Origin of the sequence: Alkaliphilus hydrothermalis (assembly GCF_016908555.1) — a bacterium.
Classification (GTDB): Bacteria; Bacillota; Clostridia; order Peptostreptococcales; family Natronincolaceae; genus Alkaliphilus; species Alkaliphilus hydrothermalis.
Map to the genome: position 1 here is coordinate 1 of NZ_JAFBEE010000010.1, position 57,671 is coordinate 57,671.

Genomic DNA, 57,671 nt, shown 5'->3' on the forward strand with positions numbered 1-57,671 from the left:
CACTATTATGTCATGGAACTTTCTTCTAATGTGAGCAAGGCAATATATCCTTTTTATATTTTCAACCTTATTATACCCAGCGTAGCCATCAGTTTGAAGACTTCCAGAGAACCCACTTAAAAATCCTTTAGGACAAGACCCCGATCTTGTTTTTTGATAGTCATAAATGACGATAGGGCTATCTTTATCTGGGGACTTATAGAGCCACATATATTTTTGTTTCTTTGACTCCTTACCCTTATCGTCTAAAACTTTTAGGACTGTTTCATCAGCCTGGATATAGTTTCTTTTTAGGAGTTCTTCTTTCATTAATTTGTAGATTGGCTCCAGTTCATTAGCTGTGCTAATGATCCAGTTTGAAAGGGTCTGTCTAGAAAGATTCGCTCCCATCATCTTAAAGTAGGTTTCTTGCCTGTATAGAGGCATAGCGTGTTGATATTTTAAATTGATTACATGACTAAGAAGCTCGTTAGAAGCCATGCTCTTATGGAGCAAGGTACTTGGAGCTTTTGTTGTAACTATATTTGCCTGATCATTATTTTCTTCACAGGTTTTACAAGCGTAGCTGTAGGTAATATGCTCTTCTACATAGAGCTTCGCTGGTATATATTTCAGGACTTCTTTAGATTTAGTACCGATAACTACTAAATCATTGGAGCAATCCTTACAGGACTGTTCACTTTCATCTAACTTGTGCTCTACAACTACTTTTTCTAGGTTAGCCAAGTTGTCTTTTTTACCAATACTTTGAGAAGTTTTAGTTCTTTTGTAGGTGATTTCTTCAACAGTAGGCTCTTCGGTTTTTAAGTTGCTATGATTTTCGGCTTCATCAAAAAATGATACCTGCATTGAATTCGTCTGCTCACTAGAAGAACCAAACATTTTTCTATTTTTATTAAGGATTTGATTTTTAAGATATGATAACTCATTCTTTAAAGCTGCTATTTCTTGGTCTTTAGATTTTATTTCTGTATCCTTCGATTCAAGTTCTTCCTCCATCTTTAAAATCAATTCTTTAGTTTTTTCATCTAATTGGTTATGTAAATTTAAACTCATTTTTCACCCTCATTTTATATTTTCTTACATAACAATTATACCACAAAACCATTGTAATTTCATTACTTACAGTGGTTTTGTGGTATCTTTTTTAGAAGCAATTTCTTTCCTCAACGGGTTTAAATTTTGAACCATTTCTTACTTCATATCCTTTAAGAAGCCACCTTAGTTCTTCTTTAGAAACCTTTAGAGCTTCTTCTTTTGACATAGGCCACTTGAATTTATTTCTTTCCAGTCGATGATAATATAGCCAAAATCCATCATCAAAATGTAGTATTTTAAGTTTATTCATCTGCCTATTGCAAAAGACAAATAGTGCTTTTTCAAAAGGGTCTAATTTAAACTGGGTCTGTACAATCATACTTAATCCATCTATATTTTTCCTCAGATCAGTTATCCCACACGCCAAATATACCTTGTTTACTTGAGCTATATTTAACATAATTCCATCAGCACCCCAAGGATATTCGATAGAGCTATTTTATCATTACTTGGTATATGTATTTTGGCTTTACCTATTTCTACCTTGATGCTGAATGCTGAATGTGAAGTAGATGGAATAGCTCCTTCTTTAAAACTAATAGAATGGAATACAGGAGCGTTCCTCTTTTTTGCCGCCTTTCTGTGGTAGTAAAATTGGTGAAGGCTTACATTATTCTCTTTGCAGAAGGACTTTATCGTCCCTTCATAGGTAGCGAACTTCTCTAATATATTCTCCCAGTCAATAGCTGTCGCTGTACTTGTCAAACAGATCTCCTCCTTAGAAGTTTTATTATCTGTATTCTAGCAAAGCTTCTATTTGCAGGCTAGGCGGAGATTCTTTGACGGTTACGTCGTGTTAATATATATTCTAAATACTTGTAGGGATTTAGGCCACACGCCTTTGCTGTTTCAACTAAGGAATATACACTTGCACTAGCCTTTGCCCCTTCAGGACTACCACAGAACTCCCAGTTCTTTCTTCCTACTGTAAATGGTTTGATGCTATTTTCTGCTATGTTATTAGATATTACGCAGTTACCATCTTCAAGGTACTTCTCTAGCTTTTCTTTGTGATTGATTGCGTACTTGTGAATGCTAATATATAAGTGAGCCAATAAGGACCTTTGTGCTGATGAAAATGTGAGCCACTTTTCAAAAATATCCTGTAAACTAATAATAATAGACTAGTTTACGGGGAGGATGAAAGGTGTGATCATTAACGTGGACGTGTACCAACAAATTAGAGAGATGAGTACAATCCAAGGTATGTCTCAAAGGGCTATTGCTCGAACTCTTGGCATTTCACGAAATACTGTAAAAAAATATTGTGATGGTAATAATGTGCCTTGGGATCGCAAGGAATACAGCCGAAAGGCTGATGTACTTACTGACGATGTATTGGATTTTATCCTCCAATGCCTCGAAGAGGACAAGGCTACTGGCTTAAAGAAGCAACAACATACAGCTAGGAGAATCTATCAGCGCTTAGTAGATGAAAAGGAGTTTACCGGTAGTGAATCCACAATACGTTCAGCTGTAAGTCGCATTAAAGCAAGTATTCCCAAATCCTTTATCCCCCTTGAATTTGATCCAGGTGAAGCTCTACAGGTTGACTGGGGTACTGCAACAATATATCTAGATGGCGTTAAGACCACAGTGAACCTTTTCTGTGCAAGGCTATGCTTTAGCTGCGCAATCTTTGTTAGAGCTTTTAAACAACAAAATGAAGAATCCTTCTTAGAAGGTCAGATGCAAGCCTTTGAATACTTTGGAGGTATTCCTCATAAGGTTATCTTCGATAACGCAAGAGTTGCTGTTAAGGAAGGTTTCGGTCAATATGCAAAGCTACAGAACAGATATAAGGCCTTCAGCGCTCACTATGCATTTCAACCAACATTCTGCAATGTAGCAAGTGGTAACGAAAAGGGCCTTGTAGAAAATCTAGTTGGCTTAGCCAGAAGAAACTTTCTAGTCCCAGTCCCAAAGGTTAAAGACTTGACCATATTAAATCATCTACTTCTTGAAAAATGCAACCAATATAAACAACATGTGATACAAGGTAGAGAAGGAAGTGTAGAAACAAGGCTACGCCAAGAACTACCATACTTTTACTCACTACCTAAGTACCGCTTTGATACGAGTAAGACTGTCACTGCAATTGTTAACGAATATTCTACTGTTCGATTCGAAAAAAACAACTATTCAGTACCTGCTTTTCATATTGGTAAAGAAGTTACTGTAAAAGCCTTTGGCAATTCTTTGGAAATCTATCATAAGGCTACTAAAGTTGCTAGTTATGAACGTATTTACGGAAGTGGTGGACAAACGAAATATACTCTAGAGCATTATATGAGTATGCTAGAACAAAAACCACGTGCTGTATTTCATGCTAAGCCAGTTCGCCAAAACATCCAAAAGGAGCTGTTACAGTGGACTACATCCTTCCCTAACGGGAACCGAGACACCGTCAAACTTCTTCGGTTATGCTTAGACTATGGAGTCGATAAAATCTTGAGTATTAAAAAGCAGATTCCTTCGGATGTACAGCCATCCATTGATTTGGTGCTTAGCTACTTAGATGTGCCTACTGCTACAAATATTATCCCCATTCATAAAGACGTAGTTGTAGATACTGTTGACTTATCTGAGTATGACAAAAAATACGGAATGGCGGTGAGTAAATAGTGGCAGATATTAATGTAAAGGCACAAACTATTTCATTGTACAGTAAACAGTTAAAGCTTCCTACTTTCTGTGATTATGAAAATATAATACGTCAACTAGATACCCGTAAGGGATATGAAGATTTCCTATTGGAATTATTAAAACAAGAGTGCGATCAGCGCCAAGAAAATAACCAAAAGCGCAGAATTAAGGCAGCTAAGTTTCCATACATAAAGACCCTAGATGAATACGAATTTAATCGACTAAAGCATGTAAAAGAGCCGTTTTTATGGGAACTCAGTGGCTGCGATTACATAGATAAACACCAAAATATTGTCATGATAGGAAACCCAGGAACGGGTAAGACCCATCTATCCATAGGCTTAGGCCTTAAAGCATGTACCAATGGATATAGCGTGCGTTTTTATACGGCAGCCTCACTTGCAACAGAATTGGTCGAAGCCAAGGAGTATAAAAGACTCATGAAGCTGGAAAAGCAGCTATCCAAGGTAGATCTTCTTATTATAGATGAACTTTCGTATCTTAGCTTTAACCGTCACCAATCTGATTTGCTATTTAAAGTTATATCTGATCGTTCCGAGAAAGGAAGTATTATTATTTCTACCAACTTAGAGTTCTCTAAATGGACAGAGCTATTTGACAATCCTACCATGGTTTCAGCTCTAGTAGATAGAATTACTTTCCGTTCCCATGTATTAAATATGAATGGAGATTCCTACCGGAAAGACACGACTCGATAACTGATGTATAAATTAAGGGAAGTATGGATTCATCTCCTCGCTTTCCTTCTTTTATAAATAAGGTGGCTCAAAAATTCATTATCACGTGGCTCACTTTTTCGTTAGCACACGTGGTATAGAAATTCATTAGCACATGGCTCAAAAATTCATTGACATTCACAGCGTACTGAAGTGCTGTGCCAATTTTAGATTTTGGTAACACTTGTTCTTTTTCTTTTTCTGCCCATGACCAAAAGGCCTCTAATACGGGCTTTTCATGTTTTAGACGCTGTTCTTTCCTCTGTTCTGGTGAGAGGTCTTTAAATTTTCTTTCCCAGTCAAATAGCTGATTGCAGTATGCAATTCCCGTTGCTGGAAGGGTTGCTTCCGGGCTCTTCATATCTTTTGGACTTGCATCCACGAAGTATCTCCGGACGTGGGCCCAACATAAGCAGTGCTTGATATCTTTGACCTTTCCATACCCAGAGTATGCATCAGTGTGAAGATACCCATCAAATCCTTTTAGGAATTCTTTTGCATGATCACCAGACCTCCCGGTCTCATACTGGAATATCCTTACTGGATTTTTTGCTTCCTTGGATGTTGTATATACCCACATATATGACTTTGAGGTATTCTTCTTCCCAGGCTCATTTAGCACTTGTACCGGTGTCTCGTCTGCATGCAGATATTTTTCACTCAGTAGCTCTTGGTGAAGTCTTTCTACCACTGGCGTCAGCCACTCTTCTGATGTCTTCAATATCCAGTTTGATAAAGTTGCTCTAGTTATTGGAAAGCCCATTTGCTTCCAGTCTTTTTCTTGACGGTATAGGGGAACTGCCTGTACAAACTTCTGATACATTGTCCAAGCTACGCTAGATGCTGTCGCATATGAGTGCTGCAGTACTGGCTCAGGTGTATAGGGATTTATGATCGAAGGCCGGCCTTCTTTCTTACACTTTCTGCATTCATATGTCTCCTGATATATGTTTACAATGCTAATTTCAGCAGGAATATATTTAATTTCTGAACGCAGGAACTTCTTACCTGCATCTGATAGATCTGCTTCGCATGCAGGGCAGGTTCTTTGAGACTCATCTAATTTGTAAACATGGTCCTGTTGTGGCAGGTTTTTAAATATTTCTTTTCTTTTATACCCTGAACGGGTTCTTTTAACAGGCTCTTCGAATGGTACTGGTTCAAGTACTGTCAAATCTGCATTAACTTCTGCTTCATTGAATAATCCCAAAGCTATTTCACCAATCACAAGTTGACCATCGATTACAGCTGTTTTCTCAGACTTTTTACCATAAAGCTTCTTTAAAAGGTATTCTAAATTCTCATTGGAACGCTGAAGCTCTTTTCTCAATGATTCTATGGTTTCATTTTGGGATTCAATTGTTTTTTGAAGTATTTGTATCAGAGAGCTTTCAGTCATTGGAATCTAGCCTTTCTTCTTATGATTTTCCTATCTTAATTATATCATTTTTTGAGTAGAAAAGCCACATAAAAAAAGACTCAAAACCCTGTATTTTCAAGGTTTTAAGTCTTTATATTAATCTCTTCTTATCAAGTTTTGGGATGATTTTTTTCTGGTGGATTGATAGGCCCTCCACCAGCCAGCGGTATTGTTGTGGCGTTAATTCCATGACTTCCCTCGGGTCCTTTGGCCAGTTAAATTTCCCTCCTTCAAGACGCTTATACAGTAGTAGAAATCCATCACCTTCCCACAGCAAACCCTTTAATCGGTCACGTCTTCTTCCACAAAACAAAAACAGGCTTTTATCAAAGGGATCCAGTTTAAAGTTTTGTGCAACAATTGCTGATAAGCCATCTATTGATTTTCTCATATCTGTATGACCACATGCTACATAAACTCGAATAAATCCATCAAATTCTGCTAACATAGGCTGCCCAAAATACGAAGGGTTTGCTCCAGGGTTTGAATATTAGCACCATTCTTTATCTCAACAGAAAAACCTTGCCCCTTTACTACAGCACATGTATCATTTTTATTTTCGTAAGTAGTATCTTCTTCTCTGATCTCAACAGCGGCAAAAGTGGCCGGAGGTGCATGTAATTCTTTTTGTACTAAAGCAACGGATTCATTTCGTATTACTCTTAACCAGTAGTAGTATTGACTTGATTTAATTGAGTTTTCCTTGCACCAGTCCCTAATTGTTTTCCCACTACTTCTACATTCAGAGATAATCTGCCGCCATTCGTTAATCCTTACCTGATGATTTACTTCCCTCATATCCATAGCAATCCCCCTGAGACTTTTAAAGTTTTTGTAACACTAGTAAAGACTTTAAAAGTATTAGATTTGATTCTATTGTCTCATTCAGAAAGCAACTTGAAAATACATCTATTATTGTACGCTTACTAAATAATGATGGAAGTGGTGCAGGTGCACCCCTTAATAGAACTAGAGTAGAATGTAAATGCTATTAACATATAACTGGAATTGGCTGCCTTTAATCCCTTAATAGAACTAGAGTAGAATGTAAATGTGTAGTCTTTGTCTATGATGTAACTTTCAGGAAACCCTTAATAGAACTAGAGTAGAATGTAAATTAGAGTATCTAATTACGAAATGCACCGTTTCTTCCCCCTTAATAGAACTAGAGTAGAATGTAAATCCTTCATAGCGGATTGGTTCTTGATTTCGTCAATTTCCCTTAATAGAACTAGAGTAGAATGTAAATGTGTCATTCGGCAGTGGACATAGTATGGTGTACACCCCCTTAATAGAACTAGAGTAGAATGTAAATTTGACATATAGGACCACGCTCTATTATTAGATCGCCCCTTAATAGAACTAGAGTAGAATGTAAATCTGGGAACTGAAAACTATAACGTCGAAGACCAGAATCCCTTAATAGAACTAGAGTAGAATGTAAATTCTCCAATGTAGATAAGTAATCACCTAAATTATTAACCCCTTAATAGAACTAGAGTAGAATGTAAATACCTAACTCATACACAAATGAAGAACAAGAGATATCCCTTAATAGAACTAGAGTAGAATGTAAATTTAGAAGAACACAGGAAGGCTTTAAATCTGATATCACCCTTAATAGAACTAGAGTAGAATGTAAATTCGTCTATAATGCTTAATAGTCTTTGTAACTTCTTGACCCTTAATAGAACTAGAGTAGAATGTAAATCCTTATATATATTTCTCTCATTGGTAATTCCTAATACCCTTAATAGAACTAGAGTAGAATGTAAATTCTTTTTTAACAATAATCATATGTAGTTCTTTGGCCCCTTAATAGAACTAGAGTAGAATGTAAATGCGAATGTCATAACTTCCTGCAGCTCCCCGGCAGAGCCCTTAATAGAACTAGAGTAGAATGTAAATGTAATCCACGGCGCAGCATGACTGGTTCCGTAGTCGTCCCTTAATAGAACTAGAGTAGAATGTAAATTAGATAATACGTTTCGTAGCTTCTTTCTTACTTGGCCCTTAATAGAACTAGAGTAGAATGTAAATCCCACGGAGAGCATGAACAACTATTAGGTAGACGTACCCTTAATAGAACTAGAGTAGAATGTAAATAAGAATGATGAACACAAAGAGGAAAGAACTAAAACATCCCTTAATAGAACTAGAGTAGAATGTAAATACATATCCATCAGCTCCTTCCAAGGAAATTTAGTACCCCCTTAATAGAACTAGAGTAGAATGTAAATGTGCTTTTACTAAGCCAGTTGAATCGTGGGGCAAATGCCCTTAATAGAACTAGAGTAGAATGTAAATGCATGAAATGATGAACAATAATCATCGTCCTTAACCCCTTAATAGAACTAGAGTAGAATGTAAATCTTTGTTCCTTTCTTAGTGATAGTTCCTTGCATAACCCTTAATAGAACTAGAGTAGAATGTAAATATATATAACTAAGCATCTTTAATGCGTGAACAATTCCCCCTTAATAGAACTAGAGTAGAATGTAAATCATTTTTAATAAGACTAATCGTTATTGTTCCTTGTCCCCTTAATAGAACTAGAGTAGAATGTAAATTGATGAAATTTCAAGGATTCGATGAAGATGAACCATCCCTTAATAGAACTAGAGTAGAATGTAAATGAACATGCTTGGCTATTTGAAGAAGAAGGATTAGAGCCCTTAATAGAACTAGAGTAGAATGTAAATAAGAAACTATCAGCCATGGAACAGCTAAGACTTCAGTCCCTTAATAGAACTAGAGTAGAATGTAAATATAAAGAACAAGAAGCGATTATAAATAAAGGATTCGTCCCTTAATAGAACTAGAGTAGAATGTAAATTATTGATTACTAAAAGCCAAGAGAATACAGTCACTAACCCTTAATAGAACTAGAGTAGAATGTAAATTTTGGATTCATCCAATGGCCATCATTGACATACTCAGCCCTTAATAGAACTAGAGTAGAATGTAAATAACGATGCAGCAGGAGCAGTGATCAAAAAGTCATCTACCCTTAATAGAACTAGAGTAGAATGTAAATCTATTTTGAAATGACACACCAGCCAAAGTCATTACTGCCCTTAATAGAACTAGAGTAGAATGTAAATTAATATATCACTCCTTTGATACTTTTTTGCATAGCCCTTAATAGAACTAGAGTAGAATGTAAATCCAATTTACACTCCCACCTAATCGAATAACATCTCCACCCTTAATAGAACTAGAGTAGAATGTAAATGTATCCTCCTAAATGGCTACCGAGGAATTATTCAAAACCCTTAATAGAACTAGAGTAGAATGTAAATGCATATGACAGTAGCGAAGTAAGTTGTCGGAGCCTTCCCTTAATAGAACTAGAGTAGAATGTAAATTAATATAAAACCACCTATTAAATATCCCATAATCTCACCCTTAATAGAACTAGAGTAGAATGTAAATATGGAATTTTTATACTGTTGCGATATAAAGGCTGACCCTTAATAGAACTAGAGTAGAATGTAAATTCTTTTTCATAAGATTATTAGCTATTGCTATACTTACCCTTAATAGAACTAGAGTAGAATGTAAATAATTAACTCCTTCATTTTAACCCTCCTAAATTATCTTCCCTTAATAGAACTAGAGTAGAATGTAAATATAAAATGGAAGCAGATGAGGTTGGGAAGGTATCTGACCCTTAATAGAACTAGAGTAGAATGTAAATTTGGTCATGGGATGGACAAGCCATTATGGACCACAACCCCTTAATAGAACTAGAGTAGAATGTAAATCCATGCTCCACCATCAGCTTCAAATATTGCTGCTGCCCTTAATAGAACTAGAGTAGAATGTAAATTTAGGAATTAGGTTCTTATTTTCCTCTAAGAGAAGACCCTTAATAGAACTAGAGTAGAATGTAAATATATCCTTCCCCTAGGCATATTACAATTTAACCCCCCCCTTAATAGAACTAGAGTAGAATGTAAATTTAGTAGCGTGTCTTTAACCTCACTACTGTGTAGAATCCCTTAATAGAACTAGAGTAGAATGTAAATTATGCAGTGCACAAATTAAAGTGGGACACATGGATCCCTTAATAGAACTAGGGTAGAATGTAAATTCGAAAATGAAGAGGGAGAGATCATCAAAAAGCTGGCCCTTAATAGAACTAGAGTAGAATGTAAATAATTGTGGCTCATTAATGCTTCTATCATAGATTAATACCCTTAATAGAACTAGAGTAGAATGTAAATCCGCATAACGATCAACGGACAGAGGAAAATAATTAAGCCCTTAATAGAACTAGAGTAGAATGTAAATGAAGTCTTCGGGATCTATCAGCCAATACTTAAATCTCCCTTAATAGAACTAGAGTAGAATGTAAATTTAACCTGCATATTCCAGGAGTGAACACCATTCCACCCCTTAATAGAACTAGAGTAGAATGTAAATGAAAAATTGACAATGGAAGAAATTGAAGTGATCAAGACCCTTAATAGAACTAGAGTAGAATGTAAATATAGGTGAAACAGTGACAATAAGAACAGCCAACGACCCCTTAATAGAACTAGAGTAGAATGTAAATGGAGGTAGTAATGTTTAAGCATACATGTACTCTATGCCCTTAATAGAACTAGAGTAGAATGTAAATTGATTTTAATAGATTTAAAGTCTTTACCTTTATCACCCCCTTAATAGAACTAGAGTAGAATGTAAATGTAATACACTCAATATCACGGTTAGTATGGTTGCCTCCCTTAATAGAACTAGAGTAGAATGTAAATACTTTAGTCATAAGGGCTATAATTTCTTCTTGTCCCCCTTAATAGAACTAGAGTAGAATGTAAATTTATTTTTTGTTTAGCTATTCTTACCATTCTTTTTTCCCTTAATAGAACTAGAGTAGAATGTAAATCTTTCATTGATCAGTCTTACCTCTCCACCAATAAATCCCCTTAATAGAACTAGAGTAGAATGTAAGTTAATTTCATCGGGTGTCATATGTCCTTTGGATTCTCCCTTAATAGAACTAGAGTAGAATGTAAATGTAACCTGTCTAACCATGTTTCTATGTCTATCCTGCCCTTAATTGAACTAGAGTAAAACAGAAGGATTTAAGTATTTAGTAGGTTCTATAGCTACTAGATTAAAAGAACTAGATCAAAATGGAGTTCAAGCAATGCTTTCAATAGTTTTTCACAATAAAACAGCCCTTATTGAATAACCTCCCCAAATAAGGTAAGATAGACATATCAATATGATTTGGAAGGGAGCAAAAAAATGGATTTACGTCACCTTAACCAACAACAACGGGAAGCCGTTTGTCATACAGAAGGCCCCCTATTAATACTAGCGGGGGCAGGGTCTGGTAAAACTAGAGTACTGACCCACCGTATCGCATATTTAGTAGAAGAGATGGAAGTATTCCCATATAGGATATTAGCCATTACTTTCACCAACAAAGCAGCTAAGGAAATGAAGGAAAGAATCGAGAATCTGTTGGGGGAATACTGTAGAGATATATGGGTTAGCACCTTCCACTCCTCCTGCGTTAGAATCCTAAGAAAAGACATAGATAAAATTGGTTATCAAAAGAATTTCGTTATTTACGATACCTCCGATCAAGAGGTGGTTATTAAGGAATGCATAAAAAAGCTTGAGTTAGACGACAAGCTTTTCCACCCTAGAGCAGTTTTGGGGGAAATTGGGAAAGCTAAAGATCAACTAATGGGATACAAAGAGTTCCAACAAACCCACATGGGGGACTTTAGAAAGACCAAGATTGGCAAACTCTACGAAATGTACCAAAATAGATTAAGAAGCAACAATGCCCTTGATTTTGATGACCTGATCATGAAAACAGTAGAGTTGTTTCAGACTAATCCAACAGTACTTAGATTCTATCAAGAAAAATTTCAATACATCATGGTGGACGAGTTCCAAGATACCAATATTTCTCAATATCAGCTGGTGAACCTGTTGTCCCGAAGTCACAAAAATCTTTGTGTAGTAGGGGATGATGACCAATCCATCTATGGATGGAGGGGGGCGGATATTAGAAATATCCTTGGCTTTGAGAAGGACTTCCCAGGAGCAAAAGTTATCAAACTGGAGCAAAACTATCGCTCAACGGAAAATATTCTAAATGCCGCAAACCACGTGGTAGCCAACAACCAGCAACGGAAGAATAAAAGACTAATTACAGAAAACCCCTGTGGTGAGATTATCCAATACCACAAGGCGGTAAACGAATATGAAGAAGCCCAATTTATTGCTGCAAACATCAAAAAGGTAAAAAGAGAAGATGAGAAAAGATATTCTGACTTTGCCATCCTTTATAGAACCAACGCCCAGTCCCGTGTGCTGGAGGAAATTATGTTAAAGGAGGGGATCCCCTACAAGCTATTTGGGGGGTTGCGATTCTACGATCGTAAGGAGATCAAAGATATTTTATCCTACCTTAAAATGGTGGAGAACCCTGTGGATGATGTTGCTCTCCAAAGAATCATTAATGTACCTAAGAGGGGTATTGGGTTAAAGAGCATTGAACGGGTGGCGGACTTTGCTGCTGAAATGGGGGAGAGCTTATTTAGTGCCTTTCTAGATGTGGATGATATTCCACAGCTTTCAACAAGGGTAAAGGTACAGGCCAACAAATTCACCGAATTAATTGTAGATCTAATCCAAAGAAAAAATGAATTATCTGTTACAGAAATCGTTTCGGAAATTTATGAAAAAACAGGGTATATTGATGCCCTTATGGAAGAAAATACAGTAGAGTCCAAAAGTCGTATTGAGAACCTTAAAGAGTTCCAATCCTTAACAAAGGATTTTGATGAAAATGCAGAGGTCAAAACCCTTGAGGAATTCCTTGCCCGTACATCCTTAGAATCTCCGGTGGATAATATGGCGGAGGATGATGATGCAGTGGTATTAATGACCCTCCATAGCGCTAAAGGGCTAGAGTTCCCCATCGTATTTATTCCAGGGATGGAGGAGGGAATATTCCCTTCAAAGATGTCCCTAGATGAAGACAACGAAGAGGAAGAAAGAAGACTTTGCTATGTAGGGATTACCCGTGCCATGGAGAAATTATTCATGACCCATGCTGTCATGAGGACCCTATATGGACGATCAGGCTACAATAGTCCATCAAGATTTATCAATGAAATACCAGCAGAGTTAATCGCTAAAGAAGCCCCAAGAAAAGGTGGGTACGACCGTAAAGCAGAAGTACGGCAAATGCAAACATCTCCATTATTTAGGGGAGAAAGGCAGAAGGAACCTATTGCTACAAAGCCAGTGGGTAACGGTGGTGGCAGTACAGGAGGCAGCTACAAGGCAGGCACAAAGATTAAACATCCTAAGTTTGGAATCGGTACAATCGTAGCAGTGGACAAGGACATGTTGAGTATTGCCTTTCCAAATGGCGGAATCAAGAAGATTGCAGCAGGATTTATTAAACTAGAAATCATCCAATAAAATAGAGGTGAAACAATGGGTCAAATAGAGGAAATGAAGGAACTGGTGAGGCAGTTAAACAAACACAACCATCAATATTATGTACTGGATAATCCTTTAATCAGTGATAAGGAATATGATGCCCTATACGATGAATTGATTCAACTAGAAAAAGCAACAGGAGAGGTGCTACCAGATTCGCCTACTCAACGGGTGGGGGGAGAGCCTTTGAAGAACTTTCTGCCCCACAGACACATTGCCCCCCTATGGAGCCTAGACAAGTCAAAGACAGCAACAGAGCTATTGGCTTGGGATACCAGGGTAAGAAAGCTACTTGAGGGAAAGGATTTACCTATAGAATACGTAATGGAATTAAAATTTGACGGATTAACCATCAACCTCACTTATGAAGATGGGGTATTGGTACAAGCTGCAACTAGAGGAAATGGAACTGTAGGGGAAGGCATCTTAAAACAGGCGAAGACCATTAAAACAGTTCCCCTTAGGATTGAACATACAGGCAAGATGGAGGTACAGGGAGAAGGGATTATGAAACTCTCTGTATTGGAAAAGTACAATAAAACGGCGGCAGAACCATTAAAAAATGCCCGAAATGCGGCAGCAGGGGCTCTGCGAAACCTAGACCCCAAAACAACCGCCACTAGGAATTTAGATGCCTTTTGTTATAACGTAGGTTATTCTGAGGGAATGGACTTTGAAACCCATTTAGAGGTCATCGCATTCTTAAAGCAACAGGGATTTCCTGTAAATAGCTACCTAAAGCATTGTAAGACAATCCAAGAGGTAGTGGAGGAAATTGAAATTTTAAAGGTCAACCTAAATGAACTGGATTTCTTAATAGACGGAATCGTAATCAAAATCAACCACATCAAAACCCGTGATGCCCTAGGCTATACTCAAAAATTCCCTAGATGGGCAATGGCTTTTAAATTCGAAGCCCAAGAGGTGACCACTACATTAAATAAGGTAGTGTGGCAGGTGGGTAGAACTGGTAAATTGACCCCAGCGGCGGAGCTAGAGCCTGTCGATATAGGTGGTGTCACAGTGAGCCGTGCCACCCTCAACAACTGGGAGGACATTCAACGAAAAAGGGTCAAAGTAGGCTGTAAAGTCTGGCTAAGGAGATCCAACGACGTCATCCCTGAAATTATGGGGGCCATCGAAGAAGAGTGTGAAGATGCCACAGCAGTAGAAAAGCCAGAGACTTGTCCTGACTGTGGTAGTGAAGTGGTGGAAAAGGGTGCCCATATTTTCTGTCCCAACTCCCTTTCCTGTAAGCCCCAGTTAGTTTCTAGAATTGTCCATTATGCCAGCAGAGATGCGATGGACATAGAGGGCTTCAGTGAAAAGACAGCAGAACAGCTTTTTGAATCCCTTGGACTAAAGGGAATCGCTGACCTATATGAATTAAAGTATGAGGACTTAATCAATCTTGAACGTTTTGGAGATAAAAAAGCCCGTAATCTACTGGATTCTATTGAAAAGAGCAAGGAGTGTCAGTTGGATGCCTTTGTCTATGCCCTAGGGATTCCGAATGTAGGACGTAAGACAGCATCGGATTTAGCAAAGCATTATCAATCCTTGGAAGCTATTATGGAGGCAAAAGTGGAAGAACTGGTGACTCTGCCAGATGTAGGGGAGATTGTTGCCAATAGTATCGTAGAGTTCTTTGAAGATGAAACCATCATGGATAGTATCAGAAAGCTATTGGCAGAGGGGGTAAATCCTCAACATGAAGTCCAGGTAGAGGTTGAAAATACCATCTTCAAGGATAAGACTGTGGTGGTGACTGGTACGTTGGAGCATTTTAGTCGTAAAGAGATTAAAGATCAGTTGGAAAAGCTCGGGGCAAAGGTGGCAGGCAGTGTCAGTAAAAAGACAGACTTTTTGATCGCAGGTGAAGAAGCAGGAGCAAAGCTAGAAAAAGCCCAAGAGATTATAGCTTCAGGTGTTGAGACAAATCTAAAAATACTAAATGAAGAAGATTTTATGAAAATGATGAAATAAAAGCAACTAAATCAGCATATGCAAAATACAAAAAATGGCATACCCTTAGGGGTACGCCATTTTTTGCAATTCATTTCTACTCGTTAGTCCCTGGGACTATCTCCAGAAATAAGGTCCTCCAAATAATACTACTAGCAATAGGAAGAAGAATAGTAAATCATCACCAAATCCTGCGAATAAACCGCAGTTACAGAAGATGATCACTAGTAATAGGAAGAAGAATAATAAGCTACTTTCTCCACCAAAGATACCGGCTACTGGATTACAACTTGACATAACAACACCTCCCTTTAATGTGGGGTTTACTATCGTAATACATATTATGAAGGAGGTGAAAATTGGTGACTTGGCAATAGGAAATAAGTAGGGAGTAATTTAGGAAGCAAATAGACACATAGAGGAGTAAAATATAGATAAAAGATAAAATATAGATAAAATATAGAGTAAATAAAAAAAGACCTATGTTAGAAGTTCTAAAGGGGCTTCTAACATAGGATCTTACTTTTTAAGTTGCTTTTTCAATTGTTGCATTAAACCAAGGTATCTCTTTTCGTGTTCTGCCTCAATAATTCTTAGATTTTTTAAATACTCGGCAATCGCTTCAAAACCTTCTTCGCGAGCCACTCTTTCGTATTCCTTATAGAGGGTAGCTGTTTCATAATGTTCGCCCTCTGCTGCATGACGTAGATTTGTAAGGGTGTCATGGGTACCGCTTAAAAAATTAAGTAAATCCAGTGCGTGATCTTCCTCCTGTTGGGTAGTATCAAGAAATATGTCTGCTATATCCGGATAGCCTTCCTCCACTGCTTTTTTTCCAAAACTTATGTATTTATTTCTAGCTTGACTTTCACCAGCAAAAGCATTCCATAGATTTTTTTCCGTTTGGGTCCCTTTGAGATTCATTGAAGCCCTCCTTTATATAATACTGTACTGTACTTATTTTAGCACATTTTTATAAAAAAATAAATTAAATCTCCGGAGTAGGAAAGGTTGCCAGTGCTCTTTATTAAGAAAAAACATGTATCCGCCGAGGTTAGCCGAAGATACATGCTTTTTCATGTTAAGTAGATTTTGAACTAAAAATACATATTGCTTGGTGGAATGGCCTATAATAATTTGGAATCCTCTTGTAGCATTTTCTCTGCTTTATTTTTGAAATACGCACAGCTCTTGTGGCTGGGTTGAGACACCGATGTTACATGAGTCAAAGTGCAATTTCCTTCATTTTCATAAACACAGGGATTGTTACAGTGAATAGTAATCATATGAGCCACCTCCTAATGATAGTGTGTGAGGATTGGATTATAGAATACATTGAAATTATTGCTACTTAATAGATAAACCTATGGATGATTGAAATATAGGAATGTAAGGAGAAATGAAATGTTTTTTGAAGATTATACCAAAACAGGAGTGGTTTATCACATAGCCACCATCAATGATTTAAAAAAAATTATTGAAGAAGGAATTCAATACGATGATAAGGTGACCTATAGGACGAAATATTGTGATTTTCATCAGTTTCTAGACCACCACAGGCATGAGGGAATTCCTACTTGGGTCAATCGTAGCCGGGCAATTTTTGCCTCCATGAACTATCGAAATGCACCCCTTTTTCATTCCCATTCTGTGGTATTGGCAATAAGAATAGATGAAGAGAAATGCTGGGTCGCCAATGAAAATAGGGCGAACCAACTTTATGAGCCCTTTGTATTAAAGGAAATCCCTCAATTTGATTCCGCTAATGCCTACATTAATAATGTAGGCATTGAATTAATCAGGGACTACTGGGGGAGTTCTTTAAGCTTTAAGGATAATCTACAAAAACGATACGACCAAAAAGAGGGATATGATGCAGAAGTATTGGTCCTTCATTCAATTCCTCCAGAGGATATTGAAATTTTATACATTATATCTGACCATCGGGTATTGACCCTACAGGAATGGATGGGTGTTTTCCTTAAAGAAGATATTTAAGCATATTTCAAGAAACTTTTATGGGATTTTCCCTTTGACGATATGATATAATACCGTTAGTATCTGATATACAGAGGGGGATGCAGGTAATGAAAATCGGGAAAGTACCTACTGAGGTTCTAAAGGAAATTATTTTTTCAAATATTACCCACCACAGGGAGGAAGTATTGGTTCGGCCTGGAGTGGGGGAGGATTGTGGTGTAGTCGATTTCGGGGAGTATGTCTGTGTATTAAGCTCAGACCCCATAACAGGGGCAGCAAAGGACATAGGCAGCTTAGCCATACATATATCTTGTAATGATGTTGCCTCCAATGGTGTAGAGCCTTTAGGAATTATGATGACCATACTGGCTCCTGTTGGGACAACTAAAGAGGATTTACTAAGAGTGATGACGGATGCCAACGAAGCAGCTACATCCATCAATGTAGAGATCATAGGAGGTCATACGGAGATTACAGATGCGGTAAATCGTATGATTGTTTCCACCACCGCCATCGGAAAGCAACCAAAGGTTAAAATGGTGTCATCCAAGGGAGCTCAGGTGGGGGATGCTGTAATTATGACGAAGCATGGGGGACTGGAGGGTGTTTCCATCATTGCTACTGACCTGTATGACATATTAAAGGATAAAATAGATGAAGCGGTACTAGAAAGAGCCATTACTTTTGGGAAAGATATCAGTGTTGTTAAAGAAGGGGTATTGGCAGGAAATCTTGGAATTGTCAACAGTATGCACGATGTAACAGAGGGGGGCATACTGGGGGCATTATGGGAGCTGGCGGAGGCTTCTGAACTTGGCATTGTCGTAGAAGGGGATGCAATCCCTTTCATGGAGGAAACTATTGAAATTTGTAGTAGTTTGTCCATTGACCCCATGAGACTGATTTCCAGTGGAGTGATGGTGATGACGGTTTCTCAGGAGAATAAAAATCAGCTACTAACAACCCTTAGGGAAGCGGGGATTGATGCAACAGAAGTAGCCACCATCACAGAGGAAAATCGGAAAATACGATTGGGTGGAGAATTAGTTCCATTAGATCCACCTAGGGAAGATGAGTTGTATAAGGTAATATAAAATTGAAGTTGAAGTTGAACTTACCTCCTTCGCAGGATAAATGTGGGGGAGGTTTTTCTTTGAGGGATAAAGTAAATAGAGACTTGGAGACTAGGGTAAAAGACCTATTTTATTGTAGAGATATTACAAGTTCATGTCATTATTACATGTTGATTACAAATAGTGGGATGTGTTGACATAAGTTTTTACGAAATGATATAAATATAAGTAGAGCGGAGAGATTTACATTGAAAATGATTGGTTTTTGTAGTATTGTAAAATATTGTCGAAATGGCATTAGAGATAGAGGAGAATGATTAGGACATAAAAACTTAAACCACAAAAGGGGGACTAACTGATGAAAAGAGTTATGGGGATAGTGATGATCATTCAATTATTGCTATCATTATTGATTGTTAATGGAAACGGTGTTGAGGCTATTTCCAATACCAGGTACATAGAACTGGAGATGGGCGGTAAAATGGTGAGCTTCAAGGAAGCCAGCTTGCGACTTAACGATCAAGAAATTCAATCGGACGTGCCTCCTATAATACATGAAGGTAGAACCTTGGTACCCTTAAGAATTATCATGGAAAACATTGATGCCGAAGTTCTATGGAATAAAACAACTCAAGAAGTAACCCTAAAGACTAAAGATCAAAAAATTGTTTTACAAATAGATAAGGGTGAAGCAACAGTCAATGATGCGAAGGTTCCATTACCCGATGGAGTACCTCCAAAGTTGATTGGTGCCCGTACGATGGTCCCCATTCGTTTTTTAGCTGAAACCATTGGTATAGAGGTAGGGTGGAATGGTACAACCCAAACTGTTTTCCTAAAGCATAAAAAACCTGTAGTAGCCCCTGTTGAAGAGGTGAGAGCTTCAGCTATTAGAGTCAATACCAATGGATACTTCCCAGAGATTAGAATAAAGACTTCAAAAGAAGTAGAATATACAGAATCATCTTTACCAAATCCTACCCGTTTAATATTTGATTTTAAAGGAGTAAAATTTGATTTGGTTGACAAGACAAACCTTCTTGGGGATGGAACCTATAGACTACCATTGCTGGAGAGTGTAGTAAGGGTGATTCGAATTGCTCAGTTTCAACCAGAGCCTGATTTACAGACAAGAATGGTGTTAGAAATGGGGGGGACAGCCACCCACAAGGTACATTATGATAAAGCCACAGGAGAAATGGTCATTGGTTTTACCAATAATGTAAAAAATATCAAAACCGAAACAAGAAACTTGAAGGAAGTAGTTGTCATTGAAGGAGATAATGTTCGAGATTATAATATTATCAGACTAAGCAATCCTGAGAGATTGGTGGTGGATATTAAAAATGCCTACCTAGAGAGTGAAAATAACTATCAGATGGATATAAATAGTAAGATGGCAAAGAGTATTCGGGTATCACAGTTTACTCCGGATCATCATTATAAGCCAGATGATAAAATTGTAAGGGTTGTAATCGACCTTCAAGCAAAGGACCAGTATCCAGAGCCAGTCTTTGAAGTCATGAATAACAACCAATTGGCGGTACACCTAGAGGGGAAACCCTATAGTCGGTTAAATTATGAATCAGTAGGATATACCACATCAAAATTAGTATTTAGAGGGACTGCAATTAGTAGATATCAAGTTACTCGTTTGCCAAACTCAAATACGCTGGAAATCTTGGTGCCAAAGTCAAATGGTCCATTGGACTTTTCCGATATAATAGTTGGAGACTACATGATTAAAGATATCAAAGTTGACACCACTACTTCAAATGATAATTACCGAGTACTTGTGGAGGTGTCGGAGGAGGTAGAGCATGCGGTGCTTACCCCAGAGACAACAAAGGATTTAGAGCTACAACTTAAGAATAAAAATAAATACCATGAGTTTCTAATTATTATTGACCCAGGTCATGGGGGGACTGATCCAGGGGCTATTTCTCCTAAATTAAAGCTAAAGGAAGCAGATGTCGTACTAGATGTATCCCATCGGTTGAATAAACTATTGAGGGAAGCTGGATTTAGAACATACATGACTAGAACAACCGACCATTATATCACCCTAGAGGATCGTGCAGGGGTTGCAAATCAATTAAACGGAAATCTGTTTGTCAGCGTGCATGCAAATGCTTTTTCAGGTACCAAGGCAGAAGGACTGGAGACGCTATACTACCCAAGTGAAATTAACCCTGATGACCCAAGAAACAATAAAGGATTAGCCCAATTGTTCCAAAATGCTATGGTGGAAGATCTAGGGGGAGTAAATAGGGGAATCGTTCCTAGGGAGAAAATTTATGTGACCAGAGAGACAAAAATGCCAGCGGTGTTAGTAGAGCTTGGATTCCTAACTAATCCTGCTGAAGAACAAAAACTAGCCACAAATGCCTATCGTCAAAAATCAGCAGAAGCCCTATTCAAGGCTATTGTAAAGTATTACGAATAGCTAGTAAACAAGTTGTATATTTAATATCAGAATTAATATCAGACTAATCGCCTCCAGACCTGTGATCATATTAAAATCATGTGGGATGGAGGTTTTTTTACTAGCCTGCTATGATTAAAATATAAATTACTGTAGAATATAATAAAATATAAAATGGAATAGGAGGGGGAATATGGAGTTAATTTTGGGTTATCTATTCATCTTTTTTGCAAGATTGACGGACGTGAGTATGGCCACTATAAGGATGATTATGGTGGTAAGGGGGAGAAGAAAGCAAGCGGCCCTCATTGGTTTTTTTGAGATTATCATTTACATTTTAGCTATTGGAAAGGTATTGGAGGGTCTAAACAACCCCATTAATATCATCGTCTATGCCCTCGGTTTTGCAACAGGTAATTATATGGGGGTATTTTTGGAGGAAAAGATGGCATTGGGAAATATCATTGTTCAAGTAATCACTGAGCACGATGTCATGAAGCTAGTGGAAACCTTAAGGGATGAAGGTTTTGGTGTTACAGTTTTTGAAGGATATGGACGACGGGGAATCAGACATCTTATCAATGTTACCCTAACTAGAAAAAATCTTCCCAAGCTTTATGATGTCATAGACAAGCATGACAAAAATGCATTTATCACTGTTATGGATGCAAGGTCGATACGGGGCGGATATTTTACTAGAGGAAGCAAGAAGAAATGAAGAATAGAACAACCCCTCCCTTAATATAATGATATAAAAGCCTTCTTAATTTGTAACATTGGAGGGACTTTATGATGGGGGGACATATTTCATGAAAAAGTACAAATGGTTCTATGGGTTAGTTGTATTATTGATGGTAACGATGATTACTGGGTGCTCAAATCCCCTTTCTGCGCTACTAGGGGATGATGATACGACTGATGTGAGCATAGTCTTGGAGGAAGAAATCCAAGAAGATGCAAGGGAAACAGTTTTATATTTCCGTGATGATCAAGGGATGATTATTCCTGTAATGAAGAGAATACCTTGGGAAGAAGGAATTGCTAAGAGTGCCTTAAGACATTTAGTAGATGGTCCTGCAATCAGGGAGGAATTAGCTTCAGATGGCTTGTTACCAATCCTACCAGAGGGTACTGAGGTTTTAGGGATGTCTATTAGCGAAGGATTATGTAAGGTGGACTTTGACGATGCCCTATTGGAGTACGAAACAGAAGTAGAAGAAAAGGCTATGCTTCAATCCCTTGTTTATACTTTGACAGAATTTGAAGCCATTGATCAAGTTCAAATCTTAGTAAATGGTCAAGTAAAGAATAAGTTGAAGTTTGGTTCAAGGATAGATATGCCTTTACAAAGAGAAAACATCAACCTTTCTGGCGTAATTAATGATGGTGAAGTTCCAGTGGTGGTTTACTACAAGACTTCTGGAAATGGATTGGATAGCCACTATGTACCTGTAACCAAGTCTGTTCAAGCTATCAAAGCCGATATAAAAACTGTTCTTGTGGCATTGCTAGAGGGAGCACCGGAAGGCATGGGATTATATAGCGAATTACCAGAAGGCGTAGTTGTAAACGATGTATTTGTTAAGGATGGAATTGCCTACATAGACTTTTCAGAAGAAATCAATAGAATACCTGACAACAAGGATATACAACAATCCTTAGTTAATGAAATCGGTCTTACTTTAAAAGAAGTAGAGCCCAGCATCGCACAAATCAGAATCCTTTCTTCTGGTAGTGAGATTGAAATGGCAGAGGGAGTTAACCTAAACTTACCAAACTACTCTAACGAGTATTAAATACTAAGAACAATACAAAGAAATAAGATAAAGATTAAAAACCTTGGAAACTATACTCTTGTATAGGCTCTCTAGGTTTTTTATTTTGCTTCAAAAGCGAATAGGGAAGAACATAGCTGAGAAAGATAAAGTATAGCTAAAATCTAAAGAGAAAATAAGCATAATTATGGAAAGTATGATACAATACTAAATGAAAAAACTAACTAAGGCAAGATTTAAAAATGAAAGGGTGGGATATTTTGAGCAGAATAGATGGAAGAAAGAATGACGCAATCAGACCAGTTAAGATCACAAGGGATTTTACTAAAAATGCTGACGGTTCTGTACTGATTGAAATGGGAGAGACAAAGGTGATTTGTACAGCTGCCATAGAGGATCGTGTACCCCACTTTTTAAAGAATTCTGGAAAAGGATGGATTACTGCTGAGTACGGAATGCTACCGGGGTCCACCCAGACTAGAAAGGTAAGAGAGTCTTCTAGAGGTAAGGTAGATGGAAGGACGCAGGAGATTCAAAGGTTAATTGGTAGAGCTCTCAGGTCTATTGTGGATCTAGGTGCAGTAGGAGAGCGTACCATTTGGATAGATTGCGATGTAATACAAGCTGATGGAGGAACCCGTACAGCTTCTATTACGGGAGCATTTGTAGCCTTAGTTGATGCCTTCTACAAGCTAAAAGAAAAGGGACAGATTGAGAAACTACCTATTAAAAGTATGGTGTCAGCCATTAGTGTAGGTATTGTTGAAGGAGAGCATATGTTAGACCTTTGCTATCAAGAGGACTCCAATGCAAAGGTAGATATGAACATTATAATGACCGATAAAAAACAATTTGTTGAAGTGCAGGGAACAGGAGAAGAAGCTCCCTATAGCTATGAAGATTTAATGGAAATGCTACGTCTTGGAGAAATAGGAAACCAAGAATTGATTAGACACCAAAAAGAAGCTCTAGGTACCATCGCTGATGAAATAGGGCTTTAATAAAATTATTACAAAGGTGGGAATCCCATTGGAAAAGAATATTGCAGTTGTGGCAACAGGAAACAAACACAAACTAGAGGAAATTGGAAAGATACTAGAGGATTTTTTCTTGCAGATCAAATCCATGAAGGATGTGGACTTGGAGGGACTACATATAGTGGAGGATGGTAAAACCTTTGAGGAAAATGCATTGATAAAGGCTAGAACGGTAATGGAAAAGACGGGTATGTTTACCATTGCCGACGACTCAGGGCTGGAGGTGGATTACATTGACAAACAACCAGGAATCTACTCTGCCCGTTTTGCTGGAGAAGGTGCCACTGATGAAATGAATAATAAAAAGCTGCTGGGTCTTTTAGAGGGAGTTCCCCAAGAAAAACGAAGTGGAAGGTTTGTTTGTGCCATGGCGGCAGTATTCCCCGATGGAGATGAAATCGTGCTACGGGGTGAATGTGAAGGTAAGATTGGATTTGAGGAAAAGGGGAAAAGTGGCTTTGGTTATGATCCGTTATTCATCGTTCCCCAATATGACAAGACCTTTGCAGAGTTAGGGCCAGAGATTAAGAACCAGATGAGCCATAGGGGAAGGGCTTTGAAGAAATTAAAGGAGGCTCTAACTAAAAAGCTGGGGGGGAAATAGGATGCTAATAGCAGTAATGGGAGACACCCACCATCACCAGCAATATATAAAAAAAGCAATGAAACTTTTAAAAGATGTGGACATGATTATCCATACTGGAGATCATTACGGAGATTTACAGGCGATCGTCAAGGAGTATGGGGTTAAAGCCATTGGGGTAAGGGGAAACTGTGACCATGCTGGCGAGTTTGAGATTATTGAGGTTATTGCAGGTAAACGTTTTTTTATTTGTCATGGGCATCAATATGATGTAAAAAGAAACATTAATACAATTTTTTATAGGGGGAGAGAGGTGGAGGCTGATATAGTCATCTTCGGACACAGCCACCATCCTGTCTTTGTTATGGAAGAGGGGATGATTTTATTAAATCCAGGTAGTGTATCGGAGCCCAGAGGTGGCTCCAAGAGGAGTATGGCCTTGATTTATTTAGGAGGAGAGACAAAGGTAGAATTTATTGAAATAGATTAATTGGAGATCGTTTATCAACATCCAAGCTAAATAATTAAGAAAATAAGAGATATAGCCAGTATATAAAGGCTATTTTACGTTAAGGATATATAGTGAGGCATCACATCCATTGACCATCCACCAATAATTTTATATAATAATCTTCGTTGCTCCAACAGGATGTCGAAAAAGTGTTGAAAGGACTACTTGACATAATCTGTAGAAGGTGATAAAATTGTTAAATGTCAGGCAGCACACGCTGACAGCGACAAGGACATGCGGGTGTAGTTCAGTGGTAGAACTTCAGCCTTCCAAGCTGACCGCGAGGGTTCGATTCCCTTCACCCGCTCCAAATATGTACCCATAGCTCAGCTGGATAGAGCATCGCCCTTCTAAGGCGAGTGTCCGGGGTTCGAATCCCTGTGGGTACGCCACTGCTTTTAAAGAAGTAAAATTATATGGTGGATATAGTCAAGCGGTTAAGACACAGGATTGTGGCTCCTGCATGCGTGGGTTCGAATCCCATTATCCACCCCATAAAAAATCTAATTAATAGTGAACAATGAATAGTTATTAGTTATATTATTAAAATGATTAATTACTAATTGTAAATTATTAATTTTTTCTATCATTGGGATATAGCCAAGTCGGTAAGGCAACGGACTTTGACTCCGTCATCCGCAGGTTCGAGTCCTGCTATCCCAGCCATATCTGCGGAAGTGGCTCAGTGGTAGAGCATCGCCTTGCCAAGGCGAGGGTCGCGGGTTCAAATCCCGTCTTCCGCTCCAAATATATATGTACCCGTAGCTCAGCTGGATAGAGCATCGCCCTTCTAAGGCGAGTGTCCGGGGTTCGAATCCCTGTGGGTACGCCATTTTTTTTATATAATATGAATATGCGCCTTTAGCTCAGCTGGATAGAGTTGCAGACTTCGAATCTGAAGGTCGGGGGTTCGAATCCCTCAAGGCGCGCCAAATGAAATGATTTAAGGGGATGTTAGGAGTTTATACTTCTAACATTTTTTTATATTCTTATAATACAAAGTAAATAATGTATTAATTTTTTCTATTTCAACTAATCAAGCTAAATGATTATAATAGAGACGAGGATAAATAACATTGTAATAAAGTGGGGGATTAATATGAAAAAGATTACAGAAGAAATGATAAATCAAGCAGTAGAGTTAGCCGAAAGCTATTATAAAAAAGGAAAATACCTCTGTTCTGAAGCGGTACTAGCGGCAGTAAATGAAGTGCTAGATTGTGGTATGCCTCAAGAATATATAAGGCTGACATCAGGTTTCCCTGTTGGTATGGGGGGAGCAGGTTGTACCTGTGGGGCCATTACAGGGGGGCAGTGTGCCCTAGGGCTTGTCTATGGAAGAAAAAAAGCAGGGGGGAGTAATAAAAAAATTATGAAGCTTTCTAAAGAGCTTCATGATCGATTTAGAGAAAAGAATGGCAGTGCATGCTGTCGAGTCTTAATTAAAGATTATCAGTTTGGTTCAAAGGAGCATAAAGAAAGATGCACTAGGGTCACTGGAGAAACTTGCAAAATTGTTATGGAACTCGTATTTGAAAATCAAGGGATTCTATCAAAGATACTATAGGTCAAATATATAGCTCGAAAAAAATTAAGGACAGGATAATGATTTAAGATGGACTAACTGGTATAATAAAAACAAAGGAACATAATGACAAGGCATAGAAAAATCCTATCTATGCCTTTAGTATATGCTTTTCTAGTATTATCAAATTATAAAAAAGGAGCTTGGTGTAAATGAGCAACAAGATGGTCTTAAAACATATAGAGAATTACGGATTTGAAGTAGAGCAACTAGAAATTAGTCCTATGGAAGGCTACGGATGTATTAATCATGAGTCCAACGCTCAGTTCCTTTTAATATGTCTAAATGAGAGTCTTGAAATACCAGAATCCAATATGATCCTATCAAGGATTAATCATGAGGAACCATTGCAAATAGTGTATTTAATTCATATTAAGAATAATATTAATGAAGTTATTCAACTGGTTGAAGACGATGAGAATGAAAATAAAACTTTTTTAATCTATGACGAAGAAGATGAGATAGAATTTTTCTTAAAGGATTTATGGAATATAATTATCGTGCTAAACAGATAATTCTTAGCTTGGTCTGAACTTAATCAATGGGTATAATTGTTAACTAATTAGTTTAAATACTACTTGCATTTAAATAAAAAAAATTGTTATGATTAAATATAAGTAAAACATGTTAAAAAATATACAAGGATTAAAGGGGTGAGGCTATGTCGAAGGCCATAGAAGAGTTAAAGCTTAAGAGACAAGGGCAATTTAAAAAAAGAAGTAATCAGGTGCCCTATGGGATGATATGTATTGTGTTAGCAGTAGTAATATACGCTATGAGTCTACAAATCAGTACTAATCATAGTACTTTTTGGATTATAGGGATATTGATAGGGGTTACATTACAAAGGTCCAAATTCTGTTTTGCTGCCAGCTTTCGGGACCCTGTATTAGTAGGGAGTACAGCTCTTTTAAAGGCGATTCTCTTGGCACTCATTATTTCTACTATAGGTTTCGTTGCAATTGAGTATTCATCATCAGGTGGAAGCGAGAGTTTAGATTGGATTAGATCTATGGGACAGGTTCATCCAGTAGGGATTCATACAGTTATAGGAGCAGTTTTATTTGGAGCAGGGATGGTGATTGCTGGAGGCTGTGCCAGTGGATTCCTTATGAGAATGGGAGAAGGATTCTTACTTCAGATAGTGGTATTTTTTGGATTTATGATGGGAGCAGTTCTTGGAACATGGCATTTTGAGTTTTGGGATAAAATACTGATTTCTAATGCTCCTACCATCTTTATACCAGATTATGTAGGTTTTCCATTTGCAACGATTGGACAAGTCATTATTTTATTATTATTGTACTTTTTAGCTGATTGGTATGACAAAAAAAATAGCATTATGTCTATGTGATATTGGAGGTTAATATGGCAGAATTTAGATTAGATTGTTTGTATGAAGCATGTCCCATTCCGTTGCTGAAGGCCCATAAAAAGCTTCAACAAATGAAGGTTGGGGATTTATTAATATTAGAAACAGACCATAATTGCTCAATTATAAATGTAGTTGAATGGGTAAAAAAGCAGGGGCATCATGTGGATTATATTGAAATTACCGAAGGGCAATGGGAGATTTTTATTGAAAAGCAGAAGTAATATGGTGATACATTAGGGGGGGGGAGAGGGATTGAAAATATATAATAAAATATTTAAAAATCCATGGTCCTATAGAACTGGAGCTGTGATGCTAGCTACTTTGAACATTCTGTTGTTTTACAAGACAGGTAGAATGTGGCGAGTAACCAATGGCATTGTTTCTATTGGGGCATATATTCTAGAAAAAATAGGTTTAGAACCATCGAAGTGGTATTACTTTACTACCTATAAAAATATAGATATCAAAACCGGTGAAACTTTTTTATCAAATCCATATATTCTACTGAATCTAGCTATTATTTTGGGTGCTTTAATCTCTGTTCTTTTGGCTTCGGAGTTCAAATGGAAAAAAATAAAAAGCAAGAAACAATTTGGTTTTGCTTTGCTGGGTGGCATAATGATGGGCTACGGAACTAGGTTGAGCTTTGGTTGTAATATTGGTGGGTATTTTAGCGCCATACCATCCTTTTCACTACATGGATGGGTGTTTGCTCTTTTTATGTTCGTGGGGGCTTGGGTGGGGTCTAAGATACTGGTAAAGTTCTTGTTAGATTAGCCTGTTGAACCCCACTTCTTCGTCACTGAAAAGAACTAGCACCCTTGCGTATTGCTTAGCCGGGGCGTACGCTAGTTCTTTTTGTCACCTACCAATGTAATTTTTGTTACGCGTTATTAAGTATAATGATTATTTAGTTATAAAATATGTAATGTAGCTATACAATCCAGGTACTGGAAGGTTAACTTCATAATTATAATCAATGATTTTTAAATATACAAAACATTGTTAAAATATTAACCAATATAGGAAAGGATTATGCACCATAAGGAACATTTATTAGCATAATAATTATTTTTATTATACAATTAGATTGTAAAAAGTTTAACAAATAACATAAAAAGTGAGGGGGATTTTTTCATGAAAGGTAAAAATTTAATGATTATTCTATTGGCCCTAGTTGTACTTGCAGGTGGAGGGTACTATGGCTTTAAGCAAATGTTTGGAGTTCAAGAGGTAATTGTAGATGCAACAGAGCAAGGTCAAAAAATTGCAGAGTATGCAAACCCAGATGCCTTTATCACACCTGTACAATTAAAGGATCTTATGGATTCTGGTAAGGATGTTGTTGTAATCGGGTCTTTAAATCCTAAAACAGGGGATGCACCTATTGAAGGTTCATTTACAATGTGGAGAGATGATTATTCAGCAAAAGAGGGTGCCTATGAGTATGAAGGAATGAGAAATACCATTGAAGAAACAGAAGCAATTCTTTCTAGCTATGGTGCAACACCAAAATCAACAATTGTTGTTTATGCATCTAATGCTCATCATGATGCTGCAAGACTATGGTGGCAAATTAAACTACTGGGTCATAAGAACGTTAGATATTTAGATGGTGGTTTAAATGCCTGGGTAGGAGCAGGATATTCAACAGGTGGCGATGCCCCAGTGGTAGAGGCAACAAACTATAAGGCACCAAAAGCAAGTGAAGCACTGATCGCAAATTTTGAAGATGTGGTTGCGGCATTAAATACAGAAACTGTTTTATTAGATACACGAGCAATGGATGAAGAAGATGGTAGTTCAACGAAAAAAGGAGCTTTCGGTCCTGGAAAAATTCCTGGTGCTGTATGGATCGAGTGGACACAATCAGTTAATGAAGATACAACACTAAAGTCTTTAGATGAATTAAAGGAAATTTATGGTGCATTTGAGGGCAAAGAAATTATCCCTTACTGTCAATCGGGTGTTCGTAGTGCCCACACTTTACTTGTATTAACTCAAGCATTAGGATATGAAAATGTTAAAAACTATGATGGATCTTGGATTGAATGGAGCTATGAGCATTATGAAAAGAATAATGCAGAAGCTCTAGTAGAAAATGGTAAGTAAATAGAGGGATAATGGAGAGGCGACTTAATTTAGGTCGTCTCCCACTTTACATTCAGATGGATAGGCACAAAATTAGAAAGGGTGATTGTGTTGAGTAATGTGATTTTTAGTGAAGGTGTTATTAAAAATGCACAAAAAATAGTAGATGACTGTATGGGACATGAAGACGCATTTTGTCAGAGTAGATGCCCTATGAGTACAGATGTTAAAAAATATGTTAATCTAATAGGTGAAAAAAAGTATGATGAGGCAATTAAAGTCATTCGTGAAAAGTTATTCTTACCCAATACATTAGGTAGAATTTGTGCCCATCCATGTGAAAAGGACTGCCGAAGAGGTGTAGAATTCAACCAACCAGTGGCTATTGCTGCCCTAAAGCGTTTCGCAGCTGAGCAAGCAGACAATGAGTCCATCTGGGATACAACAACAGGAAGTCCAACTGGAAAGAAGGTTGCTATCATCGGAGCTGGTCCTGCTGGGGCTCAGGCTGCCATTGATCTTAGAAAAAAAGGTCACGCTGTTACTATTTTTGATAAACTTAATGTAGTGGGGGGAATGATGAGGGTTGGTATACCTGAATACAGACTTCCTAGAGATATTATAGACCGTGAGTACAGTTATCTAGATAAGCTTGGGGTGGAAATGAAGCTTGGTGTGGAAATCGGTAAAGATATCAGCTTTAATGAGCTTAGGGAAAAATTTGATGGGGTAATCATTGCCCATGGAGCCCACAAGGGTAACATTATTCCAATGGCAGGGCACAAGGCAGAAGGTGTTTATCCAGCTACCGAGTATTTAAAGGAAATTAGTCTTACTCAACAATTCCCAAGAGCAGGAAAAAGAGTTATGGTAATTGGTGGTGGAGACGTTGCAATGGACTGTGCCCGTTCATCATGGAGAATTGGTGCTACGGAAGTATATCAATGTTCTTTAGAAGACATGGCTAAGTTACCTGCATCCCAAGAAGAAATTCATGAATCCTTAGAAGAGGGCGTTGTTTTTAATGCTGGATGGGGTCCACTTGAAATCATTGAGAAGGATGGTAAGGTAACAGGAATCAAGATTCAAAAAGTAAAGTCTATCCTAGACAAAGAAGGTAAATTCAATCCACAGTATGAAGGAGAAGCAAAGATTATTGAAGTTGATACAGTGATCATGGCTACAGGACAATTGGTAGAAGATGTCTCAGGAGGAGTTCTTCCACAGACAAGAGGAGGAAGGTATGAAGTAGACAAAGAGACTCTAGCAACAAAGCTGGATAATGTGTTTGTAGCTGGAGATGCTGCCGGTGGTTTCATCGTAGTAGAGGCTATGGCATTGGGTAGAAAGGCTGCAAACAGTATTGATCGGTATTTAAAAGGCCAAGACTTAAGGGCTGATAGAGACCTCAAGAATGAATGGACTTATGAAACTAAATTAAACGTACCACTACCAGAGGGAACAGAAGATTTACAAAGACTACACACAAATATGCGACCTGCTGAAGAACGTAAAAAGGATTTTGCTCAGTCAGATTTAGGCTTTACCGAAGAACAAGCAGTTAAAGAGGCATCCCGATGTTTAGTTTGTGAATGTAAGCTCTGTATGAGGGAATGTGTTATGATGAACGACTTTGGAATCTGTCCAAAGGATATCGTAGCAGGGCTAGTGGAAGAAGGTAAGATGGAAGCGATGCTAGCTTATTCATGTAATGCCTGTGATAACTGTACAATTGTTTGCCCCCATGAACTACCGATGAAAAATATTTTCATTGGGTCCCGTAAAGACTTTGTAAAAGCAAACAATGGGGAATCGCCAATTAAAGGCCACGGAGCAATTAAGATACACCAAATACTTGGTTTTTCTAAGCTATTTACTACAAAAATTCGTGGAGGTAAGAAATAATGACTATAAAAATCGATAAAAGCAAACGTTATGGATTTATGCCAGGATGTAGCTTACCATCCTACAGTCCAGAGGCAGTAACTAAGACAACAGCCTATCTTAACGAAGTATTCCCAAACTTCTCTGCAGTTCAGAAATGCTGTGGAAAACCAACAAAAGCAGTGGGACAATACGACTTATTTAAGGAGCGATTTGCCGACCTACAAAAAGATATGGATGATGTTAATATCGATGAAATGATTGTAGCCTGTCAAAGCTGTAAGTTAACCTTTGACGAAGCTAGTCCAACACCGACTCATTCTCTATGGGAATTATTTCCTATTATAGGTTTGCCTAAAGAGCTTAAGGGTAAGGCTAAGGATAGTGATATTGTCTTTACCATCCATGATTCCTGTTCGACCCGTCATTTATCAGCGCTTCATGACGGTGTGCGTTGGATATTGCAGGAGCTTGGATACAAAGTTGTAGAGTCAGAATACTCCAGAGAAAAGACAAGATGTTGTGGGTTTGGGGGGATGGTTGTACCAGCAAATCCTCCAGTTGCTGAAAAAGTAATGAAGCGTAGAGTAGAAACTTTAGAAGGCGATAAAATCGTAGTATACTGTTCTGCTTGCCGTTCTTCTATTTTGAAGGGTGGAGCAAAGGCGTGGCATTTATTAGACCTTGTGTGGGGACCAGTAGTATACGCACAAGATGCACCACCAGAAGATGTATTGTCTTCACCAGTTAAATCATGGATTAATCGATATAAAGCAAAAAAAGGAATCGCAAAGGCGGTAAAATAGAAAAGAGGAGGTAAGTAATAATGAATAAAAAAATAAAGATGATTATCATGGTGGCTGTTTTAGCATTGGCTTTTTATGGTATTTATGCTACAGGGTTAATTGATACACTGAAGGATTTTGATAAATTTCAAAAACTGATCGAAGATGCAGGCTCTTTAGGATATTTTATTTATATTTTAATATTTATTGCAGCAGCAGTATTCTCGTTACCAGCTAGTGTTATTACCATTAGTGGAGGGATTGTATTTGGACCAGTGCTAGGTGCCATCTTAGCCTTAACAGGAGCAACAGCAGGTTCTATTGCAGCTTTTCTTGTTTCAAGATATATCGCAAGAGACTTTATTGTAGATAAGTTTGGTAAAAATGTAATTTTCAAAAAGATTGAGTCTGGTGTAGAAAAAAATGGAAAAGACTTTTTGATTTTAACTAGATTAGTGCCTGTTTTCCCATACAATATCCAAAACTATGCTTATGGGGTAACGAATATTGAATTAGCCACCTACTCTATTGTTACTTTAATTACGATGGCACCTGGTGCATTTGTTTATGCTTATATGGCTGGAGAAATCGCTCAAAATGGTATAACAACAGGATTTTTTGTTAAACTGTTAGTAGCGGGTGTTGTGTTGTTCGGAGTTTCTCAAATTCCAAAGATATTTGCAAAGAAAAAAGGAATTGATATGGATGCAGTCAACAATAAGTAAAAGTGTAGGAGGAAGGAATTGTGAGGAATAAAGGGATATTACTGATCTGTTTCATCCTAGTATTTTCTCTGTTGAGTGCGGGGTGTACAGTAAAAGATAAAGAGCAAGATAATGGAGTTAGTTTACAAGATAAGACTTGGGAAGAAATAGTGGAGGAAGCCAATGGCACTACAGTATCATTTTATGGCTGGGGTGGCGATGAGAAAATCAATCGTTGGTTAGATACAACTGTTGCTCAAGAGCTGAAGGAAAGGTATAATGTTTCATTGGAACGTGTACCAATGGTACCCAATGAATACTTGCCTAAGTTACTAAATGAAAAACAGTTAAAGGCTGAAGGGACTATTGATATTGTATGGATCAATGGAGAAAACTTTTATAACGCTAAGAGTCAAGAAATTTTATTTGGGCCATTTACTCAAATGTTACCAAACTTTAACCAGTTTATTGATACAGATTCCCCAGATGTGGAGTACGACTTTGGACACCCAGTAGAGGGATATGAAGCACCCTATGGAAAAGCTCAAATGGTTTTTATTGGTGAAACCGCAGTAATTGAAAAATTACCATCAAATCATATAGAACTAAAGGAATTAGCAAAAAAACATGAAGGTAAAATAACTTATCCTGATCTAACAGATTTTACAGGGAGTGCCTTTATTAGAAATATCATTTATGATATTGTAGGATATGAAGCCTTTATTGACTTACAGGCGGATAAAGAAGCGGTGAGGGAGGTCATCCAGCCAGCGTTGGATTATCTAGTTGATCTAAAGCCATATCTATGGCGACAAGGAGAGAACTATCCAGCTACCATTGCCCAGTTAGATAACATGTATGCCGATGGAGAAGTGTTGATGACGATGAATTATACACCCTTCCATATAGCAGGGAAAATTGCTGACGGGTCCTTCACTAAAACATCTCAATCCTTCTTATTCGAAAAGGGCACAATTGGAAACACCCATTTCATGGGGCTTCCATTCAATGCACCAAACAAGGCAGGGGCATTGGTTGTGATGAACCATATTTTATCTCCAGAAGTACAGGTGACTAAGTATGACCCAACGGTATGGGGAGACTTACCAGTAACTGATCCAAGCCTATTAAATGACAAGCAACAACAGTTATTCGAAAAGGTAGAATTAGGAGAAGGAGTTATTCCTCAAGATGTTCTGCTACAACATAGAGTACCGGAAATGAGGGCAGAATTAGTTCCAATCATTGAAGAATTATGGAGGGAAGTTGTTTTAGGTCATGAGTAAAATGAGGAAGAAAATAAAACCCTATATCATGTTGATACCTGTTATGATCTTCATATTAGGGATATTTATTGCAGGAATCGTATCCGGGCTACTACAGAGCTTTGGATACTTCCCTGCAATAGGGTTGAATACAATCACTGTGCAATACTATAAGGATATCTTAAGTAGCCCTAGTTTTTTAAAGGCCCTGAGATTTAGCTTTTGTACGTCTTTTATATCGTCGTTGATCGCGGTAGTATTAGGTGTTTTATTTTCATACCTCCTGCTTTATAATCAAAGAAGAAAGAGAGGGCCATTGGTCAATATCTATAAGGTGCCTATTATTGTACCCCACACCATTGCAGCCCTCTTGATTTTCATTTTATTTACCCAAAGTGGGTGGATAGCAAGGCTGATGTATCAATTGGGATTTATTGAAGATATGCAAAGTTTTAAACCTATGATATTTGATCGACAAGGATTAGGTGTGATTATGGCCTATGTATGGAAGGGGTTACCCTTTATTACATTGGTCACTTTTGAGATTTTGCGAAGTGTTGAGAACAAGTATGCTAAAATCGCCGCTAATCTTGGTGCCAACCATTTTCAAGTATTTCGATATATTCTATTTCCTTTGATTTTCCCCACCACTGCCTCGGGTTTTATTATTATTTTTGCTTTTTCCTTTGGGGCATTTGAGATACCCTATTTACTAGGACCTTCCACACCAAAGGCGCTACCGATCTTGTCATACATTCATTATAATAGTGTGAATCTAGCAGATCGACCCTATGCTATGGTCATTAATATGTGTATTGCTCTTTGTGCATTTATAACTGTTGGACTGTATGTACTAACTTTTCAGTTCATTAAAAAATACAATAATCAGTAATCATGGGAAAGATGTGTTATAATGAAAGTAAAATGGATAATAAAGTATATAATCTTAACAGTTCTACTTTTTCCGCTATTAATGATGATAGGATGGAGTGTTTCCAGTGCTTGGCCATGGCCTAGTCTAATCCCTCAAGGGTTTACTTTAAGGGCCTACTCTTATGTACTGGAGCCTACAACTGGAGTATTTAAAATTCTAGTAGATAGTATGATCCTTTCTATTGTGGTGACAGCCATCACTTTGCTGGTCAGTATACCTGCTGCTAGGGCCATTGCATTTTATGACTTTAAAGGAAAATCAGTGGTAAAGGTATTAATCCTACTTCCCCTGATTGTACCGATGCTGACGGTGGCCATGGGTATTCATTTAAGATTTATTCGATTAGGATTAGCAAATACATTTTGGGGAGTTGTATTGATTCATGTAATACCGGGGATACCCTATGGGGTTAAGATCCTTTTAAATGTTTTTGAATTGAATGGAAATAAGATTGAAACTCAGGCTAGGATACTTGGGGCTTCACCCTTGCAAGTAATCCGTTATGTGACACTACCTTTGATTACTCCTGGATTAATTATTGCGGGAAGTATCATCTATATCGCCTCCTTCAGTCAGTATTTTATCACCTTCTTGATAGGGGGGGGAAGGATTGTCACCTATGCTATGTTTCTGTTCCCCTTTGTTGAATCAGGGGATCGAACCATGGCTTCTGCCTTGAGTATTGTGTTTATTCTATCAATTACATTGGTATTATTCATAACGGAAAAAATAGTTGGAAACTTCTATGAAAAGAGCAGCCGATACTACGTTTAGTGAAAAGAGGCAATTATGGCAAAAATATATCTAAAAAACATAAACAAATCCTACGATAATAAAGCAGTTCTGAAAAATATTAATATTGTAATCAATGAGGGTCAGTTGACAGTGTTGCTGGGGCCAAGTGGTTCAGGTAAAACCACTATGCTTCATGGGATTGCTGGGATGGTTGATTTTGAGGAAGGGGATATTTTTTTTGGTGACCAGCTGATGAATCATGTATCCATAGATAAAAGGAATGCGGTTTTAGTTGATCAAAACCTACTATTGTTTCCCCATATGACTGTTGAATCCAATATAGCCTTTGGACTAAAGATGAGAAGGGTAAACAAGAGTGTGATTAAGGAAAAAGTAAATGAATTGATTCGTCTGTTGGAATTAGAGGGGCATGAAAAAAAGTTCCCAAATGAACTATCGGGAGGGCAAATGCAGCGGGTGGCCATAGCTAGAGCTTTAGCTATCGAGCCAGAGGTATTGCTTTTAGATGAACCCTTTTCAAAGCTGGATATCATGTTAAGAAAAAATATGCAGGAGTTCGTTAGAGCCTTGCAACAGAAATTGAATATCACTTTGATTATGGTGACCCATGATCAGGAGGAAGCTTTATCAATGGCAGATCAAGTGGCTTTGTTGCTGGATGGAGAAATCAAACAGTACACTACTCCAAACGAAATTTATGAAAAGCCAGTTTCAAAAGAAGTAGCAGATTTTTTTGGTGTAAGAAATTATTTTGAAGGAAAAATCTCAGGTGGGGAATTTCATTCTCATCTAGGAAGATTTAGTACAAATTTACCCAATTGTGAGAAAATAACCTTTATGTTTAGACCTGAACAGATAGGATTTGGTGAAAAACAAAAGGATAGCATAGAAGGAATTGTGAAAAGGAGGGTGTACTCCGGTGATAAAGTCGTGTACACCATTGATGTCAGGGATTTCCATATCCATGTTTCTAGTTTTATATATAAGGAGTTTAATATAGGTGATAAAGTATATCTGCAAGCAAACTTTGACAAAGCAGTTTATTTTATCTAGCGAAATTTAAATAAAAAAGGGGGGCCCACATGCTAGATACAAGAGCTAGAAGTTTTATTCAACCTGTGTTTGAGAAGACGGCAGATTTATGTATTCGTTGTAAATTATCGGCCAATCATGTAACGATTATAGCCCTATTGGTTGGGCTAGTACCAGCAATATTGTTGCACTTTGGTTATTCTGCAATTCTGGCTGTCAGTATACTATGGCTGTCAGGATGTCTAGATGCAGTTGACGGAACAATTGCTAGAAAAACAAAGGCATCATCTCCTTTTGGAACGATTATGGACATTACGTTTGATCGTGTAGTTGAAATCTCTTTATTGCTTGTATTGGCATTACATTATTCAAAAAATCCTTTTGTCTTTGTGGTTTTAGCAGCCACCATCATCATCAATATGACGATTTTCTTAACTGTTGGTGCAGCCTCAGATAAGGTTTCAGAGAAAAGCTTTTATTACCAACCTGGCCTTACGGAAAGAACAGAAGGTTTTATTATGTTTTCATTAATGATTTTACTGCCGAATTATACAGACTATATTGCCCTTATTTTTGCAGCGATGATTTTATTTACTTCTGGGCAGCGATTTAGGGAGGCTTATCGGTTTTTTAAGTATAAATAAACAGCAAGACCCCTGGAGAATCCTCCAAGGGTCTTTATTACTTATTCAGTTAACTAAATTCCGAATCCTCTGAAAAGATACGGTCCACAAAATAGAACAACAAGGAGTAAGAAGAAGAATAGTAACTCATCCCCAAATTGATTGAAGCAACTGCAGTTACAGAAGATAATCACTAGAAGTAGGAAGAAGAATAACAAACTATTTTTTCCTCCTATTAAACCACCAATTATATTATTCTTTTTAACTGTATCACTCATTAATTTCACCTTCCCTTTATTGATTTTGATATCTTTTGTTTCAATAATAAAGTATGATAAATGATGCAAATCTGTGCTAGTTTAATAAGTTATTATTATTAAAATGAGATGAAATACCCACCTACAAAAACAAAGGCAGGTGGATTTTTCATTGCATATCTAAAGCTATTGGCTTGAGCTAAGGGTGACTATCTTAATAGAAAAAAGGTCGTCTTCCAAATCCTCTACCAAAACCATAGAAAGGCCTTCGCCATATAGCTGCTAGGGTAAGGAACCAAAGCAATAGACTAGTACCTCCAAAGAATTGAGTTTCGACAGCCGATTGCATGTTGGACCCACCAGTATCAGTCGTTAAGACTCTCTTGACCATCTGAATACGTTGTTTAGTGGAATCTGAAACAAATCCAGACATTTGTGATAGCGCATCCAAGTTGTTAACATGCTGCCTCAATACATTTTCTGATACTTTTACTTTTGAGCTTAAAATCTCTTTATAAATATCAGCGTCTGATAATTCGCCATACTGTGTCATAAAGTTATTGAAGCTATCTATATATTCACTGGGAATCATTAAAAAATCAAGGTTATATTGTCCTTTAGCATTAGTAATCTCAGCCACCATCTTCACCTCCCTTCAATGATCCTTTTGCAGTAATATACTATGTACTCTTAAGTGGTCGGTGACAAAAATAAAAAATAATTTGCAACAAATCATGAATGATTTTCCTACTGGTATATCAGCACGATCATAGAGGTTCAATCATAATCTAATACTGGGTCATTATACAAAGAAGGGGGAAAAGTAACATGGAAAAGTTACCGTCAAATAACAATGACATAGATGAAAGAGGTAAAATTTTACATGAAAGTAAAGGGGCATCTCTATACACATATATACCTACCCTGTTGACAATTTTAATCTTTAGCAGAAAGCATACATCCTTCAATCATCTAGCTCTATCAATATCGAATGCTATTAGAAATCCTGAAATAAAAAGAGCCTTAGCTTCTGTTAGCAAATATCTTAATGAAGATGAGCAAATGCCTATTCATAAAATTATCGGGATACTAGAGATTATTGATACAGTAAAAGGCTTACAAAATAATTCCTACAGGAGTCAAGGGATTCGTGCTACTGAAAATGCTCATCAAGGGGGCAAACATTTAGGTATAATCAATAGTCTAAAGGAACATGCCAATGAAGATGATAAAAATTTATTAGATGCAATTCAAAGTGCAGTGATAACAGTCGAGAAAGTTCAGAAAGTTATGAAGGAAGCAAAGGCTAAAGCAAATAATGTTAAAGGTACGTCCCATTTAATAAAAGAAGGTAGAATATAATAGGTTTCATTAATAAATCAAATGCCCTAGGAGAATTTATTTTTTAGGGCCTTTTTATTGGAGCTATTTCATATTAAATATGTAATATGATTTTTAACATAATCTTACGACAGAAGAGTACATTTTAAATACGAACTGTTATGATGTTGTGTTATCAGATACATAAAGATGCAGAAATTGTAACAACATAATCAATAAGGTATTTTTATAGATGGATGTTAAGAATCAAATTAACTTTTGTAAAAAAATGTATAGAGGTATTTGTAAACCATTCTAGAAATTCATTATAACTATAGTTGGAGGTGGTATTATTTATGTTGATTACCTTTTTTGAAAACATGACATTAATTATTACCTTAATATTTATATATAGTAAGCTGAAAAATCTAATCATTAGTGAAAATGCCAGTAAAGGACTTTGGTTCGGAATTACGTATATTTTATCAACTATTCTAACCTTATCAACAATGATAAAACCCTTTGCCTATGCAGGTTATAGCTTTGATTTAAGGACTGTGCCATTGTTTTTAATATCCTACAAACAGGGATGGAAGCTTGGACTCCTCACTAGTATCTTTCCAGCTATTTATAGGTTAAATATAGGTACTACAGGAGCATGGCAAGGGATTCTTTTAGGTATGCTCTTTCCTGTTGTTATTGGAGCTTATTTTGGTGGAACTGAGGATGCGAACCAACATTACACCATTACTAATACAAAGAAAATAGTGAAGCATTATTTGATATTTGCACTGGTTAAAGGATTTTTGCTGGGGTTAGCATTAGACATTCCTTATCAATTTTGGTGGGGGATTATTTTCAGTATGACTATTTTTTCTACTGTTACCCTATGGAGTTTAGTGGTGATGCTCAATGATGGAAACAAACAAGTGCTTTCAGAGAAACAACTGAAAATCAGCGAAGAAAGATATCGAAGGCTAGTAGAAATTCTCCCTGATGGTGTACTGGTGCAACGGGGGAACCAGATTATCTTTGCCAATACAGCGGCAGTTAATTTAATGGGGGTAGAAGATCAAGAACAAATCATTCATTATTCCTACGATGCAATTGAAGTAGAAGATGAACACTCAATTATCAGTAATATAATGGAGAATTTGCAGAATAGAAATATGGAATCCGCTTCAAGTCATCATACCATTTCTCTGAAGGATGGAGTAGACATGGATATCGAAATCAGAGGTATATCCTTCTTGTCAGAGGGTGAGATGTTTATTATCAATGTAATAAGAGACATTACAAGTATAAAGAGAACTCAGCTATTGGAAGAAAAAATTAAACATGAGCAAAAAATGTTGGCGGAGATAATGGAGTATGATCGGTTAAAGACAGAGTTTTTTGCTAACCTTTCCCATGAGCTTAAAACTCCTTTAAACTTACTATTTAGTACAGTGCAGCTTATGGAAATAGACAATAGGAGTCAACAAGCCCTAGAACCTGAAAAAATGACTAAAAGATTAAAGGTGCTGAGACAAAACTGTAGTCGGATGATTAGATTAACCAACAATCTCATTGACATTACTAAAATTGATTCGGGGTATTTCGATCTGCAAATGCAGCATTGTGATATAGTGAGTATCGTTGAAAATATAGCATTATCAGTGGCAGATTATATCGAAAATCACCAAATTGAATTAATTTTTGATACGGAAGTGGAAGAAAAGATTATTCCTGTTGATCCGAACGCAATGGAAAGAATTATATTAAATTTACTATCTAATGCAGTGAAGTTTACAAAGCCCAACAATGAGATAACAATAAATATTTATGACTGTGGCGAGAATGTTGAGATATCAGTGAAGGACAAAGGGCAAGGCATCCCGAAGGATAAATTGGAGGTAATATTTGAACGGTTTAGACAAGTTGATAAACTCCTAAATAGAAGACACGAGGGTAGTGGCATAGGCCTTTCTCTTGTGAAGGCTTTAGTCACCATGCATGGGGGAGACATCACTGTAGAGAGCTCTTATGGGGTAGGTAGTGAGTTCATAATCACACTACCTGTAGAAAGCTCCCTAGAGGTTGTTGATTATTCAGCGAAAACAGAACCAAACACTCGATATGGGAAATTGATAAATATCGAGTTTTCAGATATATATTCCCGCTAGACTGTTTCCTTAAATTGGACTAAAATTAAAATCAACATAAATGCCACTAAAAAGAAGTAGTAAAACTGCGTGTTACGAGAAATTTGTCGATGGAAAAATAAAAAAATATACAGGATTTTAAAAAGATATGCAGAAAGTAGATAACCAAGTGAAATTTAAAGAAAATTTAGAAAAAAGCATCACTTTTAAACTTCAGTCATTTTTACATTATCTGTTAATATTTGGGGGTTATGGAAATGGAAAAGGGATCTGAGCAAATTGAGGTAGAATTAAAGTTGCTTTGCGTCAAAATGATTGACCTGCTTAATGAGTTAAAGGAAAAAGGAATTACATCTGAAGACGATTATAAAAAATATGTTGAATTAAAACAAAAATTTCTGCAAGATAATAGATAATTTCAGTTAGGCAGGCCAATACCCTGTCTTTTTTTGTTTTGCCTGAAACTGCTTTTAACGAAGCAAGAGTCTAGATTTCTTATAACGACAAACATTGGAGGACTGACCTACCTTATTGGAAAATTTCAATTTACTTTTTTGTCGAAAAATGTTATATTGTAGATAACTGAAGATTTTTAACATTAATTCAACAAGATAGTGCATCTATTGATGAATTGCTATTTTGTCATCGAATGAGCACCTAGGTAATTAGGTACTGTTATTTTTGAGTCTACACATAACAACGAAAATGAAAAATTCAATTAGGGGGCAAAATAATGGAAAAAATTACTGGAAAGGCCAAGGACAAAAAAACAAAAAACCAGAAAAAACAAAAGTCTAGAAAAATAAGAACCCAGTTGATAGGAATAATGATTTTAGTCATACTATTACCTGTCAGTATTTTAGGGACTATGACTTATTTAAAAGCCTTTAGGATACTGGATGAAAAACTAGGTCAAACTACACAACAAACCACAAGGGAAGCTGGAGAAGCTCTTAATGAATATTTATGGGGAATTGAAAAGCAAGTAGCAGCTTTGGCTGACAATTCTATTATGAAAGAGATTGCGAGAGAAGCAGAGGAGGATACTTTACCCTATGACTCGATGGGTATGGGGATGGAGCTACTTAAAAATTTTAATGATAGTAACCCATCGGTAATTAATAGTTATATCGGCACTGAAAAGGCTGGTATGTACATATATCCACATACTGATTTACCAGAGGGATGGGATCCAAGAACAAGACCTTGGTACTCAGCCGCCATGAAAAATAAAGGCAAAGTTGCTTGGTCAGAGCCCTATGTTGATACTGCCAGTGGACAAATTACATTAACTGCTGCTAAATCTATTGAATACAATGGAGGGACTGTGGGGGTATTAGCCTTTGACGTTGATTTAAATATGATTACGCAAAAAATGGCAGAGGTTAAGCTGGGAGAAGAGGGTTACTTAGCTTTGGCAACAGGGGATGGAACTGTACTGGTTCATCCGATGGCTGAGATTATTGGCACTGATGAGATTACAAAGCAATCCTTCTGGGGAGAAGCCAGTGGAAACGAAAGTGGCTTTACTAGATATGAGTTCAATGGAACCCGTAGGTTTGCCAGCTATGTAACTAATGAGAGCACCGGGTGGAAAATTCTAGGAATTATGTCTGGATCGGAGTTGGTGGATGATACCAGTGATATAAGAAACTACATTATTATTGCATCAATTATAGCAATTATCCTTGGGGCTGTAATATCGTTGCTAATCGCAAATAATGTTTCTTCACCATTAAAGCAAATTAAAGAGGCCTTTGCAAAAGCAGCAACAGGGGATTTAAGCGTTAGAACCAGTATGAAGCGTAGAGATGAGTTTGGAGATTTAAGTAATAGCTTTAATGATATGATGGAGAACCTTAAGGCGCTAATTTACGAGGTACAGCAATCAACGCAGGTAGTAGTAGAAACTTCAACCTCACTAGCCAACATAACAGACCAAACCAACGTTGCCACAAATGAAGTTGCCTTGACGATAGAAGAAATTGCTAAGAGTGCTGGTGAACAGGCTAGAGATATGGAAGAAGGGGTTGGTAAGGTAGATAACTTAGCCCATAAGATTGGTGTTGTACAGTACTCCACCGATGATGTATATAGTAAGTCTACAGAAACCAATGAATTGAGTAAGAGAGGAATTGAGACGGTTCAATTATTAACAAAAAAAGCCGAAGAAAGCAGTCGTGCAACTGAGACAGTTGGCGGGATTGTAGTAGATGTTAATAAAAGTTCCGATGCAATTGGGATGATTACAACTACGATAAATCAAATAGCAGAGCAGACAAACTTGTTAGCCTTAAATGCAGCCATTGAAGCGGCAAGAGCAGGTGAAGCTGGAAAAGGATTTGCTGTTGTGGCCGATGAAATTAGGAAGTTAGCTGAGCAATCTGGAAAGGCAACCAGAGAGATTCAAGATTTAATTGCTGGAATTCAAGAGAAGGCTAAGTCTGCCGTATCAGCTATGGATGTGACTGAGGAAATTATGAAACAACAGAATCAAGCTGTAAAGGAGACGGAAATGATTTTTGATCAGATCTCCAGTGCAATTTCTGCCATAATGCAGAAGGTTACTGAGGTTAAGGGCTCCAGTAATGACATGGCAGCTGAGAAGGATGATTTAATTGCTGTAATTCAAAATGTATCAGCTACAGCAGAGGAAACATCAGCTGCTACTCAACAGGTTTCTGCTGCCACAGAGGAGCAATTGGCATCTATAGAAGAGGTGGCATCCCACTCTAACGATTTAAAGGAACTGGCTGGACAATTACAAAAAGTGATCGAAAGGTTTAAGATATAATTTTTTTACGATTTTGTATATGGACATTGTTTTCCTGGCAATAATACCAAGAAACATAGTGAAATTTTTCTAATACAGCCTTGACATAAACAATGTCCTAAGTGTATAATCATAACTAAATCTAAGAGTAAAAGCTAGGATGAGGACAGTAGTAAAAGGATGGATTTAAAGAGACGTAATCATTGGTGAGAGATTATGATGAAGCCCTTTTATGAAGATCACCTCGGAGCTGGAAGCCTGAAATAGCCAGTAGGGTATCCCGTAGTCACACGTTATCATGTATTGAGCGACAGGTGTTTTATGCCTGTAAGCAGGGTGGTACCACGGTTTATTGTTAATTCGTCCCTAAGCATTTATGCTTAGGGACTTTTATTTTTTAAAAATTATTCAGAAGAAAGGAAGTTGTTGAGAATGGAAAAATACAAAGCCTTATCCAATCAACCCATTGCCCAACGGGAAGGGGCCATAGCTAATCAGTGGGATCAAAATGATATCCTAGAAAAAAGTATATCTACTAGAGAAAATGGTAAATCCTTTGTTTTCTTTGAAGGGCCTCCAACGGCAAATGGTAGACCAGGAATCCACCACGTAATTGCCCGTACTTTAAAGGATTCTGTCTGTAGATACAAGACCATGACAGGTCATCAAGTAAAGAGGAAAGCAGGTTGGGACACCCACGGCTTACCAGTTGAAATTGAAGTAGAAAAACAATTGAAGCTATCCAGTAAGCAAGAAATTGAAGATTATGGGATTGATAAATTCAATGAAAAATGTCGTGAATCAGTATTTACTTATGAAAAGGCATGGCGGGAAATGACTAAAAGAATGGGATACTCCATTGACCTTGATAATCCCTACATTACCCTAGATAATAACTATATCGAATCCATCTGGTGGATTTTAGACCAATTTTTCAAGCAGGATTATATCTATGAAGGACACAAAATTTTGCCTTATTGCCCACGATGTGGAACAGGTCTAGCATCCCATGAAGTATCCCAAGGATATAAAGAGATTAAGTCAAATACGGTAATTGTATCAATGAAGCGGAAAGACGCTGACGAATACTTCCTAGTTTGGACCACTACTCCTTGGACTTTAGCTTCAAACGTTGCCCTTGCTGTACATCCAGAAGTGGATTATGTAAAGGTTAAGCATCAGGATAAAGTCTACTATTTGGCTGAAAAGCTAGCCAACAAAGTAATTGGTGAAGATTATGAAGTAATCGAAAACCTTAAAGGGAAGGACTTAGAACACATTGAGTATGAGCAATTAATGCCCTTTGTAACGCCAGATAAAAAGGCCTTCTTCGTCACTTTAGCCGATTATGTTACTACTGAAGATGGTACTGGTATTGTTCACATTGCTCCAGCTTTCGGGGAGGATGACTACCAAGTAGGAAGAAAATATGATTTGCCAGTTCTTCAGCCGGTTGATGAAACAGGTAAGTACACGACGACTCCTTGGGAAGGAAAATTTGTAATGGACTGTGATGTAGACATTATCAAATGGCTTCATGGAGAAGATAAATTATTCAAAAAGGAAAAAATTGACCACAACTATCCCCACTGTTGGAGATGTTCAACACCGTTGTTATATTACGGAAAGCCTAGCTGGTATATTGAAGTAACAAAGATGAAGGATCAATTAATCGTCAACAACAACTCTGTAAATTGGTATCCAGATTACGTTGGAGAAAAACGTTTTGGTAACTGGTTAGAGAATGTTAATGATTGGGCTTTATCAAGAAATAGATATTGGGGAACACCATTAAATATTTGGAAATGCGAATGTGGTCACCTAACCTCTGTAGGTTCAAGAAAAGAGTTGGCAGATAGAGCATTGGAAGATATTGATGAATCAATAGAGCTCCATAGACCATATGTGGATGATGTTCATCTAAAGTGTGAAAAATGTCAAGGCACGATGACAAGAGTTACTGAAGTAATTGACTGTTGGTTTGATAGTGGAGCAATGCCTTTTGCTCAACATCATTATCCTTTTGAAAATACAGAAAACTTTGATGGGCTATTCCCAGCGGATTATATCTGTGAAGGGATCGACCAAACCCGTGGATGGTTCTACTCTCTACTGGTAATCTCAACCTTCGTAAAGGGGGTAGCACCTTATAAAAATGTATTGGTAAATGACTTGATTCTCGATAAAGAAGGAAGAAAGATGTCTAAATCAAAGGGGAATACAGTAGATCCTTTTGAGTTATTCGATCAATATGGAGCAGATGTATTAAGGTGGTATTTATTACATGTGTCTCCAGCATGGACTCCAACTAAGTTTGACGTAGAAGGTCTAAAGGAAGTACAAAGCAAATTCTTCACAACAATCCAAAACGTATACACCTTCTTTACCCTATATGCAAATACTGACGGAATAGATGCAAAGAGCTTCTTTGTTCCTTATCAACAAAGACCAGAGTTGGATAGATGGGTTCTTTCAAAATACAATAGCTTAGTAGAGGCTGTTGAAGCGGACTTAGCAGTATTTGACTTAACGAAGGCTGTAAGGAAGATTCAAGAATTTGTTAATGAAGATTTATCCAATTGGTATATCAGGAGAGCTAGACGTCGATTCTGGGCTACTGAATTAACTGACGACAAAAAATCAGTGTATAATACAACCTATGAAATTTTAGTAGGGGTGGCAAAACTGGTTGCACCTTTTGCACCATTCATTTCTGACGAAATGTATCAGAACCTTACTGGAGAGCTATCAGTTCATTTAGCTGATTATCCAGTGGTTAAGCAGGAGTTAATCGATAAAGAGGTTGAAGGAAAGATGGACCTTGTAAGAAATCTAGTTGGACTAGGGAGAGCAGCTAGAGCTCAAGCTAAAATTAAAGTACGTCAGCCATTGCAAAAAATGATAATTGATGGTAAATATGAAACGCTAATCAGCGATCTAATCCCTCTAATGCAGGAAGAGTTGAATATTAAGGAAGTGGTTTTTGAGAAAAACCTTAAAAATTACATGAACTTCAACCTTAAGCCAAACTTCAAGGTGGCGGGTTCTATACTAGGACCAAAGATCAAATCCTTGGGTAAAGTATTAGCTCAGTTGGATGCAGCGGAGGTTACAGAAAAACTTGAGGCAGGGGAAACAATCACAGTCGAACTGGATGGCGAAATGATGGAAATCCAAAAGGATTACGTACTCATCACAATTGCTGCTAAAGAAGGTTTTACTGTAGAAACAGAAAACAATCTATTTGTTATCCTAGATACAACTCTAACCCAAAGCTTATTGGATGAAGGGTTTGCAAGGGAATTCATCTCAAAGGTACAGCAGATTAGAAAAAATAGTAATTTTGAAGTGACGGACCAAATTAAGATATTCTTTGATGGAGATGAAGAAATCAGCAAAGCTGTAGATAATTTTAAGCAGTATATTATGCAGGAAACTTTAGCTGTAACAATAGAGAAGGTTTCTGATGATAGCTATGAAAAGCAAAATCTCAATGACCATGAGACTGGTATCAAAGTAGAGAAAATATAACTAAAAAATAACTTCAAAAAACTCCAATGGGAATAATTCTGTTGGAGTTTTTTTGTCGTTAGGTAATATACTGTTAATGGATTATGGTTTTTTTATATATTTAAGGGTAAAAATTCAAATAAATACCTGAAAATGAAGCATAATAACATAAATCACAATATCTTTGGAGGCGATTTTATGAGTTATTTGCAGGGTATGGTGTTAACTCCTCATCCACCAATTATACTTCCATCAATAGGGGGTGGTGAAGAAGAGAAGGCACAGGGTACCATTGAAGGACTAAAAAATATCGCAAAGCTGGTTAAGGAAAAATCACCACAGGTAATTATTTGTATAACTCCCCATGGTAACGTATTTCAGGATGGTATTTGCATACTTGATGAAGAAGCTGTAGAGGGAAATTTTAAAGAATTTGGAAAATCGCATCTAACTATGAAACAGGAGATGGACGAAGAATTGATAGATACATTATTAGAGGCTTTTTTAGAAAAGGAAGTCCCAAGTCTGTTTTTAAGTAAAAAATTAGCTAAAGAATATGAAGCTGAGGTCGCCCTAGACCATGGTACAATGGTTCCTTTACACTTTATTCGTCAAGAGTACAATGACTTTAAAATGGTACATATAACAATAGGATTGATGGATTTACTAGAACTTTATGAAATAGGAACGATTATTGCTGATGTAGTGGAGCAGATTAGGAAGAAAACAGTAGTATTGGTAAGTGGAGATTTGTCCCATTGTCTAGTGAAGGGAGGTCCATATCCCTACAATGAGAGGGGACAAGTGTTTGATGATCTCATCAGTAAATGTATTAAAAATGGCTGGGTTGAGGACATATTATTACTTCCAGAGGATCTTGCAGAGGCAGCGGCTGAATGTGGATTAAGGCCCATCGCAATGGGACTAGGGGTATTCGACGGCTTTGAAGTATCTGGAAAAATATTTTCCTATGAGGGTCCTTTTGGAGTAGGATATCTAAATGCTTATTTAGAGGCTATAGGAGAAGGCCCAAGTGTATTGAAGAAATTATTAGAGAAAAAACACACGGAATATATTAGAAATAAACGAACTGAGAGTATTCCTGTAGCATTAGCAAGAGCCACTATTGAGGATTGGGTAAAAAGAGATCACCAGTTGGATTGGGAGCTTTTTCAGGAATTGGTCCTTCAACAGGATATTGTTAGAGAATTAGAGGAAAAGAGGGCGGGAGTTTTTGTGTCTCTAGAGAAACATGGAGAACTAAGGGGGTGTATGGGGACTTATATGCCTACAAAGCAAAACATTGCAGATGAAATTATCAACAGTTCAATTATGGCGGCATCGGAGGACCCGCGGTTCTATTCTGTTCGAAAGGGAGAATTGGAGGATTTAGAGATAAAAGTAGATATTCTCCATGGAATGGAGGAAATTGATACTTTGGATCAATTGGATGTGAAAAAATATGGTATTTTCGTAGTGCAGGGGGATAAAAGCGGCCTTTTACTCCCAAACCTTGATGGGATAGAGACTCCACAGCAACAGCTGGAGATTGCTATGAAAAAGGCAGAGATTTTAGAAGTAGACAACATAGAGCTATATCGTTTTGAAGTGACACGTTATCTATAAACTCCATCAAATAAACCATTGACTAAAGAGAGGATTTAGCATAATATCTAGTTAATAAATTAGGAAATAGGTGGGAGATTATGAAGATAAATATTAAAGACGTTGCTAGAAAAGCTGGGGTGTCAATTTCAACTGTTTCTAGAGTTATTAATGAAAGTAAGGTTGTGAAGCCTGAAACGTACAAAAAAGTAATGAAGGTTATTGAAGAATTAGGGTATAAACCCAATGCGATAGCCAGGAGTCTCAAAGTCAAAAATACAAAGACAATTGGTATTTTGATTCCTGATATTTCAAATCAGTTCTATCCAGAAGTAGTCAGGGGAATAGAGGATATTGCAAATATGTATCAATATAACATATTCCTCTGTAATACGGACTTGGATTATGAAAAAGAAATTAAATACTTTGATGCCTTAGCAGAAAAACAGGTGGATGGTGTTATTTTTATTGGAAATATCGTATCGGAAGAGCTTTATAAGAGATTCATCACCTATGAAATACCTGTCGTTTCAATCGGTGCAACTCCTGAGGCAATACCTTCTGTAACCATTGATTACGAAGGGGCTAGTAAAGCTATGGTTAAATATCTTATCCAAAAAGGCCATCAGCGTATTGCTATGATTTCAGGTAATGGAAATGATCCAGTAGTTGGTATAGCCCGTTTGGAGGGGTATAAAAAGGCTCTTATGGAATCTAACATCAGTATAGTTAATGAACTAATCCTTGAGGGTGGAAGTCGTTTTAAGCATGGTTATGAGGCAGCAATAAAGCTATTAGAAATGGATGAGCCCCCTACGGCGATCTTTGTAGCAAATGATGAAATGGCCATTGGAACAATCCGTGCAGCTCTGGAAAATGGATATAGTATACCAGAGGAGCTGGCGATAGTAGGGTTCGACAATATTGATATGGCTTCAAAAATCTATCCAGCCTTAACTACGGTTGCCTAACCAATGTATGAAATGGGGGCAATTGGAATGAGGGTATTGACTAAAATTTTGAATGGAGAAGAACTTGAAATAAATAAAATTTTCCTTAATTATAGCTTGATGGAACGGGAAAGCAGTTAGATGTGAAAATCAAGGGAGGATGGGGTAATGGAATTAAGGGCAATTTATGAAAAGCAGGATGAAGGAATTGATGTAGATTTTAAATTAATCAATACCACTAGAGAAGCCAAAGAGATAACCTTTCCTTCAGGCCAGCAGTTTGAGATGATTATTGTAGATGATGGAGGGGAAGAGGTGTATCGATTTTCTGAAGGACGTTTTTTTACAATGGCTATGACCTCTAAGCAGCTACAACCTGGGGAAGTGTTACACTGGAAAAATCTCTGGAAATGTATTGATAAGAATGGGAAGAAAAGAAAAGAGGGCAATTATAAAGTGATTGTAAAAATTAAAGCAATGGTGGAAGAAGTTTCGGAAGAGGAATTAACAACAGAAATAGATTTTAATTTGTAATGATCTTATTTACCTGTTCCTCTTGGGTGTGGTTGCATTTCAATTTTAGTGGGTATATAATAGTAATGTGAGATTAAGGATAGGGATGTGATATTAGGTGCATGTGTTATTTATTGTTTTGAATGAGGTAGAATATCTAGATGAAATCTTAACAAAGTTCGTGGAGATTGGCATTTCGGGCGCAACTATACTGGATAGCCATGGTATGGCTTGCGAATTATGCAAATACGACCAGAAAATACCAATAATTGGTTCTTTGAGAAGCTTTCTAGATAGCTCTAGGCCTTATAACAAAACCATCTTTACTGTAGTAGAGAGGGAAGAACTGGCAGATAAAGCTATGGAAGCAGTTAATGAAATCGTACACGATGTATCAAAGCCAGGTCATGGACTAATGTTTACTGTTCCTGTAGGAAAAATATGGGGCGTACCTAAAAAAATTGAATAACAAATTGAATAACAACTAGGAGGCGTATCGAAATTGGATTTACTTGTAAAAATTAGTATCGTGTTGTTAATGGGGATCTTAGGAGGAAGAATAGCAAAGGTTCTTCACCTTCCTAGTGTCACGGGGTACTTACTGGGGGGATTACTAATTGGTCCATCCTTTGCCAATGTAGTTACTGATCATGATATTCATAATTTTGAAATTATTAATGAAATAGCCTTAGCGGCTATAGCCTTTAGTATTGGCAGTGAGTTCCATATTAAAGATTTAGCAAAGGTCGGGAGTAAAATATTTATAGTCACGCTAGTTCAGGCATTTGCAACAATTATTGCTGTGTTTTCAGTAAGTTATTTCATGTTGAATCAGTCCTTCGAACTTAGTATTTTGTTAGGAGCTATTGCTGCTGCTACTGCACCAGCCGCTACGACAATGGTGATTAAACAATATAAGGCCAATGGACCCCTTACCCGTACTATTTTACCAGTAGTTGCTATTGATGATGCAGTTTGTGTTATGGCCTTCGGATTAGCTATGGCGGTTGTCAAGATGACAGCAGGAAGCGCAGCTGATGTATCTTTACTATCAATGTTAGCACATCCTGTTATTGAAATAATTGGTTCTCTTGCAGTGGGCTTTATCATAGGGGTATTGCTTGTGTTCCTTGGAAACAAGGCAAGCAACCAAGAGGAGCTTATTGGTATGGTACTGGCATTAATCATCGCAGGTGGTGGGTTAGCCCATACCTTCCACCTTTCTCCAATCCTGTTATGTATGATGATTGGAGCGACGATTACAAACTTAATGAGAAATCCAAGAAGAGCTTTTGATGGATTAAGCAGTTTTACTCCACCAATTTATCTGTTTTTTTTCACCTTAGCTGGGGCAGGACTTCATCTTAATGTATTAGGTAAATTAGGGTACTTAGGTGTAGGATATATAGTAGCTAGAGCAATTGGTAAAATTGCTGGTTCTGCTATAGGTGCTAAAGCTGTTGGATATCCAGATACGATTGTTAAGTATTTAGGCTTAGGGTTATTACCTCAAGCTGGGGTTGCAATAGGATTAGCTATGGTGGCTAAACAACAATTACCAGAAATGGGTGGCATGCTAAGCACTGTTGTATTAGGTGGAGTATTTGTGTATGAAATTATCGGACCTGTTTGCGCAAAGATTGCAATTCAAAAAGCCGGCGAAATGAATACTGATACGATTGATCCAGAACCTAATTATATATAAAGTATATTATTTCAAAAAACTTATTAAAAAATTCCTAGATAGATCATATTTCTAGGAATTTTTCTCTTTTATTATCCGTAAATAGAATATAAGGAAGATATCATTATAGACTATTATATACAGGATGTTTAAAGGGGGCAGGTACAATGAAATACCTTAAGGGGGTAGCCCTATCAATATGGGGTGAGGACCAGTGAATATCGAATTGATAGCAGCAATCATCTTATTGGTGGGGCTAGTGGGGGGGAAACTAGCCAGCAAAGCACGTCTACCTTCAGTGACGGGGTATATTATTGTCGGGTTACTCATGGGTCCATCCTTCGCTAATGTCATAACTAAAGAGATGGTGTATTCGCTACAATTTGTAAACCATTTAGCATTAGGAATGTTGGCAATTGCCATAGGGGCGGAACTCCATAGAAAAGTATTCAAAAAAAATGGCAGAATTCTTTTTTTAGTATCCTTAGGGGATAATTTGGGTACATTTATTATGGTGGCACTAATAACCTTTATTTTAGGGCTTCCTCTAGCGTTTTCTTTGGTGTTGGGAGTATTGTCCATGACAGTTTCTCCTTCAGGGGTCCTATCGATTATTAAGGAATATCGTGGAAAAGGGCCTTTTGTCAGGAGCATTATGACATTAGTAGCCATCGAAAATCTAAATTGTATCATTGTTTTTGGGATTACCACTGCAATACTACAGGGGGTAACAAGCTCAGACCTACAAGGTGGCGCCTTGATATTGAACATGTTAATAGAGTTGGGTTTAGCTCTGATGATTGGGATTTTATCGGGGGGGTTTTTAGCCTTTTTAATTTGGCGAAAAACTAACGAAAATAAATTTATGGTAATGGTAATTGGTTTTATTTTCCTTAACTCGGGTATAGGAGAAATATATGGACTATCAGCAATCCTTATCAATATGACCACAGGTGCCTTAGTGACTAATCTGGTGGAGGAAAACAATATCTTATCAAATGCCCTTGAAAAAATAGAGCTTCCCATATTTGTATTCTTCTTAACTTTAGCAGGGGCAAAATTAGATTTAGCCATACTGCCTAAGATTGGATTGGTGGGGGTAGGGTATATTGTAGGTCGATTGGGGGGCAAGTTAGCTGGTAGTTATATATCTGCTAAGCTAACTAATATTGGCAAGAGATACAGAAGAAATTTGGGGATTGCTTTGACTCCTCAAGCAGGAATTGTTATTGGCTTGAGTATCGAAGCTGAGCAGAGACTTCCGCAATTCAACGGACTAATTACAGGGATTGTGTTGAGTGGGGTGGTTTTTTTTGAGATTGTAGGGCCTATATTGTTGAAGCAAGCCCTAAAGAATACCGGTGAAATTGATTAGAATGGTATTCAAATGACGATACTGGAAAAATAAGCTGATTAAAAGGCACCAATATGTTGACAATAATAGTGAAATTAGATAGTATTAATATGATAAGCCATTCATTATGTTTGCTTGACATCCACTGAAGCATATGGATGTTTTTTAATATATACACTGGGAATTACATTACATAAATATAATATGAACAAATGAGCTTATTCAAAATATGATAACTAGTTTACAGTTAAACAAGAAACTAATAAATGGTAAACAAAATAGAGGAGGATACAAATGAATTCAGAAATCATGAAGCAAGAAGACAATAAAATTACCCTTAAGCTAGTTGTGGGGGTTGAGCAGTTTGAAAATGCCGTTAACAAAGCCTACAACAAAATGAAGGGAAGATTCAATATCCCTGGCTTTAGAAAAGGTAAAGCTCCAAAAAAAATTATTGAGGCTCAATATGGAAAAGAAATCTTCTTTGAAGAAGCAATCAACATCTGCTTACCAGAAGTCTATGAAGCAGCTTTAGAGAAGCACAATATCGATCCAGTAGACCGTCCACAAATCGATATAGAAGAAATTAAAAAAGGTGAAGACGTTGTATTTACAGCAGTGGTAGAAGTAATGCCTGAATTTGAGGTGGAGAACTATAAAGGTATAGAAGTGGCGAAAAAAGAGTATAATGTACAAGAAGAGGATATTCAAAAAGAGCTTCAAATGATGCAGGAAAAGAATGCAAGAATGATTGCTATCGAAGATCGACCAGTAAAAGATCAAGATATGGTAATCATTGACTACAAAGGTTCAGTTGACGATGTGGCCTTTGAAGGTGGTACTGCAGAAAAACAATCTCTAGTAATTGGATCTGCTCAATTCATCCCAGGATTTGAAGAGCAATTAATTGGTGCTAATATTGGTGACGACGTAAAGGTAAACGTAACATTCCCAGAAGAATATCATGCTGAACATTTAGCTGGTAAGGATGCTATTTTTGAAGTTAAAATTCATGAAATCAAAGAAAAGGAATTACCAGTTCTTGATGATGAATTTGCCAAGGATTATTCTGATTTTGATACACTTGAAGAATTACAGGGTGATATCAAGAAGAGACTAGAAGAGCAAGCCCAAAAAAGAGCTGAAGAAGAACTTCAAAATACAATAATTGAAGACATTGTTGACTCTGTGAATATTGACATTCCTAACCCAGTTGTTGAAAGACAGATTGATGGTATGTTAAGAGACTTCTCTTATCAATTAAGCTATCAAGGGTTAAATTTAGATTACTACTATCAAATGACTGGTACAGATGAAAACGCCCTTAGAGATCAAATGAGGGAAGATGCAAAGTCTAGAGTTAAAACACAACTTGTTTTAGAAAAAATCAGTCAACAAGAAAAAATTGAGGCTACTGAAGAAGAAGTTCAAGAAGAAGTAGTAAAATTGGCAAAACAATACAAACAAGAAGTAGAAGACTTTAAATCAAACTTAAGACCAGAAGACTTAAACTATTTCAAAGACAATATTGTTGTAAGAAAGACGATTAACTTCTTAGTAGAAAATGCCAAGATATCTTAAAAAATTTAGATTTGGGAGGAGATAATTATGGCATTGGTGCCTGTTGTCGTGGAACAAACCAATAGAGGTGAAAGATCATACGACATTTACTCAAGATTATTAAAGGAAAGAATCATCTTCTTAAATGATGAAATTAATGATGTTACTGCCAGTTTAGTTGTTGCTCAGTTAATTTTCTTAGAAGCTGAAGATCCAGATAAGGATATTCAAATCTACATAAACAGCCCTGGGGGCTCAATAACAGCAGGAATGGCAATCTATGACACCATGAATTATATTAAGCCAGATGTATCAACCCTTTGTATTGGTATGGCTGCCAGTATGGGAGCATTCCTATTAGCAGCGGGCAAAAAAGGCAAGCGTTATGCTCTACCAAATGCAGAAGTTATGATTCATCAGCCTCTAGGTGGAACTAGAGGTCAAGCAGAGGATATTAGAATCCATGCTGAAAGAATTCTAAAAATGAGGGATACTTTAAATAAGATTTTGGCTGAAAGAACAGGCCAACCTTTAGAAAGGATTCAAAGAGATACTGATCGCGATAACTTTATGGAAGCAGAACAAGCGAAGGAATATGGTATCATCGATGAAGTAATTACCTTCAGAAAATAAGCCGATGAAAGAGGTGTGAAAATGTCTAGATTCGAGGATAAAAAGCAGCTTAAATGCTCCTTCTGCGGTAAATCTCAAGATCAAGTTAGAAGATTAATTGCTGGACCCAATGTGTATATTTGTGATGAGTGTATCGAGCTTTGCCAAGAAATTATTCAGGAAGAGTTTGATGAAAATGTTGAAATTGATCTAACAAATTTACCGAAACCCAAAGAAATAAGAGACATTTTGGGCCAATATGTCATTGGACAGGAAGATGCTAAGAAGGCTTTAGCAGTAGCTGTATATAACCACTATAAAAGAATCAATGCAGATATCAAAAGTGATGATGTAGAACTTCAAAAAAGTAATATTATTATGATGGGACCTACTGGTTCTGGTAAGACATTATTGGCACAAACTTTAGCGAAGATCTTAAATGTTCCTTTTGCTATTGCAGATGCTACTTCCTTAACAGAAGCGGGTTATGTTGGTGAGGATGTTGAAAATATTCTATTAAAGCTTATTCAAGCGGCTGACTATGACATAGAAAAAGCTGAAAAAGGCATTATCTATATAGATGAAGTAGATAAGATTGCAAGAAAATCTGAGAACCCATCCATCACAAGAGATGTAAGTGGCGAAGGTGTTCAACAGGCTTTACTTAAAATTTTAGAAGGAACAGTAGCCAGTGTTCCTCCACAGGGTGGAAGAAAGCATCCCCACCAAGAATTCATTCAAATCGATACCACTAATGTTTTATTCATTTGTGGTGGAGCATTTGATGGTATTGAAAAAATCATTCAAAAGCGAACTGGAAAAACTTCAATGGGCTTTGGTGCAGACGTTAAGAGTAAAGAGATTAAGGATTTGGGTACTCTGTTAAAGAATATCCAACCAGAAGATTTACTTAAGTTTGGCCTAATCCCAGAGTTTGTTGGTAGATTACCAGTTATGGTGACACTGGATCAATTAGACGAAGAAGCTTTAGTACAAATCTTATCAGAGCCTAAAAATGCCCTTGTTAAGCAATACACGAAGCTATTTGAAATTGATGGTGTAAAAATAGAATTTGAAGAAGATGCCCTTCGATTAATCGCTCAAAAAGCAATTGAAAGAAAAACTGGTGCCAGAGGTTTAAGGGGAATTACTGAAAGTCTAATGATGGATATCATGTATGAAATACCTTCCGATGAAACCATCGAAAAGGTAATCATTACAAAGGATACTGTTGAAAACAAATCAAGGCCTACAGTAATCAATAAAAAGAAAAGTAAAAAGAAGAACGAAGAAACAGCTTCTTAAATATAATAAAAACTCAGCCGATTGGCTGAGTTTTTATTTTTAAAGTTAATATTTAATTAATATCATATCTCTAAATGGAATAAAGCAAAATCCCCATCACTCCAGAAGATAAAATTACAGCAATTGGATGGATTTTAGTTTTAGATAGAATAACCAAAACAGTCAAGCCAATGATCAAGCTCTTAATATCTACAATAGAAGCTTTAAATAGAGATACACAGGCAGCACCGATCAAACCAATTACACCAGGTCGGATTCCTGAAAAAATCCCCTTAACAATGAGAGAATCATAGTATTTAATGATTACACGGGCCAATCCAG

At 37.2% G+C, this 57,671-nt stretch carries 50 protein-coding genes, 7 tRNA genes, 2 pseudogenes, 1 CRISPR repeat array and 1 other annotated feature (1 of these 61 running past the window's edge); of the genes and pseudogenes, 46 read left to right on the forward strand and 13 right to left on the reverse strand.

The genetic code is table 11. The features are described from left to right. The 4 genes and pseudogenes from tnpC (JOC73_RS08350) to JOC73_RS08365 form a co-directional block, all read right to left on the reverse strand. The coding region (gene tnpC, locus JOC73_RS08350; RefSeq protein WP_204402022.1) for an IS66 family transposase at positions 1-1,056 on the reverse strand (1,056 nt) is incomplete at its 3' end. A 91-nt stretch (positions 1,057-1,147) separates the two neighbouring features. Further along, a complete protein-coding gene (tnpB, locus tag JOC73_RS08355; protein ID WP_204402024.1) occupies positions 1,148-1,498 on the reverse strand; it encodes an IS66 family insertion sequence element accessory protein TnpB in 351 nt (116 codons plus the stop codon). Beyond that, positions 1,492-1,803: an IS66 family insertion sequence element accessory protein TnpA gene (tnpA, locus tag JOC73_RS08360; protein ID WP_204402026.1), complete on the reverse strand. Its 312-nt coding sequence runs from the start codon at positions 1,801-1,803 to the stop codon at positions 1,492-1,494. Before tnpA (JOC73_RS08360) ends, tnpB (JOC73_RS08355) begins: the two co-directional genes overlap by 7 nt. A gap of 86 nt (positions 1,804-1,889) precedes the next feature. Further along, a pseudogene (locus JOC73_RS08365) lies at positions 1,890-2,219 on the reverse strand (IS66 family transposase); the annotation flags it as partial. 19 nt (positions 2,220-2,238) lie between these two features. On the opposite strand from JOC73_RS08365, the gene istA reads away from it, so the two are divergent. Continuing rightward, positions 2,239-3,723 (forward strand): IS21 family transposase, encoded by a 1,485-nt coding sequence (gene istA / locus JOC73_RS08370; RefSeq protein ID WP_204402028.1) that lies wholly within the window; start codon positions 2,239-2,241, stop codon positions 3,721-3,723. A 35-nt stretch (positions 3,724-3,758) separates the two neighbouring features. After that, positions 3,759-4,463: an IS21-like element helper ATPase IstB gene (istB, locus tag JOC73_RS08375; RefSeq protein WP_207755082.1), complete on the forward strand. Its 705-nt coding sequence runs from the start codon at positions 3,759-3,761 to the stop codon at positions 4,461-4,463. A 67-nt stretch (positions 4,464-4,530) separates the two neighbouring features. Here istB and tnpC (JOC73_RS08380) read toward each other — a convergent pair whose 3' ends face one another. From tnpC (JOC73_RS08380) to tnpA (JOC73_RS08390), 3 genes are all read right to left on the reverse strand, one after another. Continuing rightward, positions 4,531-5,880 carry an IS66 family transposase gene (gene tnpC / locus JOC73_RS08380; RefSeq protein ID WP_204402030.1) on the reverse strand — a complete coding sequence of 450 codons (1,350 nt, stop codon included), beginning with the start codon at positions 5,878-5,880 and terminating at the stop codon, positions 4,531-4,533. A gap of 112 nt (positions 5,881-5,992) precedes the next feature. Continuing rightward, a complete protein-coding gene (gene tnpB / locus JOC73_RS08385; RefSeq protein WP_204402032.1) occupies positions 5,993-6,349 on the reverse strand; it encodes an IS66 family insertion sequence element accessory protein TnpB in 357 nt (118 codons plus the stop codon). Next, positions 6,343-6,705 (reverse strand): IS66 family insertion sequence element accessory protein TnpA, encoded by a 363-nt coding sequence (gene tnpA / locus JOC73_RS08390; RefSeq protein WP_204402034.1) that lies wholly within the window; start codon positions 6,703-6,705, stop codon positions 6,343-6,345. Before tnpA (JOC73_RS08390) ends, tnpB (JOC73_RS08385) begins: the two co-directional genes overlap by 7 nt. Positions 6,706-6,858: 153 nt before the next feature. Beyond that, positions 6,859-10,924: direct repeats of the CRISPR family, unit length 30 nt; unit sequence CCCTTAATAGAACTAGAGTAGAATGTAAAT. Between the two features lie 233 nt (positions 10,925-11,157). Between tnpA (JOC73_RS08390) and pcrA the strand changes: the two genes are divergently transcribed. Further along, positions 11,158-13,359 carry a DNA helicase PcrA gene (pcrA, locus tag JOC73_RS08395; protein WP_204402036.1) on the forward strand — a complete coding sequence of 734 codons (2,202 nt, stop codon included), beginning with the start codon at positions 11,158-11,160 and terminating at the stop codon, positions 13,357-13,359. Positions 13,360-13,374: 15 nt separating this feature from the next. Continuing rightward, positions 13,375-15,366 carry an NAD-dependent DNA ligase LigA gene (gene ligA, locus JOC73_RS08400; protein ID WP_204402038.1) on the forward strand — a complete coding sequence of 664 codons (1,992 nt, stop codon included), beginning with the start codon at positions 13,375-13,377 and terminating at the stop codon, positions 15,364-15,366. 96 nt (positions 15,367-15,462) lie between these two features. Here ligA and JOC73_RS08405 read toward each other — a convergent pair whose 3' ends face one another. From JOC73_RS08405 to JOC73_RS08415, 3 genes are all read right to left on the reverse strand, one after another. Then, positions 15,463-15,642 (reverse strand): hypothetical protein, encoded by a 180-nt coding sequence (locus JOC73_RS08405; protein ID WP_204402040.1) that lies wholly within the window; start codon positions 15,640-15,642, stop codon positions 15,463-15,465. A 222-nt stretch (positions 15,643-15,864) separates the two neighbouring features. Beyond that, a complete protein-coding gene (locus tag JOC73_RS08410) occupies positions 15,865-16,269 on the reverse strand; it encodes a rubrerythrin family protein (protein WP_204402042.1) in 405 nt (134 codons plus the stop codon). A gap of 203 nt (positions 16,270-16,472) precedes the next feature. Next, a complete protein-coding gene (locus JOC73_RS08415) occupies positions 16,473-16,631 on the reverse strand; it encodes a hypothetical protein (protein ID WP_204402044.1) in 159 nt (52 codons plus the stop codon). 118 nt (positions 16,632-16,749) lie between these two features. On the opposite strand from JOC73_RS08415, the gene JOC73_RS08420 reads away from it, so the two are divergent. From JOC73_RS08420 to JOC73_RS08560, 28 genes and pseudogenes are all read left to right on the forward strand, one after another. Continuing rightward, positions 16,750-17,343: a DarT ssDNA thymidine ADP-ribosyltransferase family protein gene (locus JOC73_RS08420; protein ID WP_204402046.1), complete on the forward strand. Its 594-nt coding sequence runs from the start codon at positions 16,750-16,752 to the stop codon at positions 17,341-17,343. 89 nt (positions 17,344-17,432) lie between these two features. Continuing rightward, a complete protein-coding gene (locus tag JOC73_RS08425; protein ID WP_204402048.1) occupies positions 17,433-18,419 on the forward strand; it encodes an AIR synthase family protein in 987 nt (328 codons plus the stop codon). A gap of 337 nt (positions 18,420-18,756) precedes the next feature. Next, a complete protein-coding gene (locus JOC73_RS08430; protein ID WP_204402050.1) occupies positions 18,757-20,844 on the forward strand; it encodes an N-acetylmuramoyl-L-alanine amidase in 2,088 nt (695 codons plus the stop codon). 172 nt (positions 20,845-21,016) lie between these two features. Continuing rightward, complete coding sequence (locus JOC73_RS08435) at positions 21,017-21,541, forward strand: DUF2179 domain-containing protein (protein WP_204402052.1); 525 nt, start codon at positions 21,017-21,019, stop codon at positions 21,539-21,541. Between the two features lie 91 nt (positions 21,542-21,632). Next, a complete protein-coding gene (locus JOC73_RS08440) occupies positions 21,633-22,619 on the forward strand; it encodes a GerMN domain-containing protein (RefSeq protein ID WP_243427903.1) in 987 nt (328 codons plus the stop codon). Between the two features lie 239 nt (positions 22,620-22,858). Next, positions 22,859-24,239 (forward strand): annotated as a pseudogene (gene rph, locus JOC73_RS15515) (ribonuclease PH). Between the two features lies 1 nt (position 24,240). Then, positions 24,241-24,708: a YfcE family phosphodiesterase gene (locus JOC73_RS08455; protein ID WP_204402058.1), complete on the forward strand. Its 468-nt coding sequence runs from the start codon at positions 24,241-24,243 to the stop codon at positions 24,706-24,708. A 257-nt stretch (positions 24,709-24,965) separates the two neighbouring features. Further along, a tRNA-Gly gene (locus JOC73_RS08460) sits at positions 24,966-25,039 on the forward strand. 5 nt (positions 25,040-25,044) lie between these two features. Beyond that, positions 25,045-25,121, forward strand: a tRNA-Arg gene (locus JOC73_RS08465). A 27-nt stretch (positions 25,122-25,148) separates the two neighbouring features. Next, positions 25,149-25,224: transfer RNA gene (locus JOC73_RS08470), tRNA-His, on the forward strand. Positions 25,225-25,319: 95 nt separating this feature from the next. Further along, positions 25,320-25,395: transfer RNA gene (locus JOC73_RS08475), tRNA-Gln, on the forward strand. A gap of 5 nt (positions 25,396-25,400) precedes the next feature. Further along, positions 25,401-25,475 (forward strand) — tRNA-Gly (locus JOC73_RS08480). Between the two features lie 9 nt (positions 25,476-25,484). Further along, positions 25,485-25,561 (forward strand) — tRNA-Arg (locus tag JOC73_RS08485). Positions 25,562-25,584: 23 nt separating this feature from the next. Continuing rightward, positions 25,585-25,661, forward strand: a tRNA-Arg gene (locus JOC73_RS08490). 167 nt (positions 25,662-25,828) lie between these two features. Further along, positions 25,829-26,296: a C-GCAxxG-C-C family protein gene (locus JOC73_RS08495; RefSeq protein WP_204402060.1), complete on the forward strand. Its 468-nt coding sequence runs from the start codon at positions 25,829-25,831 to the stop codon at positions 26,294-26,296. 170 nt (positions 26,297-26,466) lie between these two features. Then, positions 26,467-26,829, forward strand: coding sequence for a hypothetical protein (locus JOC73_RS08500; protein ID WP_204402062.1), 363 nt, complete (start codon positions 26,467-26,469; stop codon positions 26,827-26,829). Positions 26,830-26,975: 146 nt separating this feature from the next. Continuing rightward, a complete protein-coding gene (locus tag JOC73_RS08505; protein ID WP_204402064.1) occupies positions 26,976-27,668 on the forward strand; it encodes a YeeE/YedE thiosulfate transporter family protein in 693 nt (230 codons plus the stop codon). Positions 27,669-27,682: 14 nt separating this feature from the next. Beyond that, entirely contained in the window at positions 27,683-27,910 is a 228-nt protein-coding gene (locus JOC73_RS08510) for a sulfurtransferase TusA family protein (RefSeq protein WP_204402066.1), read from the forward strand. A gap of 31 nt (positions 27,911-27,941) precedes the next feature. Next, on the forward strand, positions 27,942-28,466 hold the full coding sequence (locus tag JOC73_RS08515) for a YeeE/YedE thiosulfate transporter family protein (protein WP_204402068.1): 525 nt from the start codon (positions 27,942-27,944) through the stop codon (positions 28,464-28,466). 360 nt (positions 28,467-28,826) lie between these two features. Next, the gene (locus tag JOC73_RS08520) at positions 28,827-29,801 is read left to right on the forward strand and encodes a sulfurtransferase (RefSeq protein ID WP_204402070.1); all 975 of its coding nucleotides are present in this window, start codon (positions 28,827-28,829) and stop codon (positions 29,799-29,801) included. Between the two features lie 99 nt (positions 29,802-29,900). Beyond that, positions 29,901-31,685: an FAD-dependent oxidoreductase gene (locus JOC73_RS08525; protein WP_330613148.1), complete on the forward strand. Its 1,785-nt coding sequence runs from the start codon at positions 29,901-29,903 to the stop codon at positions 31,683-31,685. Further along, a complete protein-coding gene (locus tag JOC73_RS08530; protein WP_204402074.1) occupies positions 31,685-32,470 on the forward strand; it encodes a (Fe-S)-binding protein in 786 nt (261 codons plus the stop codon). The genes JOC73_RS08525 and JOC73_RS08530 overlap by 1 nt, the downstream gene beginning before the upstream one ends. A 20-nt stretch (positions 32,471-32,490) precedes the next feature. Further along, positions 32,491-33,174, forward strand: a complete 684-nt coding sequence (locus JOC73_RS08535; RefSeq protein WP_204402075.1) for a TVP38/TMEM64 family protein — start codon at positions 32,491-32,493, stop codon at positions 33,172-33,174. A gap of 20 nt (positions 33,175-33,194) precedes the next feature. Continuing rightward, positions 33,195-34,439 carry an ABC transporter substrate-binding protein gene (locus JOC73_RS08540; protein ID WP_204402077.1) on the forward strand — a complete coding sequence of 415 codons (1,245 nt, stop codon included), beginning with the start codon at positions 33,195-33,197 and terminating at the stop codon, positions 34,437-34,439. Between the two features lies 1 nt (position 34,440). Then, the gene (locus JOC73_RS08545) at positions 34,441-35,310 is read left to right on the forward strand and encodes an ABC transporter permease (protein ID WP_204402079.1); all 870 of its coding nucleotides are present in this window, start codon (positions 34,441-34,443) and stop codon (positions 35,308-35,310) included. 21 nt (positions 35,311-35,331) lie between these two features. Beyond that, on the forward strand, positions 35,332-36,126 hold the full coding sequence (locus JOC73_RS08550) for an ABC transporter permease (RefSeq protein ID WP_204402081.1): 795 nt from the start codon (positions 35,332-35,334) through the stop codon (positions 36,124-36,126). A gap of 15 nt (positions 36,127-36,141) precedes the next feature. Further along, on the forward strand, positions 36,142-37,161 hold the full coding sequence (locus JOC73_RS08555) for an ABC transporter ATP-binding protein (RefSeq protein WP_204402084.1): 1,020 nt from the start codon (positions 36,142-36,144) through the stop codon (positions 37,159-37,161). 29 nt (positions 37,162-37,190) lie between these two features. After that, complete coding sequence (locus tag JOC73_RS08560) at positions 37,191-37,784, forward strand: CDP-alcohol phosphatidyltransferase family protein (protein WP_204402087.1); 594 nt, start codon at positions 37,191-37,193, stop codon at positions 37,782-37,784. Between the two features lie 53 nt (positions 37,785-37,837). Here the strand turns inward: JOC73_RS08560 and JOC73_RS08565 are convergent, their stop codons facing one another. Beyond that, positions 37,838-38,041 carry a hypothetical protein gene (locus tag JOC73_RS08565; RefSeq protein WP_204402090.1) on the reverse strand — a complete coding sequence of 68 codons (204 nt, stop codon included), beginning with the start codon at positions 38,039-38,041 and terminating at the stop codon, positions 37,838-37,840. Positions 38,042-38,234: 193 nt separating this feature from the next. Further along, positions 38,235-38,660, reverse strand: a complete 426-nt coding sequence (locus JOC73_RS08570) for a hypothetical protein (protein ID WP_204402093.1) — start codon at positions 38,658-38,660, stop codon at positions 38,235-38,237. Positions 38,661-38,848: 188 nt separating this feature from the next. Between JOC73_RS08570 and JOC73_RS08575 the strand changes: the two genes are divergently transcribed. The 14 genes from JOC73_RS08575 (at position 38,849) to clpX (ending at position 57,350) form a co-directional block, all read left to right on the forward strand. After that, positions 38,849-39,382 carry a hypothetical protein gene (locus JOC73_RS08575; RefSeq protein WP_204402096.1) on the forward strand — a complete coding sequence of 178 codons (534 nt, stop codon included), beginning with the start codon at positions 38,849-38,851 and terminating at the stop codon, positions 39,380-39,382. A 314-nt stretch (positions 39,383-39,696) separates the two neighbouring features. Next, positions 39,697-41,505 carry a PAS domain-containing sensor histidine kinase gene (locus JOC73_RS15125; RefSeq protein ID WP_243427905.1) on the forward strand — a complete coding sequence of 603 codons (1,809 nt, stop codon included), beginning with the start codon at positions 39,697-39,699 and terminating at the stop codon, positions 41,503-41,505. Between the two features lie 236 nt (positions 41,506-41,741). Continuing rightward, positions 41,742-41,900: a hypothetical protein gene (locus JOC73_RS08585; protein WP_204402098.1), complete on the forward strand. Its 159-nt coding sequence runs from the start codon at positions 41,742-41,744 to the stop codon at positions 41,898-41,900. A 317-nt stretch (positions 41,901-42,217) separates the two neighbouring features. Further along, positions 42,218-44,278, forward strand: a complete 2,061-nt coding sequence (locus JOC73_RS08590) for a methyl-accepting chemotaxis protein (RefSeq protein WP_204402100.1) — start codon at positions 42,218-42,220, stop codon at positions 44,276-44,278. A 127-nt stretch (positions 44,279-44,405) separates the two neighbouring features. Continuing rightward, positions 44,406-44,628: a binding site (T-box leader), on the forward strand. A 61-nt stretch (positions 44,629-44,689) separates the two neighbouring features. Beyond that, entirely contained in the window at positions 44,690-47,788 is a 3,099-nt protein-coding gene (ileS, locus tag JOC73_RS08595) for an isoleucine--tRNA ligase (RefSeq protein WP_204402103.1), read from the forward strand. 177 nt (positions 47,789-47,965) lie between these two features. Further along, positions 47,966-49,393 carry an AmmeMemoRadiSam system protein A gene (gene amrA / locus JOC73_RS08600; RefSeq protein WP_204402105.1) on the forward strand — a complete coding sequence of 476 codons (1,428 nt, stop codon included), beginning with the start codon at positions 47,966-47,968 and terminating at the stop codon, positions 49,391-49,393. Positions 49,394-49,473: 80 nt separating this feature from the next. After that, positions 49,474-50,343: a LacI family DNA-binding transcriptional regulator gene (locus JOC73_RS08605; protein ID WP_243427906.1), complete on the forward strand. Its 870-nt coding sequence runs from the start codon at positions 49,474-49,476 to the stop codon at positions 50,341-50,343. Between the two features lie 147 nt (positions 50,344-50,490). Further along, on the forward strand, positions 50,491-50,856 hold the full coding sequence (locus JOC73_RS08610) for a BsuPI-related putative proteinase inhibitor (RefSeq protein ID WP_204402108.1): 366 nt from the start codon (positions 50,491-50,493) through the stop codon (positions 50,854-50,856). A gap of 97 nt (positions 50,857-50,953) precedes the next feature. Then, entirely contained in the window at positions 50,954-51,304 is a 351-nt protein-coding gene (locus JOC73_RS08615) for a hypothetical protein (RefSeq protein WP_204402110.1), read from the forward strand. A gap of 33 nt (positions 51,305-51,337) precedes the next feature. Then, positions 51,338-52,540 carry a cation:proton antiporter gene (locus tag JOC73_RS08620; RefSeq protein ID WP_204402112.1) on the forward strand — a complete coding sequence of 401 codons (1,203 nt, stop codon included), beginning with the start codon at positions 51,338-51,340 and terminating at the stop codon, positions 52,538-52,540. A gap of 193 nt (positions 52,541-52,733) precedes the next feature. After that, positions 52,734-53,894, forward strand: a complete 1,161-nt coding sequence (locus JOC73_RS08625; protein WP_204402114.1) for a cation:proton antiporter — start codon at positions 52,734-52,736, stop codon at positions 53,892-53,894. Between the two features lie 273 nt (positions 53,895-54,167). Next, positions 54,168-55,454, forward strand: coding sequence for a trigger factor (tig, locus tag JOC73_RS08630; RefSeq protein ID WP_204402116.1), 1,287 nt, complete (start codon positions 54,168-54,170; stop codon positions 55,452-55,454). 27 nt (positions 55,455-55,481) lie between these two features. Then, a complete protein-coding gene (gene clpP / locus JOC73_RS08635; protein ID WP_204402118.1) occupies positions 55,482-56,066 on the forward strand; it encodes an ATP-dependent Clp endopeptidase proteolytic subunit ClpP in 585 nt (194 codons plus the stop codon). A 21-nt stretch (positions 56,067-56,087) separates the two neighbouring features. After that, entirely contained in the window at positions 56,088-57,350 is a 1,263-nt protein-coding gene (clpX, locus tag JOC73_RS08640; protein WP_204402120.1) for an ATP-dependent Clp protease ATP-binding subunit ClpX, read from the forward strand. 70 nt (positions 57,351-57,420) lie between these two features. Here the strand turns inward: clpX and JOC73_RS08645 are convergent, their stop codons facing one another. Next, positions 57,421-57,671, reverse strand: the 3' portion of a protein-coding gene (locus JOC73_RS08645) for a chromate transporter (RefSeq protein WP_204402122.1). Its footprint extends 277 nt past the window's final position; 251 of the gene's 528 nt are visible here — the last part of the coding sequence; its start codon lies off the right edge, out of view; the stop codon is at positions 57,421-57,423.

Excerpts from the sequence above, each read along its gene's own strand:
- clpX (WP_204402120.1), top strand. The coding sequence starts at position 56,088 with ATGTCTAGATTCGAGGATAAAAAGCAGCTTAAATGCTCCTTCTGCGGT.
- JOC73_RS08590 (WP_204402100.1), top strand. The coding sequence starts at position 42,218 with ATGGAAAAAATTACTGGAAAGGCCAAGGACAAAAAAACAAAAAACCAG.
- JOC73_RS08500 (WP_204402062.1), top strand. The coding sequence starts at position 26,467 with ATGAGCAACAAGATGGTCTTAAAACATATAGAGAATTACGGATTTGAA.
- amrA (WP_204402105.1), top strand. The coding sequence starts at position 47,966 with ATGAGTTATTTGCAGGGTATGGTGTTAACTCCTCATCCACCAATTATA.
- JOC73_RS08455 (WP_204402058.1), top strand. The coding sequence starts at position 24,241 with ATGCTAATAGCAGTAATGGGAGACACCCACCATCACCAGCAATATATA.
- clpP (WP_204402118.1), top strand. The coding sequence starts at position 55,482 with ATGGCATTGGTGCCTGTTGTCGTGGAACAAACCAATAGAGGTGAAAGA.
- JOC73_RS08610 (WP_204402108.1), top strand. The coding sequence starts at position 50,491 with ATGGAATTAAGGGCAATTTATGAAAAGCAGGATGAAGGAATTGATGTA.
- istA (WP_204402028.1), top strand. The coding sequence starts at position 2,239 with ATGAAAGGTGTGATCATTAACGTGGACGTGTACCAACAAATTAGAGAG.
- JOC73_RS08410 (WP_204402042.1), bottom strand. The coding sequence starts at position 16,269 with ATGAATCTCAAAGGGACCCAAACGGAAAAAAATCTATGGAATGCTTTT.
- JOC73_RS08495 (WP_204402060.1), top strand. The coding sequence starts at position 25,829 with ATGAAAAAGATTACAGAAGAAATGATAAATCAAGCAGTAGAGTTAGCC.
- JOC73_RS08425 (WP_204402048.1), top strand. The coding sequence starts at position 17,433 with ATGAAAATCGGGAAAGTACCTACTGAGGTTCTAAAGGAAATTATTTTT.
- tnpB (WP_204402032.1), bottom strand. The coding sequence starts at position 6,349 with ATGTTAGCAGAATTTGATGGATTTATTCGAGTTTATGTAGCATGTGGT.
- JOC73_RS08605 (WP_243427906.1), top strand. The coding sequence starts at position 49,474 with ATGAAGATAAATATTAAAGACGTTGCTAGAAAAGCTGGGGTGTCAATT.
- pcrA (WP_204402036.1), top strand. The coding sequence starts at position 11,158 with ATGGATTTACGTCACCTTAACCAACAACAACGGGAAGCCGTTTGTCAT.
- JOC73_RS08530 (WP_204402074.1), top strand. The coding sequence starts at position 31,685 with ATGACTATAAAAATCGATAAAAGCAAACGTTATGGATTTATGCCAGGA.
- JOC73_RS08440 (WP_243427903.1), top strand. The coding sequence starts at position 21,633 with ATGAAAAAGTACAAATGGTTCTATGGGTTAGTTGTATTATTGATGGTA.
- JOC73_RS08405 (WP_204402040.1), bottom strand. The coding sequence starts at position 15,642 with ATGTCAAGTTGTAATCCAGTAGCCGGTATCTTTGGTGGAGAAAGTAGC.
- JOC73_RS08545 (WP_204402079.1), top strand. The coding sequence starts at position 34,441 with ATGAGGAAGAAAATAAAACCCTATATCATGTTGATACCTGTTATGATC.
- JOC73_RS08510 (WP_204402066.1), top strand. The coding sequence starts at position 27,683 with ATGGCAGAATTTAGATTAGATTGTTTGTATGAAGCATGTCCCATTCCG.
- JOC73_RS08555 (WP_204402084.1), top strand. The coding sequence starts at position 36,142 with ATGGCAAAAATATATCTAAAAAACATAAACAAATCCTACGATAATAAA.
- JOC73_RS08560 (WP_204402087.1), top strand. The coding sequence starts at position 37,191 with ATGCTAGATACAAGAGCTAGAAGTTTTATTCAACCTGTGTTTGAGAAG.
- JOC73_RS08435 (WP_204402052.1), top strand. The coding sequence starts at position 21,017 with ATGGAGTTAATTTTGGGTTATCTATTCATCTTTTTTGCAAGATTGACG.
- JOC73_RS08535 (WP_204402075.1), top strand. The coding sequence starts at position 32,491 with ATGAATAAAAAAATAAAGATGATTATCATGGTGGCTGTTTTAGCATTG.
- tnpB (WP_204402024.1), bottom strand. The coding sequence starts at position 1,498 with ATGTTAAATATAGCTCAAGTAAACAAGGTATATTTGGCGTGTGGGATA.
- ligA (WP_204402038.1), top strand. The coding sequence starts at position 13,375 with ATGGGTCAAATAGAGGAAATGAAGGAACTGGTGAGGCAGTTAAACAAA.
- JOC73_RS08575 (WP_204402096.1), top strand. The coding sequence starts at position 38,849 with ATGGAAAAGTTACCGTCAAATAACAATGACATAGATGAAAGAGGTAAA.
- JOC73_RS08520 (WP_204402070.1), top strand. The coding sequence starts at position 28,827 with ATGAAAGGTAAAAATTTAATGATTATTCTATTGGCCCTAGTTGTACTT.
- ileS (WP_204402103.1), top strand. The coding sequence starts at position 44,690 with ATGGAAAAATACAAAGCCTTATCCAATCAACCCATTGCCCAACGGGAA.
- JOC73_RS08415 (WP_204402044.1), bottom strand. The coding sequence starts at position 16,631 with ATGATTACTATTCACTGTAACAATCCCTGTGTTTATGAAAATGAAGGA.
- JOC73_RS15125 (WP_243427905.1), top strand. The coding sequence starts at position 39,697 with ATGTTGATTACCTTTTTTGAAAACATGACATTAATTATTACCTTAATA.
- JOC73_RS08430 (WP_204402050.1), top strand. The coding sequence starts at position 18,757 with ATGAAAAGAGTTATGGGGATAGTGATGATCATTCAATTATTGCTATCA.
- JOC73_RS08565 (WP_204402090.1), bottom strand. The coding sequence starts at position 38,041 with ATGAGTGATACAGTTAAAAAGAATAATATAATTGGTGGTTTAATAGGA.
- JOC73_RS08550 (WP_204402081.1), top strand. The coding sequence starts at position 35,332 with ATGAAAGTAAAATGGATAATAAAGTATATAATCTTAACAGTTCTACTT.
- tnpA (WP_204402034.1), bottom strand. The coding sequence starts at position 6,705 with ATGGATATGAGGGAAGTAAATCATCAGGTAAGGATTAACGAATGGCGG.
- tnpC (WP_204402030.1), bottom strand. The coding sequence starts at position 5,880 with ATGACTGAAAGCTCTCTGATACAAATACTTCAAAAAACAATTGAATCC.
- tig (WP_204402116.1), top strand. The coding sequence starts at position 54,168 with ATGAATTCAGAAATCATGAAGCAAGAAGACAATAAAATTACCCTTAAG.
- JOC73_RS08585 (WP_204402098.1), top strand. The coding sequence starts at position 41,742 with ATGGAAAAGGGATCTGAGCAAATTGAGGTAGAATTAAAGTTGCTTTGC.
- JOC73_RS08505 (WP_204402064.1), top strand. The coding sequence starts at position 26,976 with ATGTCGAAGGCCATAGAAGAGTTAAAGCTTAAGAGACAAGGGCAATTT.
- JOC73_RS08420 (WP_204402046.1), top strand. The coding sequence starts at position 16,750 with ATGTTTTTTGAAGATTATACCAAAACAGGAGTGGTTTATCACATAGCC.